The sequence below is a fragment of the Asanoa sp. NPDC049475 genome (assembly GCF_040676915.1).
Lineage (GTDB): Bacteria > Actinomycetota > Actinomycetes > Mycobacteriales > Micromonosporaceae > Asanoa.
In genome coordinates this window covers 512,762-566,315 of record NZ_JBFAPY010000005.1, presented here as the reverse complement: position 1 = coordinate 566,315, position 53,554 = coordinate 512,762, and the positions used below count along the sequence as shown (strand labels likewise).

At 71.2% G+C, this 53,554-nt stretch carries 63 protein-coding genes and 1 pseudogene (2 of these 64 cut by a window edge); 35 read left to right on the top strand and 29 right to left on the bottom strand.

Annotation, left to right across the window (positions count from 1 at the left end; translation table 11 throughout):
* Positions 1–202 carry the start of a penicillin acylase family protein gene (locus AB0J88_RS22625; RefSeq protein WP_364361816.1) on the bottom strand. 2,498 nt of this gene lie to the left of the window's left edge, so the window shows 202 of its 2,700 coding nt (coding positions 1–202); its start codon is at positions 200–202; the stop codon falls past the left edge of the window.
* A 104-nt stretch (positions 203–306) separates the two neighbouring features.
* Here AB0J88_RS22625 and AB0J88_RS22620 point away from each other — a divergent pair, with 104 nt between their 5' ends.
* Together AB0J88_RS22620 and AB0J88_RS22615 are read left to right on the top strand one after the other, a co-directional pair.
* Positions 307–1,179, top strand: a complete 873-nt coding sequence (locus AB0J88_RS22620) for an arginase family protein (protein ID WP_364361814.1) — start codon at positions 307–309, stop codon at positions 1,177–1,179.
* A 201-nt stretch (positions 1,180–1,380) separates the two neighbouring features.
* Complete coding sequence (locus AB0J88_RS22615) at positions 1,381–2,013, top strand: hypothetical protein (protein WP_364361812.1); 633 nt, start codon at positions 1,381–1,383, stop codon at positions 2,011–2,013.
* A 185-nt stretch (positions 2,014–2,198) separates the two neighbouring features.
* Here AB0J88_RS22615 and AB0J88_RS22610 read toward each other — a convergent pair whose 3' ends face one another.
* The 6 genes from AB0J88_RS22610 to AB0J88_RS22585 all read right to left on the bottom strand — a co-directional run bounded on the left by AB0J88_RS22610 (position 2,199) and on the right by AB0J88_RS22585 (position 6,501).
* Entirely contained in the window at positions 2,199–3,641 is a 1,443-nt protein-coding gene (locus tag AB0J88_RS22610) for an MFS transporter (protein ID WP_364361810.1), read from the bottom strand.
* Between the two features lie 48 nt (positions 3,642–3,689).
* A complete protein-coding gene (locus AB0J88_RS22605) occupies positions 3,690–4,601 on the bottom strand; it encodes a CDP-alcohol phosphatidyltransferase family protein (protein WP_364361808.1) in 912 nt (303 codons plus the stop codon).
* Positions 4,602–4,676: 75 nt separating this feature from the next.
* Positions 4,677–5,000 carry a hypothetical protein gene (locus AB0J88_RS22600; protein ID WP_364361806.1) on the bottom strand — a complete coding sequence of 108 codons (324 nt, stop codon included), beginning with the start codon at positions 4,998–5,000 and terminating at the stop codon, positions 4,677–4,679.
* The gene (locus AB0J88_RS22595) at positions 4,997–5,722 is read right to left on the bottom strand and encodes a hypothetical protein (protein ID WP_364361804.1); all 726 of its coding nucleotides are present in this window, start codon (positions 5,720–5,722) and stop codon (positions 4,997–4,999) included. The genes AB0J88_RS22600 and AB0J88_RS22595 overlap by 4 nt, the downstream gene beginning before the upstream one ends.
* 22 nt (positions 5,723–5,744) lie before the next feature.
* The gene (locus AB0J88_RS22590; protein WP_364361802.1) at positions 5,745–6,080 is read right to left on the bottom strand and encodes a metalloregulator ArsR/SmtB family transcription factor; all 336 of its coding nucleotides are present in this window, start codon (positions 6,078–6,080) and stop codon (positions 5,745–5,747) included.
* Positions 6,067–6,501 carry an SRPBCC domain-containing protein gene (locus AB0J88_RS22585; RefSeq protein ID WP_364361800.1) on the bottom strand — a complete coding sequence of 145 codons (435 nt, stop codon included), beginning with the start codon at positions 6,499–6,501 and terminating at the stop codon, positions 6,067–6,069. Before AB0J88_RS22585 ends, AB0J88_RS22590 begins: the two co-directional genes overlap by 14 nt.
* Before the next feature lie 85 nt (positions 6,502–6,586).
* Between AB0J88_RS22585 and AB0J88_RS22580 the strand changes: the two genes are divergently transcribed.
* Positions 6,587–7,243, top strand: a complete 657-nt coding sequence (locus tag AB0J88_RS22580) for a Type 1 glutamine amidotransferase-like domain-containing protein (RefSeq protein ID WP_364361798.1) — start codon at positions 6,587–6,589, stop codon at positions 7,241–7,243.
* Here AB0J88_RS22580 and AB0J88_RS22575 read toward each other — a convergent pair.
* Both AB0J88_RS22575 and AB0J88_RS22570 read right to left on the bottom strand, forming a co-directional pair.
* Positions 7,230–7,757 carry a GNAT family N-acetyltransferase gene (locus tag AB0J88_RS22575; protein ID WP_364361796.1) on the bottom strand — a complete coding sequence of 176 codons (528 nt, stop codon included), beginning with the start codon at positions 7,755–7,757 and terminating at the stop codon, positions 7,230–7,232. The genes AB0J88_RS22580 and AB0J88_RS22575 overlap by 14 nt on opposite strands.
* A 9-nt stretch (positions 7,758–7,766) precedes the next feature.
* Positions 7,767–8,342: a helix-turn-helix domain-containing protein gene (locus tag AB0J88_RS22570; protein WP_364361794.1), complete on the bottom strand. Its 576-nt coding sequence runs from the start codon at positions 8,340–8,342 to the stop codon at positions 7,767–7,769.
* A 71-nt stretch (positions 8,343–8,413) separates the two neighbouring features.
* On the opposite strand from AB0J88_RS22570, the gene AB0J88_RS22565 reads away from it, so the two are divergent.
* The 3 genes from AB0J88_RS22565 (at position 8,414) to AB0J88_RS22555 (ending at position 11,283) form a co-directional block, all read left to right on the top strand.
* Complete coding sequence (locus AB0J88_RS22565; RefSeq protein WP_364361792.1) at positions 8,414–9,178, top strand: SDR family oxidoreductase; 765 nt, start codon at positions 8,414–8,416, stop codon at positions 9,176–9,178.
* 72 nt (positions 9,179–9,250) lie between these two features.
* Positions 9,251–9,766, top strand: coding sequence for an NfeD family protein (locus AB0J88_RS22560; protein WP_364361790.1), 516 nt, complete (start codon positions 9,251–9,253; stop codon positions 9,764–9,766).
* A gap of 11 nt (positions 9,767–9,777) precedes the next feature.
* A complete protein-coding gene (locus AB0J88_RS22555) occupies positions 9,778–11,283 on the top strand; it encodes an SPFH domain-containing protein (RefSeq protein WP_364361788.1) in 1,506 nt (501 codons plus the stop codon).
* A 42-nt stretch (positions 11,284–11,325) separates the two neighbouring features.
* Here AB0J88_RS22555 and AB0J88_RS22550 read toward each other — a convergent pair whose 3' ends face one another.
* A complete protein-coding gene (locus tag AB0J88_RS22550) occupies positions 11,326–11,811 on the bottom strand; it encodes a carboxymuconolactone decarboxylase family protein (RefSeq protein ID WP_364360740.1) in 486 nt (161 codons plus the stop codon).
* A gap of 168 nt (positions 11,812–11,979) precedes the next feature.
* On the opposite strand from AB0J88_RS22550, the gene AB0J88_RS22545 reads away from it, so the two are divergent.
* The gene (locus AB0J88_RS22545) at positions 11,980–12,855 is read left to right on the top strand and encodes an RNA polymerase sigma-70 factor (protein ID WP_364360742.1); all 876 of its coding nucleotides are present in this window, start codon (positions 11,980–11,982) and stop codon (positions 12,853–12,855) included.
* A gap of 70 nt (positions 12,856–12,925) precedes the next feature.
* Positions 12,926–15,307, top strand: a complete 2,382-nt coding sequence (locus tag AB0J88_RS22540) for a family 20 glycosylhydrolase (RefSeq protein ID WP_364360744.1) — start codon at positions 12,926–12,928, stop codon at positions 15,305–15,307.
* Here AB0J88_RS22540 and AB0J88_RS22535 read toward each other — a convergent pair.
* Entirely contained in the window at positions 15,304–16,344 is a 1,041-nt protein-coding gene (locus AB0J88_RS22535) for an aldo/keto reductase (RefSeq protein ID WP_364360746.1), read from the bottom strand. The two genes, AB0J88_RS22540 and AB0J88_RS22535, sit on opposite strands and share 4 nt — an antisense overlap.
* Before the next feature lie 91 nt (positions 16,345–16,435).
* Between AB0J88_RS22535 and AB0J88_RS22530 the strand changes: the two genes are divergently transcribed.
* Genes AB0J88_RS22530 through AB0J88_RS22510 form a run of 5 tightly spaced genes read left to right on the top strand, consistent with a single transcriptional unit; the run spans position 16,436 to position 20,015 of the window.
* Positions 16,436–17,053: a TetR/AcrR family transcriptional regulator gene (locus tag AB0J88_RS22530; protein WP_364360748.1), complete on the top strand. Its 618-nt coding sequence runs from the start codon at positions 16,436–16,438 to the stop codon at positions 17,051–17,053.
* 11 nt (positions 17,054–17,064) lie between these two features.
* Positions 17,065–18,321, top strand: a complete 1,257-nt coding sequence (aroA, locus tag AB0J88_RS22525; protein ID WP_364360750.1) for a 3-phosphoshikimate 1-carboxyvinyltransferase — start codon at positions 17,065–17,067, stop codon at positions 18,319–18,321.
* Positions 18,322–18,330: 9 nt separating this feature from the next.
* Entirely contained in the window at positions 18,331–18,774 is a 444-nt protein-coding gene (locus AB0J88_RS22520) for a hypothetical protein (RefSeq protein ID WP_364360752.1), read from the top strand.
* 53 nt (positions 18,775–18,827) lie between these two features.
* Positions 18,828–19,721, top strand: coding sequence for a hypothetical protein (locus AB0J88_RS22515; protein ID WP_364360754.1), 894 nt, complete (start codon positions 18,828–18,830; stop codon positions 19,719–19,721).
* A gap of 9 nt (positions 19,722–19,730) precedes the next feature.
* A complete protein-coding gene (locus tag AB0J88_RS22510) occupies positions 19,731–20,015 on the top strand; it encodes a DUF427 domain-containing protein (protein ID WP_364360756.1) in 285 nt (94 codons plus the stop codon).
* Here AB0J88_RS22510 and AB0J88_RS22505 read toward each other — a convergent pair.
* From AB0J88_RS22505 to AB0J88_RS22475, 7 genes and pseudogenes are all read right to left on the bottom strand, one after another.
* Complete coding sequence (locus AB0J88_RS22505) at positions 19,999–20,979, bottom strand: amidohydrolase family protein (RefSeq protein WP_364360758.1); 981 nt, start codon at positions 20,977–20,979, stop codon at positions 19,999–20,001. The genes AB0J88_RS22510 and AB0J88_RS22505 overlap by 17 nt on opposite strands.
* Positions 20,969–21,214: a DUF1932 domain-containing protein gene (locus AB0J88_RS22500; protein ID WP_364360760.1), complete on the bottom strand. Its 246-nt coding sequence runs from the start codon at positions 21,212–21,214 to the stop codon at positions 20,969–20,971. The genes AB0J88_RS22505 and AB0J88_RS22500 overlap by 11 nt, the downstream gene beginning before the upstream one ends.
* A gap of 280 nt (positions 21,215–21,494) precedes the next feature.
* Positions 21,495–21,776 (bottom strand): annotated as a pseudogene (locus tag AB0J88_RS22495) (NAD(P)-binding domain-containing protein); the annotation flags it as partial.
* Complete coding sequence (locus tag AB0J88_RS22490; protein ID WP_364360762.1) at positions 21,769–22,740, bottom strand: VOC family protein; 972 nt, start codon at positions 22,738–22,740, stop codon at positions 21,769–21,771. The pseudogene AB0J88_RS22495 and the gene AB0J88_RS22490, both read right to left, overlap by 8 nt.
* Positions 22,737–23,756 carry a PrpF domain-containing protein gene (locus AB0J88_RS22485; protein ID WP_364360764.1) on the bottom strand — a complete coding sequence of 340 codons (1,020 nt, stop codon included), beginning with the start codon at positions 23,754–23,756 and terminating at the stop codon, positions 22,737–22,739. Before AB0J88_RS22485 ends, AB0J88_RS22490 begins: the two co-directional genes overlap by 4 nt.
* 20 nt (positions 23,757–23,776) lie before the next feature.
* Positions 23,777–24,472, bottom strand: coding sequence for a 4-carboxy-4-hydroxy-2-oxoadipate aldolase/oxaloacetate decarboxylase (locus AB0J88_RS22480; RefSeq protein WP_364360766.1), 696 nt, complete (start codon positions 24,470–24,472; stop codon positions 23,777–23,779).
* Between the two features lie 31 nt (positions 24,473–24,503).
* Positions 24,504–24,746 carry a hypothetical protein gene (locus AB0J88_RS22475; RefSeq protein ID WP_364360768.1) on the bottom strand — a complete coding sequence of 81 codons (243 nt, stop codon included), beginning with the start codon at positions 24,744–24,746 and terminating at the stop codon, positions 24,504–24,506.
* A gap of 43 nt (positions 24,747–24,789) precedes the next feature.
* Between AB0J88_RS22475 and AB0J88_RS22470 the strand changes: the two genes are divergently transcribed.
* Together AB0J88_RS22470 and AB0J88_RS22465 are read left to right on the top strand one after the other, a co-directional pair.
* Positions 24,790–25,458 carry a TetR/AcrR family transcriptional regulator C-terminal domain-containing protein gene (locus AB0J88_RS22470; RefSeq protein ID WP_364360770.1) on the top strand — a complete coding sequence of 223 codons (669 nt, stop codon included), beginning with the start codon at positions 24,790–24,792 and terminating at the stop codon, positions 25,456–25,458.
* A gap of 48 nt (positions 25,459–25,506) precedes the next feature.
* A complete protein-coding gene (locus tag AB0J88_RS22465) occupies positions 25,507–26,109 on the top strand; it encodes a hypothetical protein (protein ID WP_364360772.1) in 603 nt (200 codons plus the stop codon).
* Positions 26,110–26,253: 144 nt separating this feature from the next.
* Here the strand turns inward: AB0J88_RS22465 and AB0J88_RS22460 are convergent, their stop codons facing one another.
* The gene (locus AB0J88_RS22460; RefSeq protein ID WP_364360774.1) at positions 26,254–26,970 is read right to left on the bottom strand and encodes an MBL fold metallo-hydrolase; all 717 of its coding nucleotides are present in this window, start codon (positions 26,968–26,970) and stop codon (positions 26,254–26,256) included.
* Positions 26,971–27,072: 102 nt separating this feature from the next.
* Between AB0J88_RS22460 and AB0J88_RS22455 the strand changes: the two genes are divergently transcribed.
* Positions 27,073–27,642 (top strand): TetR/AcrR family transcriptional regulator, encoded by a 570-nt coding sequence (locus AB0J88_RS22455; RefSeq protein WP_364360776.1) that lies wholly within the window; start codon positions 27,073–27,075, stop codon positions 27,640–27,642.
* 85 nt (positions 27,643–27,727) lie between these two features.
* Here AB0J88_RS22455 and AB0J88_RS22450 read toward each other — a convergent pair whose 3' ends face one another.
* Positions 27,728–28,069 (bottom strand): cupin domain-containing protein, encoded by a 342-nt coding sequence (locus tag AB0J88_RS22450; RefSeq protein WP_364360778.1) that lies wholly within the window; start codon positions 28,067–28,069, stop codon positions 27,728–27,730.
* Positions 28,070–28,085: 16 nt separating this feature from the next.
* On the opposite strand from AB0J88_RS22450, the gene AB0J88_RS22445 reads away from it, so the two are divergent.
* The 6 genes from AB0J88_RS22445 to AB0J88_RS22420 all read left to right on the top strand — a co-directional run bounded on the left by AB0J88_RS22445 (position 28,086) and on the right by AB0J88_RS22420 (position 30,793).
* Positions 28,086–28,442, top strand: coding sequence for a hypothetical protein (locus tag AB0J88_RS22445; protein ID WP_364360780.1), 357 nt, complete (start codon positions 28,086–28,088; stop codon positions 28,440–28,442).
* A gap of 88 nt (positions 28,443–28,530) precedes the next feature.
* Positions 28,531–28,830 (top strand): hypothetical protein, encoded by a 300-nt coding sequence (locus AB0J88_RS22440; RefSeq protein WP_364360782.1) that lies wholly within the window; start codon positions 28,531–28,533, stop codon positions 28,828–28,830.
* 56 nt (positions 28,831–28,886) lie between these two features.
* On the top strand, positions 28,887–29,123 hold the full coding sequence (locus tag AB0J88_RS22435) for a hypothetical protein (RefSeq protein ID WP_364360784.1): 237 nt from the start codon (positions 28,887–28,889) through the stop codon (positions 29,121–29,123).
* A gap of 41 nt (positions 29,124–29,164) precedes the next feature.
* Complete coding sequence (locus AB0J88_RS22430) at positions 29,165–30,211, top strand: alpha/beta hydrolase-fold protein (protein WP_364360786.1); 1,047 nt, start codon at positions 29,165–29,167, stop codon at positions 30,209–30,211.
* A gap of 150 nt (positions 30,212–30,361) precedes the next feature.
* Positions 30,362–30,571: a hypothetical protein gene (locus tag AB0J88_RS22425; RefSeq protein ID WP_364360788.1), complete on the top strand. Its 210-nt coding sequence runs from the start codon at positions 30,362–30,364 to the stop codon at positions 30,569–30,571.
* A 39-nt stretch (positions 30,572–30,610) separates the two neighbouring features.
* Positions 30,611–30,793 (top strand): hypothetical protein, encoded by a 183-nt coding sequence (locus AB0J88_RS22420; protein ID WP_364360789.1) that lies wholly within the window; start codon positions 30,611–30,613, stop codon positions 30,791–30,793.
* Here AB0J88_RS22420 and AB0J88_RS22415 read toward each other — a convergent pair.
* From AB0J88_RS22415 to AB0J88_RS22400, 4 genes are read right to left on the bottom strand one after another with little or no spacing between them, the layout of a single operon-like run.
* Positions 30,780–31,880 carry a beta-eliminating lyase-related protein gene (locus AB0J88_RS22415; protein ID WP_364360791.1) on the bottom strand — a complete coding sequence of 367 codons (1,101 nt, stop codon included), beginning with the start codon at positions 31,878–31,880 and terminating at the stop codon, positions 30,780–30,782. The two genes, AB0J88_RS22420 and AB0J88_RS22415, sit on opposite strands and share 14 nt — an antisense overlap.
* Before the next feature lie 28 nt (positions 31,881–31,908).
* Entirely contained in the window at positions 31,909–32,496 is a 588-nt protein-coding gene (locus AB0J88_RS22410; RefSeq protein ID WP_364360793.1) for an FHA domain-containing protein, read from the bottom strand.
* Positions 32,493–33,962, bottom strand: coding sequence for a serine/threonine-protein kinase (locus AB0J88_RS22405; RefSeq protein WP_364360795.1), 1,470 nt, complete (start codon positions 33,960–33,962; stop codon positions 32,493–32,495). Before AB0J88_RS22405 ends, AB0J88_RS22410 begins: the two co-directional genes overlap by 4 nt.
* A 21-nt stretch (positions 33,963–33,983) precedes the next feature.
* The gene (locus tag AB0J88_RS22400) at positions 33,984–34,886 is read right to left on the bottom strand and encodes a hypothetical protein (protein ID WP_364360797.1); all 903 of its coding nucleotides are present in this window, start codon (positions 34,884–34,886) and stop codon (positions 33,984–33,986) included.
* A gap of 111 nt (positions 34,887–34,997) precedes the next feature.
* On the opposite strand from AB0J88_RS22400, the gene AB0J88_RS22395 reads away from it, so the two are divergent.
* Positions 34,998–37,562, top strand: a complete 2,565-nt coding sequence (locus AB0J88_RS22395; protein WP_364360799.1) for a DUF4062 domain-containing protein — start codon at positions 34,998–35,000, stop codon at positions 37,560–37,562.
* Here the strand turns inward: AB0J88_RS22395 and AB0J88_RS22390 are convergent.
* Positions 37,516–38,499 carry an SDR family oxidoreductase gene (locus tag AB0J88_RS22390; protein ID WP_364360801.1) on the bottom strand — a complete coding sequence of 328 codons (984 nt, stop codon included), beginning with the start codon at positions 38,497–38,499 and terminating at the stop codon, positions 37,516–37,518. The genes AB0J88_RS22395 and AB0J88_RS22390 overlap by 47 nt on opposite strands.
* A gap of 166 nt (positions 38,500–38,665) precedes the next feature.
* Here AB0J88_RS22390 and AB0J88_RS22385 point away from each other — a divergent pair, with 166 nt between their 5' ends.
* Entirely contained in the window at positions 38,666–39,508 is an 843-nt protein-coding gene (locus tag AB0J88_RS22385; RefSeq protein WP_364360803.1) for a helix-turn-helix transcriptional regulator, read from the top strand.
* Here AB0J88_RS22385 and AB0J88_RS22380 read toward each other — a convergent pair.
* Positions 39,495–40,379 (bottom strand): MerR family transcriptional regulator, encoded by an 885-nt coding sequence (locus tag AB0J88_RS22380; protein WP_364360805.1) that lies wholly within the window; start codon positions 40,377–40,379, stop codon positions 39,495–39,497. The two genes, AB0J88_RS22385 and AB0J88_RS22380, sit on opposite strands and share 14 nt — an antisense overlap.
* 81 nt (positions 40,380–40,460) lie before the next feature.
* Between AB0J88_RS22380 and AB0J88_RS22375 the strand changes: the two genes are divergently transcribed.
* A complete protein-coding gene (locus AB0J88_RS22375; RefSeq protein ID WP_364360807.1) occupies positions 40,461–41,216 on the top strand; it encodes a class I SAM-dependent methyltransferase in 756 nt (251 codons plus the stop codon).
* 13 nt (positions 41,217–41,229) lie between these two features.
* On the opposite strand, the gene AB0J88_RS22370 is transcribed toward AB0J88_RS22375, so the two are convergent.
* Positions 41,230–42,132, bottom strand: a complete 903-nt coding sequence (locus tag AB0J88_RS22370; RefSeq protein WP_364360809.1) for a M15 family metallopeptidase — start codon at positions 42,130–42,132, stop codon at positions 41,230–41,232.
* A 175-nt stretch (positions 42,133–42,307) separates the two neighbouring features.
* Here AB0J88_RS22370 and AB0J88_RS22365 point away from each other — a divergent pair, with 175 nt between their 5' ends.
* From AB0J88_RS22365 to AB0J88_RS22330, 8 genes are all read left to right on the top strand, one after another.
* Positions 42,308–43,657: an ABC transporter substrate-binding protein gene (locus tag AB0J88_RS22365; RefSeq protein ID WP_364360811.1), complete on the top strand. Its 1,350-nt coding sequence runs from the start codon at positions 42,308–42,310 to the stop codon at positions 43,655–43,657.
* 269 nt (positions 43,658–43,926) lie between these two features.
* Positions 43,927–45,573, top strand: coding sequence for an ABC transporter substrate-binding protein (locus AB0J88_RS22360; protein WP_364360813.1), 1,647 nt, complete (start codon positions 43,927–43,929; stop codon positions 45,571–45,573).
* A gap of 9 nt (positions 45,574–45,582) precedes the next feature.
* Positions 45,583–46,539 (top strand): ABC transporter permease, encoded by a 957-nt coding sequence (locus AB0J88_RS22355; protein WP_364360815.1) that lies wholly within the window; start codon positions 45,583–45,585, stop codon positions 46,537–46,539.
* The gene (locus tag AB0J88_RS22350; RefSeq protein WP_364360817.1) at positions 46,536–47,417 is read left to right on the top strand and encodes an ABC transporter permease; all 882 of its coding nucleotides are present in this window, start codon (positions 46,536–46,538) and stop codon (positions 47,415–47,417) included. Before AB0J88_RS22355 ends, AB0J88_RS22350 begins: the two co-directional genes overlap by 4 nt.
* Positions 47,414–48,391, top strand: a complete 978-nt coding sequence (locus AB0J88_RS22345; protein ID WP_364360819.1) for an ABC transporter ATP-binding protein — start codon at positions 47,414–47,416, stop codon at positions 48,389–48,391. The genes AB0J88_RS22350 and AB0J88_RS22345 overlap by 4 nt, the downstream gene beginning before the upstream one ends.
* The gene (locus AB0J88_RS22340) at positions 48,388–49,368 is read left to right on the top strand and encodes an ABC transporter ATP-binding protein (protein ID WP_364360821.1); all 981 of its coding nucleotides are present in this window, start codon (positions 48,388–48,390) and stop codon (positions 49,366–49,368) included. Before AB0J88_RS22345 ends, AB0J88_RS22340 begins: the two co-directional genes overlap by 4 nt.
* A complete protein-coding gene (locus AB0J88_RS22335) occupies positions 49,365–51,131 on the top strand; it encodes a gamma-glutamyltransferase family protein (RefSeq protein WP_364360823.1) in 1,767 nt (588 codons plus the stop codon). Before AB0J88_RS22340 ends, AB0J88_RS22335 begins: the two co-directional genes overlap by 4 nt.
* A gap of 87 nt (positions 51,132–51,218) precedes the next feature.
* Positions 51,219–51,599 carry a VOC family protein gene (locus AB0J88_RS22330; protein ID WP_364360825.1) on the top strand — a complete coding sequence of 127 codons (381 nt, stop codon included), beginning with the start codon at positions 51,219–51,221 and terminating at the stop codon, positions 51,597–51,599.
* Between the two features lie 74 nt (positions 51,600–51,673).
* On the opposite strand, the gene AB0J88_RS22325 is transcribed toward AB0J88_RS22330, so the two are convergent.
* Both AB0J88_RS22325 and AB0J88_RS22320 read right to left on the bottom strand, forming a co-directional pair.
* On the bottom strand, positions 51,674–52,348 hold the full coding sequence (locus AB0J88_RS22325; RefSeq protein ID WP_364360827.1) for a GntR family transcriptional regulator: 675 nt from the start codon (positions 52,346–52,348) through the stop codon (positions 51,674–51,676).
* A gap of 22 nt (positions 52,349–52,370) precedes the next feature.
* Positions 52,371–52,937, bottom strand: coding sequence for a hypothetical protein (locus AB0J88_RS22320; protein WP_364360829.1), 567 nt, complete (start codon positions 52,935–52,937; stop codon positions 52,371–52,373).
* A gap of 172 nt (positions 52,938–53,109) precedes the next feature.
* On the opposite strand from AB0J88_RS22320, the gene AB0J88_RS22315 reads away from it, so the two are divergent.
* Entirely contained in the window at positions 53,110–53,460 is a 351-nt protein-coding gene (locus AB0J88_RS22315) for a hypothetical protein (protein ID WP_364360831.1), read from the top strand.
* Positions 53,457–53,554, top strand: partial view of a hypothetical protein gene (locus AB0J88_RS22310; RefSeq protein WP_364360833.1) — the 5' end (the start) only. Its footprint extends 310 nt past the window's final position; only the first 98 of its 408 coding nucleotides appear in the window; it begins with the start codon at positions 53,457–53,459; its stop codon lies off the right edge, out of view. The genes AB0J88_RS22315 and AB0J88_RS22310 overlap by 4 nt, the downstream gene beginning before the upstream one ends.

Below are 53,554 nucleotides of genomic sequence, written 5' to 3'. Positions count from 1 at the left end.
GGAACAGCCGGTCCGAGGCGTGCACCCAGCCCTGGGCGAAGAGCAGGTCGCGCTCGCTGCCGGCCCGGATGTGCGCGATGCCGTTGCCGTCCCGCACCACCGAGACGCCGCGCGGGAGCCCGGACGAGTGCGCGGACGCCGGCACCGGGACGGTGAGCGGCAGGGCGGCGGCGAGGAGCACGGCGAGCAGCCGACGTCGCATGAGGGCCTCCGTCGAGGGTGGAGGGTGCGCCTGGCCTCGCACCTTAGTGACCGTTCGGTCACTGCGGCAAGAGAGCGGGCGGCGCGACCCGTACGCTCAGGTCCATGAGTGGCTGGTTTCTCCTCGGCGCGCCCTGGGACTGTTCCGGGACGGGCCGCGGAGAGGCGGCGGCGCCGGGCGCGTTGCGGGCCGCGGGCCTGGCCGACCGCGTCGAGGTCGACCTGGGCGACGCCGCGACCCACATCTCGCCCCAAGGCCGGGATCCGGACACCTGGGTACGCGCGCTGTCGGATACCGTCGCGGCCGCGCGCGCCCTGGCGTCCTCGTTGGCGGCCGGCATGCGCGACCATCCGGGGTTGCGCCCGCTCGTGGTCGGCGGCGACTGCAGCCTCCTGCTGGGGGTGTTCGCGTGCCTGCGCGACGTCGGGCTCTGGTTCGTCGACGGGCACCCCGACTTCTATGACGCGCGCAGCTCCGAGACCGGTGAGACCGCCGACCTCGAGCTGGCCGTGCTGACCGGGGACGGTCCCCCGGCTCTGGTCGGCCTGGGCGAGACGGTGCCGATGGTGTCTGCGCGGCACGTCGCCCTGATCGGGCACCGGACTGTCGGCCTCGATCCGGAGTCGGCGGCGGAGGTTATGCGGTTGCCAGCGGAGCTGTTCACCGTCGACGCGCCGGCCGTGCTGCGTGACCCGGCCGGTGCGGGGCGGGCGGCGGGCGCCTGGGGTGAGCGGCTCGGGTTGCCGATGTGGCTGCATATCGACGTGGACGTGCTCGACGGGGAGGTTCTGCCCGCGGTGACCTATCCGCAGGACGGCGGGCCGGACCTCGACCAGCTCGCCGCCGTCCTGGCCCCACTCGCCGTGTCGGATCGGTTGCTCGGAGTAAGTGTCGCGGATTTCCGCCCGGACCTCGATCGTGACGGTCGACACGCGGGCAGGCTCGTCAACCTTCTCGATCGGGTACTCGAGGGCTGATCGGCCCCACCAGCTTTGCCCGGATATATCGAGATAAGCGCCGGATGCGAGGGCTCCGCGTCTTTCCTGCGAGTCCGTACACAGGTAAGCCCGCTACGGTCTGTAACTCGGCACGCTGAAGCGAATCCCCTCGGGAGTCACACCATCAGCATCGACGCAGGTCCCCACGTCATCGAACTCGGCGCGATCAAGCCAGCCCTGGTGCGCGCCGTCCGGCTCTTCGCGGAGACGGTGCTCGTACCGACCGGCCTCCTGTACATCCTGCTGCACACCGCGGGCCTGCTGCCCGCACTCCTGGCGGTGATCGGGTGGTCCGTGATCACGGTGACCATCCGCTGGTTCTCCGGCCGGCACCTGCCGGGCACCCTGCTGGTCTGCACAGGCGCCATGATCGCCCGAGCCAGCGTCGCACTGGCGCTGTCGAGCGCTCTGGTCTACTTCGTGCAGCCGGTGATCGCGTCGGTGTTCATGGCCGCTCTCTTCCTCGGCAGCGCGCTGCTCGGCAGACCGATCACCAAGCGCCTGGCCCGCGACTTCGTCGCCCTGCCGGCCCACCTGCGCCACCACCCAGGCCTGCACAAGGTCTTCGTGCAGACCGCTGCCCTGTGGGGCATCGGCCGTCTGGTCGACGCGGGCATGAGCATGGGCTTCCTCCACCTCGGCCTCGACGCGGCCGTCCTCTCCCGAGGCGTCTTCAGCGGCATCCTCACCGCGGTGATGGTCGCGGTCTGCGCGGGCTGGGGCATCCGCGCCCTGCGCCGCATGCCCGACGTGTCGTTCCGGATCGGCCTCCCCCGCCCCGCCGCTCCCGCCGCGGCGGTCGCCGCCGCCTAGGCCGAGCGGCCCGCGGTTCCCAGGATCGCGTGGACGAGGGCCGCGGTTGCGGGGAACTGTCGTGGTCCGCCGGCGTGGCGAGGGCGATCGACGGATCCAGGTCCACGTCGATGACGGCAATGCCCTGCGCTCGCTTCCCACGACGGACAGGCGTATCGGCTCGCGTTGATCGGCAGGACCGTCGCTTAGTCCGCTCTGACGGCGACGCCGCGAGGGCACGGTGCCTCCGTCCGTGTGCGGGGACCGGGACGCAGGTTCAGCGCGAGCAGCGCCGTGGCCCCGATCCCCACCGCGATCACGAACACCGCCGTGCGCAGGCCGGCGGCGGTCTCCACGCGCAGCGACTCCCCCGCCAGCCCCTCGGTGCCGGCGGCGGCGACCAGCACCAGCAGCGCGAGACCGACCGCCGCGCCGATCGACGTGCTCGTCGAGGCGATGCCGGACGCGACGCCCTGTTCGCGGTCGGCGACGCCGGTGCCAGCCGCGATGAAGATCATCGTGAAGGCGATGCCGTCGCCGACGCTGGTCAGCACCAGACCCGGGATCAGGCCGGCGTACGCGGCGTCGGGGGACATGGCCAGGCCGAGTGCGACCGCTCCGACCGCGCCGATCGCCAGCGCCACGACCAGGGTGGGCCGCAGCCCCCATCGGGTCGCCACCCGTCCGGCGAAGGTCGAGCCGGCGACCACCACGGCGGTCGGGATCAGGAAGGCCACGCCGGTGCCGAGCGCGTCGTACCCCCGGACGTCCTGGAAGTAGAGGGTGAGGAAGTAGAGCACCGAGCCGAACGTGGCCCAGAACATGAAGGCCATCGCCACCGCCGTGACGAGGTTGCGGTTGGCCAGCAGGCGCGGCGGCACCAGCGGGTCGTCGCCGCGCCGCTCGACCAGCACGAAGCCGGTCAGCGCCACCACGGCACCGGCCACGCTCACGATGACGCCGGGCGACGCCCAACCCAGGTTCGGCCCCTGCACGAAGGCGAACACGAGCAGCGTGATGCCGAGGGCGGCGGTCAGCGCACCCGGCAGGTCGAACCTGCGGCCCCGCTCGCGCGCGCGGTCGGCGGGGACGAGCACGAACGCCAGCGCCAGAGCGAGCACCGCGAGCGGGACGTTGACGAAGAAGACCGCCTCCCACCCGAACGCCTGGGTGAGCACGCCGCCCAGCAGCACGCCGACGACCAGACCCGCGGCGCCGGTGCCGCCCCAGACGGCGACCGCGCGGTTGCGGGCGGGGCCTTCGGGGAAGGTCGTGTTGATCAGGGCGAGGGTCGCGGGAAAGACCAGCGCTCCCCCGAGCCCCTGGACCGCGCGACCGACCAGCAAGATGGCCGGACCCGTCGCCAGCCCGCCGACCAACGAGCCGGCGCCGTAGAGCGCCAGTCCCGTCACCAGTACCCGCCGTCGGCCGAGGAGATCGGAGGCCCGGCCCCCGAGCAGCAGGAAGCCGGCCGACGCCACCGCGTACGCGCTGATCACCGCCTGCAGGGTCTGCGCCGAGTAGCCGAGAGCGCGGCCGATCTCGGGCAACGCCACGACCACGATGTACTGGTCCAGCGAGACGATCAGCATCGCGAACGCCAGCAACGCCAGGATCGCGCGGTTCGCAGCGGGATAGGTCGTCGGCATCAGGCGGCTCCTCGTGGTCTCGGCGCGTCACCGGACCAACGACCGTCCTCAGGTTCGCGCTGCGACCGGTTCCGGCTCGGCGACGGGCATGCGCTGGGCCGGGATCGCGGCGCCGGACAGCTGCCGCGACACCGCGACCGTGCCCTGCCAGAGCATGTAGATCACGGCCAGTTCGAAGACCACCATCAGCGCGGCGGCGGCCAGGGTGACCGGGACGATAGCGCCGGCCAGGGGCGCGATGATGAAGACGGCCATCTGGAACTCGATGCCCCCGACCAGGTGCGGTCGGATGCGGCTGCGGCGCAGGGCCGCGCGCATCCGGTGGAACACGCCGAGCCCGACGGTCTTGCTGTCGACCATGGCGAGCATCGACAGCCGCTCGGGGTCGTGTTCGTCCACATTGGCGAGCGCGGCCTTCGGCAACGGCTTCGGCGCGAGGCCGGCCTCCTCGAGCTGGGTCTTCAGCTCCCGGTTGACCTTCGCGTTCTCCAGCGCGTTGAGATAGCGGAACATGTCGAGGAAGATCACGAGCCCGCCGAGTACGAGGTAGACGATGCTCTTCGTGGCCACGTACTGCCCTCCCATCAGGGCGATGGTGCACGCCACGATCCGCAGGCGGTCGAAGACGTAGTCCAGCCACGCGCCGAACACCGAGCCGGTGCCGTTGAGCCGCGCGATCTTTCCGTCGATGCAGTCGAGGACGAAGCTCAGGTGGTATGCCAGCGCACCGGCGACGAGCCACCAGTTGTTCTCCCGGACGCCACCCAACGCGAAGAACGCGGCGGCGGTCAACCCGGTCAGGAAACCCAGCATCGTGATCCGGTTGGGCGTGAACCAGCGGTAGGGAGCGACCAGGCGGGTCAGCCGGCTGGCGACCGGATCGACGAGCAACACCGTCCACCAGGAGTCCCGCGTCTTGTACGTGCGATCCCGCACCTCGTCGAGCGGAATGCGTTCCACGGCTCACTCCCCTGTAATGCGGCCACCAAGGCGAGAGACCTTACCGTGAACGGAAGGTGAAATTGAAGTGTCTCGTCAGCCAATCTCGAGCCGGGCCACCAGTCCGTCGCGCACCGTAAGCGCCAGGTCGCCGGTGCCGTTGAAGCGCCTGCTGGTCGCGCGGATCGTGAGCACATAGGTGTCGACGCCGGTGGCTTCCCAGCCGAGCAGGTCGAAGTGCATCCCGACGCCGATGTTGTCGGTGCGGTCCCAGCTCGCCACACCGTCGTGCCCGGTGAACTCCCGGCTGCCGTCGCGGACGTAGGCGTCGTCGGTGAACGCGGCGACGAAGGCCGCACTGTCAGCGGCGTTCGTCGAGTCGATGAACGCGCTGATCGCGGCCGGCGGCTGCTCGGTCATGGCTCCACCTTGTCATGCTCCACCGTCGTACGCGGGTGAACGGAAGCTGAAGCCAGCGGTGCGTACCACTGGGCGCCGGTGACCAGGATTCGCGTCGACTGTTTGCGGTTCCACTCGACCTTCATGCCGTGCTTGCGGAGCACCGGGAACGCGACCTCGTCGAGTAGGCGCTCGAGGTCCGCCTGGTAGCCCGCCCGTTGCTCGTCCTCGGACAGCGCCTCGTAGGCGGCCTCGTCGAAGTCCTCCGGCGGGTAGACGCCGTAGCCGAGGTAGACCGCGCCGCTCTCGCTCGCCAGCAACGACTCGGTGTCCTGCTGGTGGTACCAGAGATAGCCCTGCCAGTGGCGGGAGTCGTCGCGTTCGTCGTGGATCTCCGAGGACGCGCAGCGCCCGCAGCAGCTGAAGTTCTCGCGCGCCAGGATGCCGAGCTCGTTCAGCTCGTGGAACGCGCGGCTCAGGTTTCCGCGCACCTCGCCCCAGCCGCGCTGCTGCTCGCGCCGGGCCGCCACGGCCTGCTCGTACGCCTGGAAAAGCTCGTCGTCGGTGGCACCGTGCCGCTCCTCGTCCTCCTCGAGAAAGAGGACGAACTCGGCGGCGTCGTCCTCGCCTCGTACGACCCAGTCCCAGATCTGGTCTTCGATCTCGGTTCGGCCCGGCTCGGTGATCCGGTCGGTCAGGAACCTGACGTCCGTCGGACGGTCGTTGTAGACCCATGCGCTCACGGAGGAATCCTCACATGAGCGCTCAGGCTTCGTTCATGCGCTCCCGCAGTGCGGCGAGGGGGCCGTCCCAGTCTCGGGCCAGGGCAGCCAGGAACTGTTGCGCCACCTTCATCGGCGCGGAGTCGAGCCGGTAGCGGACCCGGCGGCCCTCCCCCGGCTCGGCGATCACGAGCCCCGCGTCGGCCAGCAGGGCGAGGTGCTTGGCGATGGCCTGCCGCGTGATGGGCAGCTGGGCGGCCAGGTCCGTCGCGGTGGCCGGGCCGCCGGCCGCGAGCGCGGCGAGGATGCCCCGCCGGCTCGGGTCGGCCAGCGCCGCGAAGACCTCCTGCGCCACCGCTTCCAGGTCAGGCTTGGCCATCGAGGTATTCAACCAGCTCGTCCAGCTCGCTGGTCCAACCCCGGTCGTTGCCGGGGAAAGCCGCCTTGTGCTCGGTGTCGGGAAGCTGCGCGAACCCGCTCTCGACCATCGTCAACGTGGTGCCGGCGCCGTTGGGTGCGAGGGTGAACTCCACATAGGTGCGTCGCGGGTCCTCTGCCGGAAGGCCGTGGACCGGCCAGGTGTAGCCGAAGACCCGCGGCGGCTCCAGGCGCTCGATGGTGAGGGTGGCGGTGTCGCCGCTGTCCCACGTGAGCCTGGCCTCGCCGCCGACCCGCAGGTCGACCTCGGCCCGGTTGCCGAACCACGTGCCCAGCCCTTCGGCGGTCGTCAGCGCCGCCCACACCCGCTCCGGGGACTGGGTCAGCTCGACCGTGCGCTCGATCCGATCGGGGAATGCCATCTCGACCTCCTTGTAGCAACCACTCGGTTGCTACCTAACCTAGTAGCAACCAGATGGTTGCGTCAACCCGGTGCTACGTTGCCGTATGCGGCTTCTTCTCTGCTCCGGCGGCGTCGACAACCCGACCGTCGAACGGGCACTGGTCGACCTGTTGGGCAAACCGATCGCCGAGTGCGACGCCCTCTGCGTCCCCACCGCGGGCTACTTCTACGACCCGACCGGGCCGTGGAACTTCATCAGCGGACGGTCGGACGCGCGCCTGGTCGACCTCGGATGGAAGTCGGTCGGGGTGCTGGAGCTCTCCGCGCTGCCCAGCATCGACCGGGACCGGTGGGTGCGGTGGGTGCGCGAGGCCGACGTCCTGTTGGTCAACGGCGGCGATTCCCTGTTCCTGCGTCGATGGATGCGGGAGTCCGGGCTGGCCGACCTGCTGCCGACCCTGCCCGACCTGGTGTACGTGGGTTCCAGCGCCGGGAGCCTGGTGTTGACCCCACGCGTCGGCCGCCACTTCGTCGACGCGCCCGAGGACGACGACCGGATGCTCGGGATGGTCGACTTCTCGATCTTCCCGCACCTGGATCGCCCGGACACCCCGTGGTTGAGCACGGCCGCCGCCGAGCGATGGGCGACCGAGATCGGGCTCCCCGCGTACGCGATCGACGACAACACGGCCATCAAGGTGTCCGACGGCGCCGTGGAGGTCGTCTCGGAAGGCACCTGGAAGCTGTTCAACCGCGGGTGAGGTCGAGCTCGTAGACCCGCACCGCACGCCCGTTGGTGGGCTCCACCGTCTCGCGCTCGAGGTGCATGCCGAGCTTGACCATCACGCGGGCGGAGGCGTCGTTGCCGACCTGGTGGATGCTGACCAGGCGATCGAGACCCAGGTCGGCGCGGGCGTGCTCGACCACGGCGCGAGCCGCCTCGGTGGCCAGGCCCTGTCCCCAGTGCTCCCGCCCCAGCCGCCACCCGATCTCGACGGCCGGCATGACCTCGGGCAGAAAGGTGGGCACCGCGAGGCCGGTGAACCCGGCCAACGCACCGGTCCGCCGCACAACGAGGGCGAAGAGCCCGAAGCCGTGTGCCTCCCAGTGCGCCTGGAAGGCCCGCAGACGCTCGGCGGTGTCCTCCCTGTCGAGCACCCGGCCGTCGCGGATCCACCGCATCACCTCGGGTTGGGAGCAGACGGCGGCGAAGGCGTCCAGATCGTCGTCCTGCCATTGGCGCAGCAGGATTCTGGGAGTGACCAGGCTTTGCACGACGACAGCCTAGCCAGAGGTCTCGCCCACGGCGGCGGCGAGCGCCTTCGCGACCAGGCCGGCCAGGTCCGTCCGGCCGTCGTCCTGTGCCCAGCGCACGAGCGCGGTGTGCAGGGCCGCGAGACACGCACTGGCCGCCGCCTCGGCTTCGAAGGGGTCGCCCGCCTCGGTGCCGAGAGCGTCCACAATGGCCCGTTGCAGGACGTAGTGGTTGTCGAGATGCCGCGCCCGCAGCGCGGGAGTCGAGATCATGAGCTGGAGCCTGGCCAGCAGGAAGCCGCCGTCGTCGGTCACGGCCGCGGCCGACTCGACGAGCGCCTGTGCGATCCGGCGGACCGGCGGCCGCACGCCGGCGGTCGCGGCGACCCGGGCCGCGACGAGCGGACCGATCTCGTCGACCAGGACCAGGTCTTCCTTGGTCGGGAAGTGCCGGTAGACGGTCATCGGCGAGACGCCCGCGGCCTCCGCGACGTCGGTCACGGTCGTGGCGTCGTAGCCGCGCTCGGCGAACAGCCGCACCGCGTGCGTCTGGATCGCGCGCTGCGTGTCGGCTCGGCGCTGCGCGCGCAGTGAGGACTCGGGCACGCGTTAGAGACTACCAGTGTGTTAGCGTCTACCAGGTTGGTAGTCACTAACATCTCGAACAGGCGGAGACCATGACTGATCTGACCGGCAGGACCGCGCTGGTGACCGGGGCGTCGCGGGGCATCGGGCGGGCGATCGCGACCCGGCTGGCGGCGCGGGGCGCGACGGTCGCCGTCCACTTCGGCACCGACGAGGACGGCGCGGCGGCGACGGTCGACGGGATCGTGCGCGCCGGCGGCACCGCGTTCGCGGTCGGTGCGGTGCTCGGAGTCGAGGGGGACGTCGAGACGCTCGTCGCGGGCGTCGAGGCCGGCCTGGCGGGGCGGCCGCTCGACATCCTCGTCAACAACGCGGCGGCCGCGCCCGCCGGCCCGATCGGCACCACGACGCGCACGCAGTTCGACCACCTCTTCGCCGTCAACGTCCGCGCGCCCTACTTTCTCGTCGAGCGCGCACTGCCGTTGTTCCGCGACGGTGGCCGCATCATCACCATCTCGTCGGTGGCGACCCGGATGGCCAACCCCGCGCAGACGTCCTTCGCCATGACCAAGGGTGCGATCGAGACGATGACCCGGACCCTGGCCAACGAGCTCGGGGTCCGCGGCATCACCGTCAACGCGGTCGCTCCCGGCGCGACCCGGACGGCGTCGAACGCCGCCGTGTTCGAGGCGCCCGGCCTGGCCGGCCTCATCACCGGCAGCACCGCCCTCGACCGGCTCGGCGGGCCGGACGACGTGGCCGAGGTCGTGGCCTTCCTCGCCTCCGACGCGGGCCGCTGGGTCACCGGCCAGGTGGTCGACGCGAGCGGCGGCCTGTTCCTCGGGCCACGCGTCTGACCCGTTGCGCGGATCCCCGCGGTGGCAGGTGGTCGCTACCCTGCACACAGGACGCGGGGAGGGCGGTGTCAAGTGGACGAGGCCACCGTTGTCTTCCTGGTCATCGGCGGTGCGGGTGCGGCGGTGCTGGCCTTCTCGCTGCTCGGCGCCGAGCTGCTCCACTTCGGACACGTCGATCTCCCCGACTTCTTCTCCATCGAGGCGATCGCGGGCTTCCTCGGTGCCTTCGGGTTCGCCGGTGCGATCACCAACGAGCTGGTCGGCGGGCGCACGGTCGCGGCGGCCGCCGCCGTGGGCCTGCTGGCCGCGCTGCCCACCGCGTTCCTCGCCGTGCGGCTGTCGCGCGCCGCCCGCGACATGCACACCGACGCCACACCCACCCGGGCCGACCTCGTCGGCACCACCGGCGTCGTCGTCACGCCGATCACCGCGACCGGATACGGCGAAGTGCGGGTCCGCCTCGGCGGGCAACCGATCAAGCTGTACGCCAAGGCCGACCGGCCCCTCCCCGCCGGTGCCGAGATCTTCGTCATCGAGGCCGCCAGCGAGACGAGCGTCGTCGTCGAGCCGGTGCACCCCCTCACCTGAAGGGCGATCTGATGCCACTCCTCATCGGGCTAGGCGGCGCCGTGCTGCTGGTCCTGCTCCTGGTCATGTTCGTGCTCTCGCGCATCAAGGTGGCCGGCCCCAACGAAGCGTTCATCGTCACCGGCCGCAAGGGACGCGCGACCGTGGGGTCCGACGGCATCCGGCAGACCGACCTGTCCGGCCAGAAGGTCGTGATGGGCGCGTCGGTCTTCGTCGTGCCCGTCGTGCAGAAGCTCCAGTCGCTGGACCTGTCGAGCCGGCGCATCCACGTCGAGATCACCGGTGCCGTCACCAAGCAGGGCATCCGGGCCGCCCTGCACGGCGTCGCGATCGTCAAGGTCGGCGGCACCGAGGACGCGATCCGCGCGGCCGGGCAGCGGTTCCTGCGCCAGCAGGCCGAGATCGACGAGTTCACCCGCGAGGTGCTGGCCGGCTCGCTGCGGTCGATCGTCGGCCGGCTGACCATCGAGGAGATCATCCGTGACCGGGCCGCGTTCGCGTCCGCGGTCGCCGAGGAGGCCGAGCACTCGATGACCAACCAGGGTCTGGTGCTCGACACGTTCCAGTTGCAGGACATCGTGGCCGAGGGTTCCTATCTCCAGGACCTCGGTCGACCCGAGGCGGCGCGGGTGCTCAAGGAGGCGTCCATAGCGGAGGCCCGCGCGCGGCAGGCCGCGGAGCAGGAGCGGCTGCTGGCCGAGGAGGCGATCGCCGAGGCCGAACGCAACCTCGCGCTGAAGAAGGCGGGCATCCAGGCGGAGATCGACGCGGCCAAGGCCCGGTCGGCGGCGGCCGGCCCGCTCGCACAGGCCGAGCGCGACCAGGCGATCCTGGCCGAGCAGCAGAAGGTAGCCGAGCGCAACGCCGAGCTCAAGCAGCGTCAGCTCGACACCGAGGTGCGCAAGCCGGCCGACGCGGCCCGCTACAAGGTCGAGCAGGAGGCCGAGGCGTCCCGCAACGCCGCGGTCCTGCGGGCCGACGCCGAGCGCCAGGCGACCATCGCGGCCGCACAGGCGCAGGCGGAGCAGGCGCGGCTGACCGGTGAGGGCGAGCGGGCGCGGCGGGCCGCGCTGGCGGAGGCGAACGCGATCGAGGGCGCCAAGGAGGGCGAGGCCGAGCAGCGCCGGCGCACCGCGATCGCGGACGCCGTCGAGCGCGAGGGTTCCGCCGAGGCGGCGGCGATCCTGGCCAGGGGCAACGCCGAGGCGGAGGCGATGGCCCGCAAGGCCGACGCGTTCGCCACGTACGGCGAGGCCGCCGTCCTCGACCTGCTCGTGCGCGTGCTGCCCGAGGTGGTCGAGGCGGCCAGCCGCCCGATGAGCGCGATCGACAAGATGACCGTCATCTCCACCGACGGCGCGTCGTCGCTGGCCAAGTCCGTGGCCGGCAACGTCGCGCAGGGGCTGCAACTCGGCTCGGACCTCACCGGCGTCGACCTGCCAGGGCTGCTCGCCCGGCTCGGCGAGCGGGCCAACGGCGACGAGACGAAGGCCGTGGAGGGCAAGCCGAAGAAGTGAGGGCGTCGGCCCGGCCCCTCGCAGGGGCCGGGCCGACCCCGTTCAGTTGAACATCTTGGCGGCCATGCCGGCCTCGTACGAGCCCGCCGGGGTCCGCACGATGACGTTGAGCCGGTTGGCCATGTTGATCATCCCGACGAGGCAGACGAGGGCACCGACCTGGTCGTCGTCGTAGTGCTTGCGCACCTGTGCCCAGGTCTCGTCGGAGACGCCCTGGTGCGCGTCGGCGAGCCGGGCGCCCTCCTCGGCCAGTGCCAGCGCGGCCCGCTCCGCGTCGGTGAAGACGGTCGCCTCGCGCCACACGGCGACCAGGTTGAGCCGCACCGTGGTCTCCCCCGCCGCGGTGGCCTCCTTGGTGTGCATGTCGACGCACATGGCGCAGCCGTTGATCTGGCTGACCCGCAGCTGCACCAGCTCGGTGGTGGTCGGCGGGAGCGTCGACTGGTGGAGCACCGAAGCGGCGTTGAAGACGCGCTTGGCGAACTTGGCGGCGGTCGGGCTGTCGAACAGGTTGAAACGGGCGTCCATGACGTGCTCCTCGCTCGTGGTCTGGCGGTACCGGACGCCCATGAGATGCCGGCGGGTCGTGGTCTGTGACAGCGTGTGGGACGTGAGCCAGGCCATAGCGGCTCGCTGTCACGCGCGGGCCGCGGCCGGTGTCCCGTGGGTGTGAGAGTCGAAGGCGAGGAGCAACCCATGGCCGCCACCGAGACGTTCGTCGCCCACCGCAACCTGCTGTTCACGGTCGCCTACGAGATGCTGGGGTCGGCCGCCGACGCGGAGGACGTGCTGCAGGAGACCTGGCTGAAGTGGGTCGACGTGGATCCGGAGACGGTGCGCGACGAGCGGGCGTACCTGGTCCAGATCACCACCCGCCAGGCGCTCAACCGGCTGCGCACCCTGAGCCGTCGCAAGGAGACGTACGTCGGCCAGTGGTTGCCCGAGCCGTTGCTGACCGCGCCCGACGTGGCCGACGACGTGGAGCTCGCCGAGAGCGTCTCGATCGCGATGCTGCTGGTGCTGGAGACGCTCACGCCGACCGAGCGGGCGGTCTTCGTGCTGCGCGAGGTCTTCGACATCGGGTACGACGAGATCGCGGAGGCCGTCGACAAGGAGCCGGGGACCGTGCGCCAGATCGCCCACCGGGCGCGGGCGCATGTCGCCGCCCGGCGCCCGCGCGGTGATGTCTCCCCCGACCAGGCCCGCGATGCCGTAGCGGCCTTCCGCCGGGCCATCGAGACCGGCGACCTGCAGAACCTGGTCGACGTGCTCGCGCCGGACGTCGTGCTGCTGGGCGACGGCGGCGGGCTCCGCCAGGCGGCGCCGCGGCCCATCGTCGGCGCCGACCGGGTCTCCCGGGCGCTGGCCGGCGGCCTGCCGCGGGTCGAGGGCGAGGTGACGGCCGAACCGGTCCAGATCAACGGCTCGCCCGCGCTCATCATCCGGATAGACGGGGAGGTCGACAACGTCGTCGCGGTGCGGATCGACGACGGCCTGGTCACCGGGCTCTACATCGTCCGCAACCCCGACAAGCTCTCGCGCGTCGAGCGGGAGACGGCCGTGAGCCGTTGACTCCACCGCCGGGAAGACATAGCCTGCCGTCGAACTCGCAGGAAACTTTACCGTTTCGCTGGAGGACGTCGTGCCCCGTCGCGCCCTGGCTCTCGCCGCCTTCATCATCTTCGCCGCCGCCGGGCTCGTCGCCGGCGCCACCCCGGCCGCGGCAGCCGTCGTGAGCCTGCAGAGCGTCGTGCCGGTGCCGGCGAGCGTGCAGGCGGCGGCCGGTGTCACCTACACGTTGCCGGCCGGCGCGGCGATCCAGACCGACGTGGGCGGCGCGGCCGTCGGCACCTACCTCGCCGGGATCCTGCGGCCCTCCACCGGCTACGCACTGCCCGTCACGACCGTGAGCGGCACACCCTCCAGCGGCATCGCGCTGCTGCTCTCGGGAGCCGACGCGAGTGTGGGCGCCGAGGGCTACCAGCTCGACGTGACCGCGAACGCGGTCACCGTCCGCGCGCAGACCGCGGCCGGGCTCTTCTACGGCGTCCAGACCCTGCGGCAGCTCTTCCCGCCCGCCGTCGAGGCGCGGACCGTCCAACCCGGACCGTGGGAGCTCGCCGGCGGTCGGATCATCGACCGGCCGCGGTACGCGTACCGGGGAGCGATGCTCGATGTGTCCCGGCACTTCTTCGGTGTCGACGTGGTGAAGCGCTACATCGACGACATCAGCCAGTACAAGCTGAACACCCTGCACCTGCACCTGTCCGACGACCAGGGCTGGCGGATCGTGGTGGACGCCTGGCCGCGGCTGACGTCGGTGGGCGGCAGCACTCAGGTCGGCGGCGGCCCCGGCGGCTTCTACACGAAGGCGCAGTACAGCGAGCTGGTCGCGTACGCGGCGGCGCGGCACATCACGGTCGTGCCGGAGATCGACATGCCGGGGCACACCAACGCGGCCCTCGCCTCGTACGCCGAGCTCAACTGCGACAACGTCGCCCCGCCGCTCTACACCGGCACCGCCGTCGGCTTCAGCTCGCTGTGCGTCGGCAAGGAGGTGACCTACACGTTCGTGCGGCAGGTGCTCACCGAGCTCGCCGCGCTCACCCCCGGGCCGTACCTGCACGTCGGCGGCGACGAGGCGCACAGCACCTCCGACGCCGACTACCGCACGTTCATGAACCGGATCCAGCCGTTCGCCACCGCGCTCGGCAAGACCGTCATGGGCTGGCACCAGATCGGGCAGGCCGACCACACCCCTGGCCGGATCGCGCAGTTCTGGGGCACGACGACCTCGGACCCCGACCTGAGTGCGGCGGTGGCCAAGGGTGACAAGGTCGTGATGTCGCCGGCGAACAAGGCCTACCTGGACATGAAGTACACCAACGAGACGCCGCTCGGGCTCAGCTGGGCCGGGCTGATCGAGGTGCAGACGGCGTACAACTGGGATCCGGCGACCCTGCTGCCCGGCGTGCCGGCCAGCGCCGTCCTCGGCGTCGAGGCTCCGATGTGGAGCGAGACGCTGACCCGCATCGCCGACATCGAGTTCATGGCCTTCCCGCGCATGCCCGCCATCGCGGAGCTCGCGTGGTCGCCGCAGTCGGCACGGAACTGGGACACCTTCAAGGTGCGCCTCGGCGCGCAGGGACCGCGGTGGACGACGCAGGGCATCCCGTTCTACCGCTCTCCGCAGGTGCCGTGGGCGACCACGCCACCGGCCGGCGGGCGGGTCGAGGCGGAGTCGTACACCTCGCAGTCGGGTGTGCAGGTCGTCGCCGACGCGGCGGCGCACGGCGGCAGCCGGGTCGGCTACATCGACGCCGGCGACTGGATCGGCTTCTCGGGCGTCTCCGTCGCGGGCCGCACCGGCTTCACCGCCCGGATCGCGTCGGGTGGCACGGGCGGGACGATCCAGGTGCGCTCCGGCTCGCCCAGCGGCCCGCTGTTGGGTTCGGTCGCGGTGCCCAACACGGGCGGCTACGGCACCTACGCCGAGGTCAGCACGAGCCTGTCCGCCGGGTCGGGTGCGTTGTTCCTGGTCTTCACCGGCAGCGGTGGCGGGCTTTTCGACATCGACGACTTCGCGCTCACGGGTGCCACGACGAACCTCGCCCTCGACAAGCCCGCCACCGCCGACAGCGTCTGCGTCGCCTCCGAAGGGCCGGAGAAGGCCGTCAACGGCACGACCACCGGTGGCAACGCCGACAAGTGGTGCTCCGTCGGCGCCGCCAAGTGGTTGCGGGTCGACCTTTCGGCCAGCACCACCGTCGGCCGTGTCGTCGTCCGCCATGCCGGCGCCGGCGGCGAGAGCGCCGCGTTCAACACCCGGGACTTCGACATCCAGACGAGCGCCGACGGCACCGCCTGGACCACGGTCGCGCAGGTCCGCGGCAACACGGCCAACGTCACGACGAGCACGTTCGGCCCGGTCGCGGCGCGCTATCTGCGGCTCAACGTGATCACGCCGACCAGCACGTCGGACCGGGCCGCCCGCATCTACGAGCTCGAGGCGTACGCCGGCTAGGCCACGTTCGCCGCCGGGATCCGCACCGGGGCGAAGGCGGTCTGGATCCAGTTCGGGTACGCGACCGGCGGACGGCTGACCTCGTCGAGCTCGGCGAGGTCCTGCTCGGTCAGGGTCAGGTCGGCGGCGGCCAGGTTGTCGGCGAGCTGCTCGGGCTTGCGGGCACCGACGACGACGCTGGTGATCGCCCGCTGCGCCAGCACCCAGGCGAGCGCGACCTGGGCCGGGCTGACGTCGTGGCGCGCCGCGACCGCCCGTACGACGTCAAGGATCTTGAACCCGGTCTCCTCGTCGAACGGCACGAAGTCGCCCCCGGACCGGACCCGGCGGGAGTCCTGCTCGGTGCTCGCGCCGCCGCGGTCGTGCTTGCCGGTGAGGAACCCGCCGGCGAGCGGCGCCCAGACCGTCAGGCTCACGCCCTCGTCCTCGGCCATCGGCACCATGTCCCGCTCGGCGTCCCGGGCGACCAGCGAGTAGTGCGTCTGGTTGGAGACGAACCGCGCCTGGTCGTGCAGCGCGGAGATGCCCAGCGCCTTGCTGATCTGCCAGGCGAAGAAGTTCGAACAACCGATATAGCGGATCTTGCCCTGGCGTACGGCGTCGTCGAGCGCGCCCAGCGTCTCCTCGATCGGCGTCACGTGGTCGTGGTTGTGGAGCTGGTAGAGGTCGATGTAGTCGGTGTCCAGCCGGCGCAGGCTGTCCTCCAGGGACCGCATGATGTGCAACCGGGTGAGCCCCTGGTCGTTCGGCCCCGGCCCGACGGGGGCGAGCAGCTTGGTGCCGATCAGCACGTCCCGCCTGCGCCCCTTGATCGCCTGACCGAGCAGCTGCTCGCTCTCGCCGTCGGCGTACACGTCGGCGGTATCGAAGAAGTTGACGCCGGCGTCGAGGGCCATGCCGACGAGGCGGTCGGCGCCGTCCTGCCCCAGTGCGCCCAGGTTCCTGTACACCGGGTGGTCCGCGCCACCGAAGGTCATCGCCCCGAGGGAGATCTCGGAAACCCATACCCCCGTGCGGCCCAACAGACGATATTTCACCGTTTGCCCCTTTTACGCGGTCAGCTCGTCCGGACACTATGTCCGGCGCAACGCTACACGGCGTCCGGACAGGGTGTAGTAGATTCCGACCATGGCCTCGATCACCCGGCGACGCGCACCGAAGGTCTCGCGGCCCGCCTCGGCCGAGGCGGAGATCCTGGCCGCGACGCGGCGGATCCTGACCGGTGGCGCGAGCTTCACCGATCTCGGCGTGCGGCAGATCTCCACCGAGGCCGGCGTGGCCCGCTCGACCTTCTACGCGCACTTCCGCGACAAGACCGACCTGCTGTTGCGGCTGGCCTCCGACATGCTCGCCACGTCGTTCGACGTCGCGTCGGCCTGGGAGCCGACCGACGGCGTCGACAAGCTCGCGGAGGACTTCCTGCGGATCCTGGGGATCTACCGGGAACACGCCGCGGTCCTGCGGGCGGTCGGCGAGGTCACCACCTACGACCAGACGGTGCGCGACTTCTGGAGCCAGGGCCTCACCCGGTTCACCGACCGGACGGTCGCGGCCCTGCGCGCCGAGCAGGTCGCGGGTCGCACCCCCGCCGACGTCGACCTGGTCAGCGCTGCGCGGGTGATCGTCGTCGGCGGCGAACGGGCCATCTTCGACCACATCACCAGCGCACCGGCCGGCGAGGACGCCGCCTTCGCCCGCGAGCTCGCCCGGACCTGGTGGTACGGGGTCTACCGGCGGCCCGCCTAGAATCGGTGGTCGTGCCTGACTTTCCGGACGTCCTGACCGTCTCGCCGTCGCAGGGGCCGCTGAACGCGGTCGTGCGCCCGCCGGGGTCCAAGAGCATCACCAACCGGGCGCTACTCTGCGCGGCGCTCGCGCCGGGCACCTCGACGCTGACCGGCGTGCTGTTCGCCGACGACACGCGGGCGATGCTGGGCGCGGTCAGCGCGCTGGGCGCCACAGTGGACGCTGACCCGGCCGCGGGTCGGGTCGCCGTGACCGGGGTCGACCTGCGCGCGGGCACGGCTTCCGCCGTCGTCGACGCGCGCCAGTCCGGCACGACGGCCCGGTTCGTGCTGCCGGTGGCGGCGACGCGGCCCGGCAGCACCGTGGTCGACGGCGCCCCGCAGTTGCGCGCGCGGCCGTTCAGGCCGGTGCTGGAGGCGTTGCGCGACCTCGGCGCGTCGGTCTCCGACGGCGAGTTCCTGCCCGCGACCGTACGCGGCCCGCTGCGCGGTGGTCCCGTCCAGGTCAGTGGGCACGTCTCCAGTCAGTTCCTCTCCGGGCTGCTGCTCGCCGGCCCGCTGATGGCCGACGGTCTGGCCGTCGAGGTCACCTCTCCCCTGGTGTCCGTGCCGTACGTCGAGATGACGAAGGCCGTGATGGCGGCGTTCGGCGTCACCGTCGACGGGCTGCGGGTGGGGGCCGGCGCGTACCGCGCGACCGACTACGCCGTGGAGCCGGACGCGAGCGCGGCCTCGTACCTGCTGGCCGCCGCCGCGGTGGCCGGTGGCACCGTCACCGTCGAAGGACTCGGCTCGGGGAGCCTGCAGGGTGACGTCCGGTTCGCGGATGTCCTCGCCTCGATGGGCGCCCGGGTGTCACGCACCGCCGACTCGCTGACGGTCAAGGTCGACGGTCCGCTGACCGGCGTCGACGTCGACATGGCCGACATCTCCGACACCGCGCAGACGCTGGCCGCCGTCGCGGTCTTCGCCGAGTCGGAGACCCGGGTGCGGGGCATCGGCTTCATCCGGCGCAAGGAGACGGATCGGCTCGCGGCGATCGTCACCGAGCTGCGCCGGGCGGGCATCGACGCCACCGAGGACGAGGACGGGTTCACGATCCGCCCCGGCCGCCCCCGGCCGACCCGGTTCGCGACGTACGACGACCACCGCATGGCGATGAGCCTGTCGCTGCTGGGCCTGCGTACGCCTGGCATCGAGATCGCCGGCCCGGGCTGCGTCACGAAGACCTATCCGGAGTTCTTCACGGACCTGGCGGGTCTTCTCTAGGCTTGTTTGATGGCCACGATTCGCGTTCACCAGACCACCACCGCGACGCCGGAGCAGTTCGTCGCCGGGCTCACCGACTTCGGCCCGGGGCGTTCGGAGCTGTTCGGCCGCAGTGACGAGGGATATCTCAAGGTGCACGAGCGCGGCACTGATCACGCTGATGTCACCGAGGGCTCCGGTGGCATCTGGGAACGCCTGAACTACGACTGGTCCGACATCAACCACGTGGTCCTCACGACGACGGACTCCAACACGTGGGGCGGCCGGTCGGGCCACACCTACAACCTGACGCCGCGGCCCGACGGCACGACCGATGTGGACGTCGTCGTGGTGCGGGAGGGCAAGAACCTCAAGGGCAAGGCCATCGGGGCTCTGCTCGGGGTCGTCGGCACCGGGATGTTCGCCAAAGGGCTCGCGAGCACCATCAAGGCCATCGAGGCCCGCCACGCCTGAGTCGGTCCGATTCGTTCAAGCCACGCGCGGCGCCGGCGCGTACGGTCTCCCGCATGGACAAGCGATTCGCCGACGGGCGCGACTTCATCCGGCGTGAGGGCAGGCTCCTGGAGCGGAGGCTCTTCGCCACGTGCTTCGAGGGTGCGCCGGGCACAGGGGTGCTCGACGTCCTGCGCGGCTACCGCAACGACGACGGCGGGTTCGGCCACGGGCTCGAGCCCGACAAGCGCTGCCCGGCCAGCCTGCCGATCGACGTCGAGTGCGCGCTCGCGGCCATGGCCACGGCGCGCACGGTCGACGCGGACCTGGTGCGCGACGCGTGCGACTACCTGGCGAAGGTGGCGGCCTCCGACGGCGCGGTGCCGCTGGCCTTTCCGGTGATCGAGGACTATCCGCGGGCGTCGCATTGGTCCGACTGGACCTACGAGCCCGGCCTGAACCCCACCGCGGGCCTCGTCGGTCTGCTGCACGAGCTCGGCATCGACCATCCGTGGATCCCGGCGGCGTCGGCCTACGTGTGGACCGCACTGGACACTGTGGACCTTCCGACGGACGCGCACGCGCTCAGCGAGGTGCTGGGCTTTCTGCGGCACGCTCCGGAGCGGGACCGGGCCACCGCGGCGGCGGCCCGCGTGCGCGAGGCGCTGACCTCGGCCTCGTGGTTCCGTCTCGACCCGGACGACAGCGGATACGGGCTCTCGCCCCTGAGCGTCGCGCCGTCGGCGGACAGCCCCTGGCGCGGCCTGTTCGACGAGGACGTCATCCAGGCGCACCTCGACCGCCTCGAACGCGACCAGCAGGACGACGGCGGCTGGCCGGTCACCTGGGAGCCTCCCGGCCAGGCGGCGCTCGCCGAATGGCGCGGCGTCGTCACCCTGGGCAGCCTGCGCACCCTGGTCTCCTACGGGCGCTTGCGCGCGGTGGCAGCCCCATCCGGCCCGGCATAGGTTGGGTCCATGCCGAAAGCGATCTGGAACGACCTGGTCATAGCCGAGTCCGACGACACTGTCGTGGTCGAAGGCAACCACTACTTCCCCCGCGCGGCGCTGCGGGACGACCTGATCAAAGAGTCCGGCACGCACACCGTGTGCCCGTGGAAGGGCACCGCCTCCTACTACAGCCTTCAGAGCGACGGCCGGACCAGCGCCGATGCCGTCTGGTACTACCCCGATCCCAAGCCCGACGCCGAGATGGTCCGCGACCGGGTGGCGTTCTGGAAGGACGTCAAGGTCGTCGACTGAGCCGCGGGTAGACCCGCCGCGCGTTGCGTTCGTACACCTTTGACCGCTCGTCGGCGTCGAGGTCCAGGGCGTCGACGTAGCGGCGGGTGTCGTCGAAGTGGTGCCCGGTGCGCGGGTCGAGGCCGCGCACGGCGCCGAGCACCTCCGACCCGAACAGGATGTTGTCGGCCGGGACCACCTCGAAGAGCAGGTCGATCCCAGGCTGGTGGTAGACGCACGTGTCGAAGAACACGTTGCCCAGCAGCGCCTCCTCGATCGGCGGTCGGCCCAGCATCTCGGCCAGGCCACGGAACCGGCCCCAGTGGTACGGAACGGCTCCCCCGCCGTGCGGGATCACCAGCCGCAAATTCGGGAAGTCGATGAACAGATCGGCCTGGAGCAGCTGCATGAACGCGGTCGTGTCGGCGTTGAGGTAGTGCGACCCGGTGGCGTGGAAGCTCGGGTTGGTGACGGCCGAGACATGCACCATGGCCGGCACGTCCAGCTCGACCATGGCCTCGTAGAACGGGTACCAGCTCCGGTCCGTGAGCGGCGGCGCGGTCCAGTGGCCGCCGCTGGGGTCGGGGTTGAGGTTGCAGCCCACGAAGCCGAGCTCGTCGACGCAGCGCCGGAGTTCGCCGACCGAGTTGGCGATGGGCACCCCGGGTGACTGCGGGAGCTGGCAGACCCCGGCGAAGTGGTCGGGGAAGAGCTGGACCACGCGGGCGATCAGGTTGTTGCACGCCCCCGCCCAGGCGGCGCTGACGGCCTCGTCGCCGACGTGGTGACCCATGGCCGACGCGCGCGGGGAGAACAGGGTGCGGTCGACGCCGCGTTGTCTCATCACCTCGAGCTGGTTGCGCTCGATGGACTCGCGGATCTCGTCGTCGGAGATCTCCGGGTACGGCCCGGCCTGCCCGGCGGCCCGCCACCGCGTGTGGGCCGGGGGTGCGGTCGTGTAGTGACCGTGACAGTCAATGATCATTTTTGCTCCGGAGCAGGTCGCGGGCCGCGGTGGTGATCCGCGGTTCGACTCCGAGCGCTTCCAGCTGCTCGGCCGCGGCGCTCATCTCGTCGGCGCGGCGGCGGGCGTGCCGGTGGGTGCCGTCGACCAGGCGGTCGATCGTTCGCGCGTCGAAGCCGGCGAGCTCCTCGCTGATGTTGTCGCGCAGCCAGTCGGCGCAGCCAGCCGCTTCGGCGGCGGCGAGCGCCTCGACCACGGCGGCGGCCAGCCCTTTGTAGAAGACGCTGCGCAGCAGCTTGCGGGCGATCGTGCCGACCGTGGTCGAGGTCTGAGCGGTCCGTGCACGCGGCGCCGGGCGGGCCGGGTTGGACGGTGATGTCGGCGCCGAGTGGGGTGAGGAGGTCGGCGTAGCGGGTGGCTTCGGGACCGGAGACGAGCATCGGGGTGCGTATGCCCTTGCCAGGGACCGGGGCCATCAGTGCGACGTCGACGACCTCGACGCCCGTGGTCGCGCGTTCGGCCAGTGTGGCCTTCACGGCCGGTGCGGCGGTGTTGAGGTCGGCCCAGATGGTGCCGGCCTTCAGTGCGGGCAGCGAGGCTTCCAGGGCCGCGATGGCGTCGTGCGCGCTGTTGACGCTGAGCACCAGACTGGCGTCTTGGACGGCGTCGGCGTCGCTTCGTCGTTCCTCCACACCGGACGGTGGCGCCGCGACGGGGTCGTAGCCGCGCACGTCGACGCCCTGGGCGGCCAGGTCGCGGGCGAGCTCACCACCGGCCTCACCGAGCCCGAGCACCGCGATCCTGAGGTCGCTATCCATCCTGGAGGTGCACGACGGGGGTGCCGTGGGTGTGGAAGGTCTCGATGGTCTTGAGGCCCCAGGCCTGGCCCTTGGCGCGCTCCTCCCGGGTCCAGCTGATCGTCTTCCAGTCGGGGGCGAGGATCAGCCGGGCGCCGGCATTGCAGAGCTCGATGCGATTGCCGCCGGGCTCCCAGACGTACAGGAAGAAGGTCTGCTGAATGGCGTGCTTGTGCGGCCCGGTCTCGATGTGCACGCCGGCGTCGAGACAGACGTCGGCGGCCCGCAGGATCTCCTCGCGGGTGTCGGTCGCGAACGCGAGATGGTGCAGGCGGCCGCGGGTGCCGGTCCAGTCCTCGGTGTAGACGAGGTCGTAGCTCTTGTCGCCGAGCGAGAACCAGACGGCCTGCGGGCTGCCGTCGTCCTTGACGATCTGCTCGGTGCAACGGGCGCCGAGGGTGTCGCTCAGGAAGGCGGCGGTCTGCGGCACGTCGGCGGTGAGGTAGTTGACGTGGTCGAGGCGACGCAGGTTCGCTCCCCGTCCCGGATATCTGGCGGCCTGGTTCTTGAGGGCGGGGCGGTCGGTGTCGTCGGCGGTGTACCACTGGACCTCCCAGTAGAGGCCGAGCTCGTGCCCGTCAGGGTCCGCGACGAGCTGCACCTCGCCGAGGTGGTGGGCGTCGGTGACGACGCCGCGATGCAGGCCGGCGGTCTTCGCCGCGTCTGCCAATCTCTCGAGCGCTTGAGGGCTGGCGGCTCGCAGGTAGGTGCGTCCTACGCCGGCGGCGTCCCGCTGGATCAGCCTCACCGTCCAGGACTGGTAGTCGTCCCAGGTGTGCAGGTAGACCGAGGTGGCGTCGCGGTGCACTTCGCGCAGGCCCATCTGGTCGACGAAGAAGTCGCGAGACTTGTCGAGAACCGGCGTGTAGAGCTCGACCGGCCCGACGTGGGCGAGGTCGCGGCGCCGGTCCGGGTCGTCCGTCATGTGCTTGCCTCTCGGTCGCGGGGCCAGACCAGGCCGTCGGACAGCTTGCGGGCGGTGCGGACGACCGTGCTGGAGCGCAGGCGGGTCCGTGGTCCTTCGCCGTCGAGGTGGACGGTCACGTCGAAGGTGCCGGTGGGATGCTCGATCCTGACCAGGGCGTCCTGTCCCGGCGTGCGCACTCCCACGGCCACCGAGACCGCGCCCAGGACTCCGATCGCCGCATGGACCCGGTGCGGGATGAAGGTTCTTGTGGTGACGGTGCCTCCGTGCCGCGGGGGCGAGACGATCGTGATCTTCGGGACCGTGCTGTCGGCGACGTCGCCGAGGCCCATCGCGGGGCCGGCTTCGCGGCGGACGGCCTCCACCATGGAGCGCACGGCCGCGTCGGCCTCCAGCGTGGCCGGCTGCTCGGTGCCGTCGAGGCCGAGGTCTGCGGCGCAAACCAGGACGACCGGCATGCCGGCGTCGACGCAGGTCACCTCGAGGCCGGCGAGCTGGTCGACGACGCGGCCCGTCGGGTAGACCGGGCGGTCGCTGCCCGGGAACTCGAGCTCGATCGGCGCGGCCGGGAACGGGGTGCCGGCCATCGTGGTGTCGCCGGCATAGGTCACCCGGCCGTTCGGGGTGTGGACGCGGGCTCGGGCGTACGACACGGTGGGGTTGCGGATCCGGATGCGCACGTCGGTCGTCTCCCCCGCCGCCGGGACGAGGCCGCGCTCGATGGCGAAGGGTCCGACGCCCGCGAGCAGGTTGCCGCAGGTCTGCGCGTCGGTGACGACCGCCCGGTCGGGCACCACCTGGAGGAAGAGGTAGTCGACGTCGGCCGCGTCGTCGTCCGACGGTGCCACCACGGCGACCTTGCTGGTCAGCGGGTGTCCGCCGCCGATGCCGTCGATCTGGCGCTCGTCGGGCGAACCCATGATCCGCAGGAGCAGGTCCGCGCGGTCCGCCGGGTCGGTGGGGAGGTCGGCGGCGAGGAAGTACGCGCCCTTGGAGCTCCCGCCCCGAAGCTGCATGCAGCGGACCCCGTCGGGAGTCATCGGCCCGGCAGCCGGTCGACGTATTCGACGCCGAGGTCGTGCAGCAGCGGGCGCAGGCCGTAGAGGTCGACCCCGAGGGTGCCGGAGGCGAGCGTGGCGCGTTTGGCCTCCTCGTTGGCGATCCGCTTGGCGGCGGCTTCGGCCACGGCCGCGCCCGCCGGTGCGGCCAGGGTGACGACACCGTCGTCGTCGGCGACCACGATGTCGCCGGGCCGGACGAGCTGACCGGCGGCCACGACAGGCACGTTGACCGAGCCGGGGCTGGCCTTCACCGTGCCCTGGGCGTGGACGGCGGCCGACCAGACCGGGAAGCCCATGGCGCGCAGGGTCGCGAGATCGCGTACGCCCGCGTCGATCACGAGGCCGACCACTCCGCGGGCCGTCAGCGAGGTGGCCAGCAGGTCGCCGACCATGCCGTCCGTGGACGGCGAGGTCGTCGTGACGACCAGGACGTCGCCGGGCTCGCAGACCTCGACCGCAGCGTGGATCATCAGGTTGTCGCCGGGGTGGCAGGACACCGTGATCGCCGAGCCGGAGATCGTGACGCCGGCCTGGCGGGCCTGGATCGCGGGACCGAGCAGCCCGACCCGCCCGGCCGCCTCGTGGACGGTGGCGACGCCGGCCTCGCCCAGCGCGGCGATGACGGCCGGATCGGCGCGGTCGACGCGGCGCACGACGAAGTAGCCAGCCACGGATCGACGGTAGCCATCACCAAGATCGCAGTCAATGCGTCGTGCCGGAGTGGACGAGCACGTCGTACACGAGGTGGACGGGGTCGCCGTTGGTGAGACCGACGAACACCGGCTCGCCCGCGGGCGTGTGGCCGCGCCGCCAGATCTCGTCGAGGGCCGCGTCGCGCGACTCGCGGTGCACGCCGCCGGCCCGGTGGAGATCGAGCACACGGCGGGCGGTGGCGCGGTCCGTGTCGAGCTGGACACGCATCAGCGGCACGGTCACCAACTCCATCGTGAACAGTGTCCATTGAACTTAACAGCGTTAGAGTCCTATCGTGACACGAACCGATTCGGTGTGGCTGCGCTCGGACCCGTCGCCTCGCACCCGCCCGGCACTGAGCCGGCAACGCATCGTCGAAGCCGCGGTGCACCTGCTCGACCGCGACGGCATCGAGAGGTTGACGATGCGCAGCCTCGCCGGACACCTCTCGGTCACGCCGACGGCGCTCTACTGGCACGTGAAGACCAAGGAGGACGTCCTCGACCTGGCGTTCGACCACGTCTTCGCCGACGTTCCAGTGCCGCCGTCGACCGGCGACTGGCGCGCCGACGTCCGCGCCCTGGTCCGTTCGTGGCGGGCGGCCATGCTCCGCCATCCGTGGGCGCCGAGCCTGGTGGGCCGCCCTGCGCTCGGGCCGAACGTGCTCGCCCGCACCGAGTTCCTCCAGGCCGCCTTCGTACGCGGTGGCGTCGCCGGATTGGACCTGACCGTGAAGACGAGGCTGCTGGCCAACTTCGTGATCGGCTCGGCCGTGACCGAGGCCATCTGGCGCCGGGCCGACCCGTCGGCGGCGCGCGGGCGCATCACGGCGGATCCGGCCAGCTATCCGACCTTGACCGCCTCGGGCCACCTCGACGCCGGTCGGTGGAGCGACGACGAGCTGTTCGAGCGGGCGCTCGACGCCATCCTGACGTCGTCCGATCAGTCCAAAGAGGTCCGTTGATTAACGGGTTTGTCGGACAATGTCTGTGTGTCCCTCTTTCCTGCCTCGATGTTCGCACCTGTGGTGCTCGGGTTCTTCGGGCTCGGCACCGGCTACCTGATCTGGGGTCCGCAGGAGCTGTTCCGCTATCCGCGGCGCAGCCCGCAGGACGACCGGGCCACCGGGGTGTGGGGCATCCTGATGCCCGGGTTCTGCCAGTTCCTGGTCGGGATCCTGCTGTTCGTCGGACTGACCTGGTTCCCGGTCTTCACGACGAACCCGGGGCAGTACATGGCGGCGCTGGCGTTCAGCGCGTACGGCATCCACTGGTTCGCCCTGGGTTGGAACCGCGCGCGGGGCAACGACCCGCGACCCAACGGCTACATGGCGATCCCGTTCATCATCGTCTCGGTGCTGGGCGTCGTGGTCTTCTTCGACGCGGGCGCGTGGCCGCTCGGGGTGCTGTTCGGCGGGCTGACCGCGGTCTACATCTGCGAGTTCTTCGCGAGCTTCAAGATCGGCGTGCGGGTCGACGCGGACGGGCGCGAGTCGTCGAACCTCGGCGAGCGGGCACTGGGGGCCACCCACATCCTGGTCGGGCTGTGGCTCATGTACCTGACGTTCGCGACCACGCTCAACGTCGCGTCGGGCTTCGACCTCCCGGCCGCTTGACCAGGTCCGGATTGCCGGCCACGCGGGCCGGATCGCTCGGCCACGCGGGCCGGATCGCTCGGCCACCCGGGCCCCGGATCGCTCAGCCGCGAGGGCCGGATCGCTCAGCCGCGAGGGCCGGATCGCTCGGCCGCGCGGGCCGAGCTATCGGCTCGCGGCGGCCTTGACCTGGCGCATCGCTTCCTTGACGCCGCCGTTCCAGGGCGTGCCGTGGCCCGGGAGCACCCAGGTCGCGTCGAGACCCTCCAGGCGACTCAGTGAGGCGGCGGCCTCCTGCGGGTCGTCGGTGAACGGGGCCGGCTGCGGGCCGTTCTGGCCCGTGAGCACGTGCCGGGTGGTGAGACCGTCACCCACGAAGACCGCGTCGGCGACCGGCGAGTAGACGGCGATGCTGCCCGGCGAGTGCCCCGGCAGCCCGATGATCCGCGGCGCGCCGGGCAGGTCGAGCACCTGGCCGTCCTGGATCTCGACGACCTCGGTCAGGTAGGTGGTGCGCAGGCCGCCGTGGGTGCTCGCGTACCAGAGGAACTTCGACAACGCTCCGACCTTGAAGCTGCCCCAGCTCGCCTTGGACCTGACCTCGCCGCGCGCGCGGGCGGCGTCGGCGGCGTGCACGTAGATCGGGACGCCGCGCTCGCGCCGGAGGCGCTCGGCGAAGCCGATGTGGTCCGTGTCGCCGTGGGTCAGGATGACGCCGCGGATGTCGTCGAGCGACCGGCCCATGCTCGAGAGCTCGGCGGTCAGCTCGTTCCACTGCCCGGCCAGGCCAGCGTCGATCACCGTCACGCCCTCGTCGGTGTCGATCAGGTAGACCGCCACGATGTCGTTGCCGATGCGGTGCAGGTGGGAACCGAGCTTCATGGTCCACCCCTTCCAGATGTCGGGTACGTCGTTTACGATAGCTACGATACATAGCCATCATGGCTATGGGCAATAGCTATCGAGAAAATCCTGGAGCTCGCGATGCCGACGCCGGAGCGGACGTCCCTTGATCAGATCGTGGCGGCGGCCCGCGGGATCCTGGAGTCGGAGGGGCTGGCCCGCCTGACGATGCAGGCGGTGGCCGACCGGGTCGGGGTCCGCGCGCCTTCGCTCTACAAGCGGGTACGCAGCCGTGACGACCTGATCGGCCTGGTCACCGAGGCAACGATCCTCGACCTCGGCGAGCGGATCCGGGCCTTGGACGGCAGCACCGATGCCCGCGCCGACCTGGCCACGCTGGCCCGCGTGTTCCGGGCGTTCGCGCACGAGCACCCGGCCGGCTACCGGTTGATCTTCGGCTGGGGACCGGATGCGGGCCAACCACGCCAGGACGCGTTCGCCAGCGCCAGCGCTCCCCTGCTCAGGATCGCCGAGAGACTGGCCGGGCCGGAGCACGCCCTGTCGGCCGCGCGCACGATCACCGCCTGGGCGACCGGCTTCGTCAGCATGGAGCTGGCCGGCGCCTTCCGGCTCGGTGGCTCGGTCGACGACGCCTTCGACTACGGCATCGCCCACCTGGCCGCCGCCTTCGACCGAGCCGAGGTCGCCTGACCCCTGCCCCCAGCGCTCGCGCCGTTGGACGAAGCTGGCCCATCGCCGGGCCGCGGCACAAGCCGCCCCCGACCGGAGAGGCGCTCTAGCCGTCGACCCACTCAGTGGTCATGGCGTCGCTCGTGTGGATGCAGGTCATGCGCAGCGGGCCGGTGGACGATGCCTTGAAGCCGTGGACCTCGCCCGCCGGCACGACCACGACCGAGCCCGCCTCGGCCTCGATCGTCTCCTTGCCCGCCAGGAACGTTCCCGAGCCCTCGTGGAGGACGAACACCTCCGCGTACGGGTGGGTGTGCGGCTCCGGGCCGTGGCCGGTCGGGCTCGCCTGGATGAAGAACGAGACCGGGACTCCGCCGTGGTCGCGACCGAGGAACGTCCGCGAGGTCGCGTTGCCCGGCAGGTCGTCGTTCTGGATGTGGGTGGCCATTGACGCACGTTAACCCATGACGCGGCTATGTACCTCAGTACACATACCGCAGAACGCGCACGGGCTGCGGGTGCAGCGGCGGTACGGGCGGTCCATTGTGAACTCGCTGCACGGCCTCTGGAGCATCGGCGCGGTGCTCGGCGGCCTGATGGGCGCGGCGGCGGCCGGGTTGCGCCTGCCGCTGGGCCTGCATCTGAGCATCTCGGCGGTGTTGTTCAGCGCGGTCGCTCTGGTCGCCTACCGGTTCCTGCTGCCCGGCCCCGACGAGCACCGCGACGATCCCAGCCCGGTCCACCGTGGACGCTCCTTCGCGACCTGCACACCAGCGCCGCCACCGCCGGTCTGGCCGTGGTCTCGCTCCAGGTGGCCATGACGGTCGGCCGCCTGACCGGTGACCGCATCGTGGACCGCTTCGGCAACGCACCGTCGTCCGCGCCGGCGGGGCGCTGGCCGCGCTCGGCATGGGCGGCGCGATCGCGATGCCGAGCGTCGCCACCACGCTGGTCGGCTTCGCGCTCGCCGGCCTCGGCGTCGCGACCCTGATCCCGGCCGCCATGCACACGGCCGACGAGCTTCCAGGACTCCCACCGGGTACGGGCCTGACCATCGTGAGCTGGCTCCTGCGCGGCGGCTCGCTGCTCTCCCCACTGCTGGTCGGCCTGGTCGCCGACCTGGCCAGCCTGCGCGTCGGCCTACTCACGGTGGTCGTCGCGGGCCTGGTCACCTTCGTCCTGGCCCGCGTGCTCGTGAACAGAGCCTGACGCACGACGAGGACCGCAACGGCCTGGGCTCGCTCATCGTAACTACGCTAGCCGTCATGGCTCTTGCCGATGATCTCCGCGGGTGGAACGACTGGGACGGCGCCGCCTTCAAGCTCGGCAGGACGCTCGGGCTGTTCCAGGGCAACACGTTTCCCGACGTCAAGGGCGTCTTCTGGACCGACAACCCGCTGGGAAACGGACTCCACGACGCCTTGCTGGCGCTCGTCGAGGCCGGGGTGCTCGAGCGACGCGACACGCCGGACGAGCAGTTTCGGTGGCACGAGGGCACATAGCCCTCCTGCGGCCTGGCCGGCGTCCTGCTACTAGTAGAGCTATGAGCCAGCCCAGTTCGTCTGTCACGTTCAGTGAGCTTGCCGGGACTCTCCATCAGGAGGCGTTCGAGTCGGAGTTGTTGCGGGGTAATCCCCTCGGTGACCCGCATGTTCGGCCGCTGTGGGTTTACACGCCTCCCGGGTACGAGGAGTCCACGCAGCGGTATCCCAGCATCTACGTGATCCAGGGCTACACCGGCCAGGTGGCCATGTGGGGCAACCGCCAGCCGTTTCGGCAGCCGTTTGTCGAGACCGCGGACCAGGTGTTCGCAAGCGGGCAGGCGCCTGGGTGCATCCTGGTCTACGTCGACGCCTGGACCGCGTACGGCGGCTCGCAGTTCGTCGACTCCGTCGGCACCGGCAACTACCACTCGTACCTCTGTGACGAGATCGTGCCCTGGGTCGATGCCAACTTCCGCACCATCGCGGACCGGGAGTCGCGGGCCATCAGTGGCAAGTCGTCCGGCGGCTTCGGGGCGATGATCACGCCGATGCTGCGCCCGGACCTGTTCGGGGCGCTGGCCACGCACGCCGGCGACGCGCTCTACGAGTACTGCTACCTCAACGAGTTCGCCAAGGCCGTGCGGTCGCTGCGGGCCTACGACCACGACATCCTCAACTGGTGGAAGGACTTCCAGGGTCGCGTCTCCTTCACCAAGGAGGAGGACATGGTGCTGATCCTGACCCTGGGCTGCTCGGCGGCGTTCTCGCCCGACCTGGACGGCACACCGCGGCTGCCGGTCGACCCGCGCTCCGGCCAGATCATCCCGGAGGTCTGGCAGCGCTGGCTGGACTGGGACCCGGTGCGCATGGTCGACAGGTACGCCGACGAGCTTCGCTCCCTGCGCGCCGTCTGGATCGACGCCGGCACGCGCGACGAGTGGTTCCTCGACCTCGGCGCCGAGGCGTTCAAGGACGGACTCGAGCGGGTCGGACTTCCGGCCGAGCGCATCAACTTCGAGCTGTTCCCCGCGGCGCACGGCGGCATCGACTACCGCTATCCGCTGGCGGTGGCCTGGCTCGCCGACCGCCTGCGCCGCGAGGGCTGACGGACAACGACCCCGGCCGGCACCCGCGTCGCGCTGGCCGGGGTCATCCGGCGCCGCACAGGCGTACGATGAGAGCAACTCGTGCTTTCACCGTGACTCCGCGCTCCCGGGGCCGCAGCGTCTGCCCACTCCGGCCAAGGAGTTCTTCACGTGGCGTACCTCAGCGATACCAACCTGCGAGCCGTTCTGATCGTTCTCCTGGGTCGCATCGGCGGCACCGTCGAGGTGACCAACGGTGAGCTCTACGACGCGATGCTGCCGGACACGGGCGGCGGCGAACGTTTCACCGTCACGGAGATCCACGGTGGGGTCCGCATCTCCATCGCGCCCTCGCGACAGGAACAGTCCGGGTCCAACTGACTCAGGATCCGCGCACGACCTCGCACCGAGGAGCCGATCATGCATATCCGCAGAGGCGACATCGCCAACGCGCTGCGAGCTCGCGGCCAGGACGACCGGGCTGACTGGGTTGACCGCACGCTGCCGGAGCTCGTCGACTCGCGCCGCAACGGTGGCCTGCTGCAACTGCTGAACCTCGACGTGAGCACGCTGCCCGCGGTCGAGGAGCCTACGAAGGGTTGACCCGGGCGAGGAAGCGGCCACCGACCTCGGTGACGTCCTCGGCGGTCCAGTCCAGCGCCGGCGCGGCGACCGTGATCTCGGTCATCGCCAGCCCCGGCACCTCGGTGTCCTGCCAGCGGGCGGCGAACCACACCTTCTCGTCCTCGGCGAGCGCCAGCGCCGCGTCGTTGAGTGCCTCGGCCGTGCCGGGCAGCCAGAGGCGGAAGCGCTGGGTGTGCGGCGGCTCCGGATAGACGCGCGCGCCAGGCAGCGTGGCCAGGGCGGCGGCGACCGTCCGCGCGTGCTCGACGTAGGCGGGGATCAGCGGCAGCTCGCGCCGCAGGCCGACGAGGGCCGTCAGCGCGGCCGGCCACTGCTGAAAGGCCATGCCCCCATAGCGATGACGCCAGACACGGGCGTACGCGGCGAGGTCTTCGCTGCCCGCCAGCGCCGCGCCGCTGATGGCGCCGATCGTCTTGTAGAAGGAGACGTACGTGCTGTCGGCCAGGCCGGCGATCTCGTGCAGTGGGTGACCCAGGTGAACGGTCGACTCCCAGAGGCGGGCGCCGTCGAGGTGCAGTCGCGCACCGGCGGCCCCGGTCGCGGCGGCCACGGCGACGAGCTCGTCCCACGTCGGCAGCACGAACCCGGCGTCGCGCATCGGCAGCTCGACCAGGACGGTCCCCACGGGCTCGGCGAGCGCGGCGATCTCCTCGGCGGTGGGGTTGCGCGGCTCGGTCGTCGGCCAGACGGCCCGCAGGCCGGTGAGGTGGGCATACGCGTGCCGCTCGTGCTTCTCCAGGTGCCCGAGCGGGTGCAGCGCGACCGCATCGCGCCCGCTGTGGTCGGCGCCGTAGCGCAACGCGACCTGCTGGGCCATCGTGCCGGTCGGGAAGAACACGGCGGCCTCGGTGCCGAGCAGCTCGGCCACCCGTTCCTCGAGCGCGGTCAACGGCCCGTCGCCGTAGAAGTCGGGCTGGTCGTCGAGCAGGCCGGACTCCTCCAGCACCGCCACGTGTTCCCGCATCGTCGGAGCGCTGGTGCCGGAAAGGATGCGGTCACAGCCGCGCAGCGCCGCCGCCGTCCGCCGCCGTTTGTTGTCCTCCACGAGCTTGATCGTCGCAGAACCCGACCGGTCAACCGAGGTCGGCCCGGGTGATGGCGCCGCGGGCCATGGCCTCGTTCGCCAGGCGTACGCGTCGCTTCTCCCCCTCGCCGGTTATGCCGAACTTGTCGTAGAGGCGCAGCAGGTGCTGTTTGACCGCCGCCTCGGTGACGACCAGCGCGGCGGCGATCTCCCGGCTGGAGGCCGGCTCGGTGAACATCGCGCCGGCCAGCAGCGGGCGGCACAGGTGCACGAGGACGTCCCGTTCGCGGTTGGTCAGCTCCGGCGCCGGTGCACCCGCCTCGGTGACCTGCCCGAGCGGGACGCGGCCCGAGCGCAGGACAAAACGGGAAGCGCCGGCACGGATCTCGTCGCCGTCGGTGAGCACGCGTTCGTGCCACACGCGCTGGCCGTTGACGAAGGTGCCGTTGCGGGAGCCGAGGTCGCGCACCGACCAGCCGGCCGCGTAGCGCTCGAACACCGCGTGCAGCCGCGACAGGCGGCGGTCGGTGGGCACGGACAGGTCGTTCGACTCGGCGCTGCCGAGGGTGATCCGATCGCCGGCGAGTGGGATCATCGAGGCGCCGCCGGCCGTCCAGACCTCCAGGTAGGCGGTCATCGCCCGGTCAGCTTCACCGCGAACTCGCCTCCGACGCGAGGGCTTCCGACACGGAGCTCGTAGTCGCCCGCCGTCAGGGTGAACGGGCCGGACTGCTGGCACAGGACGCCGGAGGCGACACTGCCCCGCGCGGAGTGGAACAGCTGCCACCTGACGGGGCTGGCGCAGCCCTCGCCGGTCACGTACACGTCGGTGTCGGTGTCGAGATGCAGGCGGTAGGGGCGCACCTCGCCTATCCCGAGCTCGATCAGGCCTTGCTCGGGGAGGCGCACGCCCATCGCGATGACGGTCGCACCGGAGCCGGCGGGCGACGACGCGACCCCAGACCCAGACCCGGACCGGGACCCGGACCGGGACCCGGACCCAGGAACGCCGCTGGACGTCGACGGCTCAGGGCTCTTCTCGTCACCGCCCCACTGCTGGATCAGCGGCGCCGAGGCGATCGCGGCGACCAGCGCCACGGCGGCGACCACCGACAGCACCACCCGCCGGCGGCGCGATCCCACCTCGACCAACGGCCGCTGCAACAACGGCCCGGCCACACCACTGTCGTCGACGCGGGTCGGCGGCGGAGTCCACTGTGTAGACAGGATCCGCGAGCTGGCGTCGATCGGGTCAGCGCCCTCCCCCACGAGGGCGAGCAGCACCTCCCGCGCGCTCGGTCGCCGCCCGGCATCCTTGTCCAACGCCCGCTCGACCAGGTCGCGCAACGGCCGCTCCAGGACGCCGAGCGAAGGCGGATCCGACACGACCCGATGCATCAGCTCCAACGGCGTGCCGGAACCGAACGGCGGCCGACCGTTGGCGGCGAAGGCGACGACCGCCCCCCAGCTGAACACGTCGCTGGCCGGGGTGACCACGCCGCGGAACTGCTCGGGCGCCATGTAGGCCGGCGTGCCGACGACATGCCCCGACTCGGTGAGGCTTTCCTCCACGTCCGGCGCACGCGCGATGCCGAAGTCGATGACCTTGGGACCGACCCGCGACAGCAACACGTTGCTGGGCTTGAGATCGCGGTGCACGACCCCCGCGCCGTGGATCCCGTTGAGCGCGGCCGCGATTCCGATGGCCAGACTGTCCAGCGTGGACCCGCGCATCGGGCCGTCCTGCTTCGCCGCCGCCGTCAGCGTCGGCCCCTCGATGTACTCGGTGACCAGGTAGGCGACGTCGTCGGACACGCCGGCGTCGAGAACCGGGGCGGTGCAGAAGCGGGCGACGCGGCGGGCGGCGGCGGCCTCGGCGGCGAAGCGAGCCCGGAATCGCGCGTCCCGCGCGTACTCCGCCCTGATCAGCTTGACGCACACCAGCCGGCCGTCGCCGTCCTGACCGAGGAACACGACGCCCATGCCGCCCTCGCCGAGCCGGCCCAGCAGCCGCACGCCGCCCACCCGGCGCGGGTCGCCAGGCTGCAGGACCGGCGACGGCGCGCCGGTCCGCTGCGTCGTGCCACCGGCGTCCAGCGTCATCGACCGGCATTCTAACGACCGTCAATCCACGGGTACGCGCAGCGCGCCCTTCTCGTACCGATCCCAGCTGAGCAGGTACGTGCCGTTCGCCGGGGCAGGGACCAGGAAGCAGGCGAGCCCACCGTCGGCCGTCGCGTGCGGCGGCGGATAGATCTGCGCCCGGCTGCAGTTGTCGTCGGTGCCGACCGAGGTGCCGTCGGGCAGCTTGAGCTGCAGGTCACGGTCGAACACCCAGGCGAAGCCGGCGGCGGAGTTGTTGGTGGCCGAGAAGGCGAGCCGCAGGAACTCCTGGCCGGTCGGCGCCTGGCCGTGCAGCCGCGGCTCGTCCGACCGCACCTCCACCGCGGACACGCTCATGAACACGCTGCCGGCCGAGGTGCGTCGGACCTTCCCCTTGACCGGCACCGGCACCGGTTCGAGAGCGACCAGCCCGTCGGGGCCGCTGAACGGCACCGTCGCCTGCCGGTTCGTCGGCTTGCCGGCGATGAGCACCGCCTCGGGGAGGACGAAATGCTCGTCGACCGCGAAGGCGTACGTGCCGGGTTGGCTGCGTTGGGCCGGGACCTCGGGCAGGTCAGACAGCGAGTTGTCGAGCTCAGCGTAGGTGCGGTCGCCGACCGTCAGCAGCACGTCCTCGGTCGGCGTGCCCTCGTGCTCCGGGCTGAGGTTCTGGAAGACACCCTCGACCGTCACGGACTTGCCCGCCCCGGAGGACGACGCGACCACCCGCGCGGTGTTCAACGTGACCTTGAACCCCGCGTACCAGTAGGACTTGTTGATCTCGATCTCGGTGACGGCGGCCGGAGCGGCCGCCGACGGCTCGGCCCCAGATCCGGATCCCGACGCGCCCGGGGACCGCGGCACACAGCCGGTCAAGGTCAACGCGACCGCCAAGGCGGCGATCGGTACTCGCGAACTCCTCATGTGCTCAATATGGCGTCCGGTCGATGTCCGAAGACATGCTCGCGTGGTGACGGTTACCGGACTGTACGGAAAGGCCGCTCTTACCTTCCGGTAAGGCACGAGACTGGGGCCGTGGCGCCATCCGACTCCGTGATCCGCACCCCGGATCAGCGTGTACGGGTCTTCGTCAGCTCGACGCTGAGGGAAATGGCCGAGGAGCGCGCGGTCGTGTCCCAGGCGATCGAGGCGCTGCGGCTCACGCCGGTCATGTTCGAACAGGGCGCGCGCCCACATCCGCCCAGAGCGGTCTACCAGGCCTATCTGGCGCAGAGTGACATCTTCGTCGGGCTTTACTGGGAGCAGTACGGCTGGATCGGGCCGGAGATGGACATCTCGGGCCTCGAGGACGAGTTCGAGCTCGCGAGCGACAAGCCCCGGCTGATCTACGTCAAGGTCCCGGCGCCCGACCGCGACCCACGGCTCGCCGAGCTGATCGCCCGCATCGGCGACGAGGCGCTGGTCACCTTCCGCCAGTTCCGCACCTCCTCCGAGCTGAACCGGCTGGTCAGCCACGACCTGGCGGTCCTGCTCAGTGAGCGGTTCGCCGCCGTGCGCACCTCGACCGGCCGCCGCAGCGGCACCCAGCCGTTGCCGGTGGGGCGCACGTCACTGGTGGGGCGGAGCCAGGCCATCGACGAGGTGGCCGGCCTGCTCGAACGGCCGGACGTGCGGCTGCTGACGATGACCGGCCCGGGCGGGGTCGGCAAGACGCGGCTGGCCGTGGCGGCCGCCGAGCGCGCCCGCGGCCGCTTCAGCGCCGGCGTCGTGTTCGTGCCGCTGGCCGACGTGACCGAGCCCGACCAGGTCGTGGCGGCCATCGCGCGGCAGGTGGGCGCGGACGTCGCCGGCGCGGCCACGCCGACGACCGCCTTGGCGGGCCAGCTCGGCGACGAGAGCTGGCTGCTGGTCCTGGACAACCTGGAACAGGTGGTCGGGGCGGCCGGCGACCTGGGCGAGCTGCTCACGCGCTGTCCCGGGCTGACGATCGTGGCGACCAGCCGCACGGTGCTGGAGCTGCGGGCCGAGCGGGAGTACCCGGTGCCGCCGCTGGAGCTGCCCGCCGACCCCGCCGCCATGCCGATCGAGGAGCTGGTCGAGTCACCGGCCGTGCGGCTGTTCGTCGACCGGGCCAGGGCGGTGCGCTACGACTTCGCCCTCACCCCGCTGAACGCGGTGGCGGTGGCCGAGATCTGCCGGCGGCTGGAGGGTCTGCCGCTGGCGATCGAGCTCGCCGCCGCGCGTACGCGGCTGCTCAGTCCCGCGGCTCTGCTGGAACGCCTGGAGACCTCGCTGGACGCGCTCGGAACGGGTGCGCTGGACCTGCCCGAGCGGCAGCGCACCCTGCGCGCCGCGGTCGAATGGAGTGTGGACCTGCTCGACGCGGCCGAGCGGTCCCTGCTGGAGACCACGGCCGTCTTCGTGGACGGCTGGACGATCGAAGCAGCGGCCGAGGTGGCCGGCATCAGCGAGGACGAGGCGCTCGACCTGACGGACGCGCTGGTCCGGCACAGCCTCGTGCAGCTCGACCACGCCGACGTCGGCACGCGCTGCCGGATGCTCCAGACCGTGCGGATGTTCGTCGCCGAGCGGCTGATGGCCCGCCCCGACGCCGCCGACATCCAGCGCCGACACGCGCAGACCTACAAAGCGCTGGCCATCAGCGCCGACCGTCCGCTGCGCGGCGTCGGGCAGCGGGACTGGGTCGAGCGGTTGCAGACCGAGGCGGGCAACCTGGCCGCCTCGGTGCGCTGGCACCTGGCCCACGACCAAGGCCCGCTCCCCCACCTCTACCGCGTGCTGTGGCCGTTCTGGTCGCAGCGCGACCATCTGGCCGACGCCCGCGCCTGGGTCGACCAGCTGCTGCCGACGGCGGACTCGCTGGACCCGCAGGCCCGCGCGGAGCTGCTGTGGACCGCCACGGTGACCGCGCGGGAGATCGGCGACGACCAGGCGGCCCTGGCCCACCGCGCCCGGCTCGTGCCGCTGCTGCCGCAGATCGAGGACCCGTACCTGCACGCCGCGACCCTGCTGTCGATGGCCTGGACCTCGACGATGATGGGCGACATCGAGGGCGCGCTGCGGGAGGCGCTGGCCGCGCTGGAGGAGTTCCAACCCCAGGACGAGCCGTTGGGTACGGCGTCGTCGGCGCTCACCGCGGGCTCGCTGGAGACCAGCACCGGCCGCCAGGAGGAGGCGCTGAGCCACCTGCGCGACGCGTACGACTGGGCGATGCGGCTCGACAACGCCTGGCTGGCCGCGACCGCGCAGGTGCTGCTGGCCGGCCTCGCCCTGGTGCGGGGCGAGAAGCTGAACGCGCGCATGCTCCTCGACGACGGGTTGGAGCTGAGCCTCGCCGCCTACAGCACGCAACTCGTGACGCTGTGCCTGGCGACGTTCGCGCAGCTGGTGTTCGCGGAGGGCAACCCGGAACGCGCGGCCCTGCTGTCGGGCGCGGCCGACGGGCTGCGGCGGCGGGCCGGGTTGCGGGTGTATCCGTCGCTGCGCCAGCGCGAGGCCGTCCTCACTGGACGGTTGCGCGAGGTGCTGGGCGACGTCGTGTTCGACGCGGCGTTCGCGAAGGGCGGCCGGCTCACGCGCCCGGATGCGGTCGCCGTCGCGCACGAGCCGCCGGGCTGACGGCCGGGAAGGAGCGGCCGGTCAGCTGCTCGGAGACCCGCCACACGCGGTCGGCCTCGTCGGTGCTGCGCAATCGGGAGAACAGGGCCAGTTCGGTGGGCGCGCCGGACACGTTGCCGAGGCCGCCCGGCGCGAAGAGGCGTTCGCCGAGCGCGGCGGGCGACGTGGCGGCGTACAGGGCCGGCAGGGCCGCCGTCTCGGGCGTGCCGAGGATCCCGGCGCGGGAGAGGACGCGGATGGCCCGTACCCCCGCGGTGTCCCTGGGTCGGCCCAGCTCCGGGCGGGCCGCCAGCAGGCTCGTGGGCGCCACGCCCGGATGCGACAGGTTGCTGGTGATGCCCCAGCCGGCCGCCTGGCTGCGCCGGTCCAGCTCCAGGCCGAACAGGCCGAACGCGATCTTCGATTGGCTGTACGCGCGGCCCGCGTGATACGACCGCTCCCAGTTGAGGTCGTCCCAGTTGATGGCGCCCTGGTTGGCCGCGATGCTGATCTGCGACGTCACCCGGGCCTGGCCCGCGCGCAGCAACGGCAACAGGTGGGCCACGAGCGCGAAGTGGCCCAGGTGGTTGCTGCCGAACTGGAGCTCGAACCCGTCCGCGGTAGCCTGCCGGCTGGGTGGGGTCATCACGCCGGCGTTGTTGACGAGGAGGTGGATCGGACGATCCTCGGCAACCAGGGAGGCACCCAGCGCCGCGACCGAGTCCAACGACGACAGATCGAGGTCGCGCAGGGAGACGGTGGCGTCCGGACACCGCTGCTTGACGATCGCGATCGCCGCCGTTCCCTTCGCCCGGTTGCGGACCGGCATGACGACCTCGGCCCCCGCGGCGGCGAGGCGGGTCGCCAGTCGCAGTCCGACGCCGTCGCTGGCACCGGTGACGACGGCCAGTTTCCCGGACAGGTCAGGAACCGTCAGGTCGGATCGATTGCGTGTCATCGTGCTGCTCTCCTTGTTCGCTCGGTCTCGACTCAGGCTGCACGGGATTCGCGGCCGTAACCACGGCCTGACGATCAGCGGCTCCGCGGTCCGTGAAGGGGGGATCGCCAGGCCCAGGCTGCGGCCGGCAACCGGTGATAGAAACGAGAGCGAGGGGGAAACCGCCGTGATCGACCGAGTTGGGCTCGCCGAGTTCCTGCGTCGCCGTCGTGAGTCGCTCCAGCCGGAGGACGTCGGTCTGCCGCGCGGGCAGCGGCGCCGGACGACCGGGCTGCGCCGCGAGGAGGTGGCCACGCTCTGCCACATCTCGACCGACTACTACAGCCGCCTGGAGCGGGAGCGCGGGCCGCACCCGTCACCGCAGATGATCGCCTCGATCGCCCAGGGGCTGCACCTGTCCCTCGACGAGCGCGACCACCTGTTCCGTCTCGCGGGCCACAACCCACCCACGCGGGGCGCGATCAGCGAGCACATCAGCCCCGGGGTGCTGCGCATCCTCGACCGGCTCTCCGACACCCCGGCGGAGGTCGTCACGGAGCTCGGTGAGACGCTGCGGCAGACGCCGCTGGCGGTCGCGCTGACCGGCGACCTGACCCGCTACACCGGGCCGGAGCGGAGCATCGGCTACCGGTGGTTCACCGACCCGGAGACCCGCGCCCTGTACCACCCCGACGACCACGCCCTGCACTCCCGCGTGTTCGCCTCCGGGCTCCGCAAGCTGGTCACGCTGCGCGGGCCGGACTCCTGGGCCGCGCACCTGCAACGCCTGCTGTTCGAGCGCAGCGAGGAGTTCCGCACGGTGTGGGACGAGCACGAGGTCGGCATCGGCTACAACGACGTCAAGCGTCTGCTGCACCCCGAGGTCGGCCTGCTCGAGCTCAGGTGCCAGTCGCTGCTGGACCCCGAGCAGTCGCACATCCTGCTCGTCTACACGGCCGTGCCGGGCACCGAGAGCTACGAGCGACTGCAGCTGCTCTCGGTCATCGGCAGTCGATTCAGCGTTGCTTAGTCAGCAGGCGCATGACGTCGAGCGCGTGTGAGGCCGGGAAGCGGATCGGGTGGAAGACGTGCTCGATCACGTCGTCGGCGACGATCAGGGTCAACCGCTTGTAGAGCGTCATCTCGTCCGCGGTGAACGTGGGCAGTCCCAGCGCGGTCGCCAGGGTCAGGCGCGGGTCCGGGATCAGCGGGTACGGCAGCCGCAGGCGATGCACGAGCTCGCGCTGGTAGCCGGTGGACTGTGCGGACAAGCCGTAGACGCGCCGCGCGCCGGCTGTCAGGAGCTCCGCGTGGTGGTCACGGAACCAGGCCGGCTGCTCCCCCTGCGCCCCGTGCACCTCGAGCATGCTGTTGGGCAGATCGACGCCCGGACGACCGGTCAACGGATAGACGAAGATGACGCTGCGCCCTGGCCCGAGCGCGTGCAGGTCGACCGGCCGCCCGTCCGTGGCGTAGAAGGTCAGCGCCGGCAGGGTGCGGCCGACCAGGTCGTGCGGGTCGGCGGCCGCGATCGGCTCACCGGGGACGACGCGGCCGGCCGCCGCGTCGAGACGGGCGTTGAGGGCGTCGCGTTGGGCGGTGAGCTTGCCGATGCGCTCCTGGATGGCGGTGATCGTGCCGCGATAGGTGGCCAGGGCGGCCGCGCAGACGTCGGCGTCGTCCGACCCGGCGGCGATGGACTCGACGAACGGGCGGGTCTCCTCGACGCTGAGCCCGAGCGTCGTCAGCTCGCGGATCTGGGCGACCATGCGGACCGCGATCGGGTCGTACTCGCGGTAGCCGTTGCCGAGGCGGCGCGGCACGACGAGCCCGACAGACTCGTAGTAGCGCAGCGCCCGGATGGTCGTGCCGGTCCTGCGCGCCAGCTCTCCCACCCGCACGGGCCGATGCTAAACCCGGACCCCGGGGTACGGGTCAAGCGGCTTGACCCGCACCCTGAGGTGCGGGTTTAGCGTCGCCGCATGATCAAGGGCGACTTCGACTACGAGACCAACGGCCACGGCTACGCGCGGCGGCGCCGACCCGACCCCCGCATCGCGGCGATGATCCATTCTGCGCTGGGCAACGCCCGGACCGTCCTGAACGTCGGCGCGGGTGCGGGCTCCTACGAACCCGACGACCGCTACGTCGTCGCGGTGGAGCCCTCGGCCCGCATGCGCGCCCAGCGGCCGGCGACCGCCGTGCCCGCGCTGGACGCCGCCGCCGAGCACCTGCCGTTCGACGACGACGCCTTCGACGCGGTGATGGCCACGGTCACCGTGCACCAGTGGGCCGACACGGCCCGCGGGCTGGCCGAGCTGCGCCGGGTCGCCCGCGGCCCGGTGGTCGTTCTCACCTTCGACGGCGACCTCCTCGACCGCTTCTGGCTCGCCGGGTACGTCCCGGAGCTGGTGACCGTGGAACGCCGCCGCTACCCCCCGATCTCCGCGATCGCGCGGGCGATCGGCTCGGAGACCACGGTGCTCGACGTGCCGATTCCCATCGACTGCGTGGACGGGTTCACGGAGGCCTACTACGCCCGGCCGGAGCGGTTCCTCGACCCGGACGTCCGGGCCGCCCAGTCCGCGTGGGGCTTCGTCGACTCGCTCGCGACGGCCCGCGCCGTCGACCGGCTGAGCGGCGACCTGGCGTCCGGAGCCTGGGACGCGCGCCACGGACACCTGCGCGGCCAGCCGACCTTCAGCGGCTCCTTGCGCCTGGTGGTCGGCCGGCCATGACCGGCACCGGGCATCAGCCGCCGTTGGCGGAGAAGTGCATGTAGTCCTTGAGCGTGCGGTAGTCGCCGCCCCACTGCCAGCCGACCGAGGCGAAGGCCCGCGCCGCCGCGTTGCCGCGCTCCGCCATCCCCGGCAGCACCCTGGTGCGGTCCAGGTAGGAGGTGGCGAGCTCCGGCAGCACGACCTTGGCCTTCCGGTACGGGTTCTGGAACGGGTTGAGGTCCACGGCGAGTCCGTACGAGTGTTGCGACCAGGCCTGCTGGCCCCGCACCGGTCGGCAGGCGAACGCCTCGGTGGTGTTGCCGTCCCCCGTCGACGGCGCGTTCATCTCGGCGGTGCTGGAGATGTGCATGCGTTCGATCGGGAAGTCGGCCGCGAAGAGCTGTCGGAAGACCTTGATCAGGTCCGTGGCCGCCTTGGCGTTGACCAGCAGCTCGCCCGTGTGGGCGCGGCCGTCGAAACCCCGGAAGCTGACCGTGAGGTAGCGCAGGTCCGTCGCCTTCACCGGGCAGGCGCTGGTCCAGCTCGACCGGGCCAGCACGTCGGCCGGCACGGCGCGGTTCGTGGCGTGGAATCGGCCGTCGGGCGGCGGCGGCAGGTCGTCGACGGTGATGATCGAGCGGTTGCGCAGCTCGGGCGGTGTGGGCTGCGCCACGCCCGCCTTCAGGACCCGCGTGCCCAGCCAGCCTGGTGCGGGAGTGGCGTTCCCCACCCGCGTGATCGTGGGGCTCGGCGACGGTGACGCGGCCGGCGAGGGCGACGACGGGGACGGCGTCGGCGGCGCGGCCGGCGTGGTGGTGGTGACCGCCCGGTCGGCCGTCGGCGCGGCCTTGACGCCCGAACACGCGCCCAGGGCAAGGCTGACGCAGCCGATCAGGAACAGCAGGAGTGCCGCCCGCACGCCAGTTTTCGGCATCTCCGTCCGTCTCCGTCCTGATCACTCACCGCGCTGCCTCGAACCGCGGGCAAGCGTACGCGGTCTGACCTGCGGATCCGGGTTACGCGGCAGTACCTCCGCGCACGGCATGCAACATATTGAATGTGGCAGGCTTTCGGGGTTCTGACCTGGGGGAGGAAGGACGCACAACCCCATGCACGTCTCCACCGGAGCGCGCCACGTGGCCACCGCCATGTCCGCCGCGCTGCTGCTGACCGTCGCCGCCTGCCAACAGGGCACGCCGCCGCAGGACACCGACACCGGCACCGCCACGGGCGTTACCCGTCTGTACGGCACCGATGGCAACATGATCAACACTTTCGGTGACGAGTTCCCGAACCAGGCCGGCCTGCTCGCCGGGATGAAGGGCACCACTCCGCTCACCCCGCTCACGGACGACTTCAAGTCGCGGCTGAACGCCGTGCACCCCGACCTGACCGACTACCTGTTCGCGGGCGAGACCTACGACGCCGTCGTGATCAGCGCGCTCGCCGCCGAGCAGGCTGGCAGCAACGAGCCGCGCGCGATCGCCCGCCAGATCAACTCGATCACCACCGGCGGCACCGAGTGCACGGCTGTGGCCGACTGCCTCGCGCTCGCCCGCGCGGGCACCGATCTCAACTACCGGGGCATCTCGCTGACCCGCGGCGGGTTCACCGACGCCGGCGAGCCGTCCACCGCCAGCTACGCAACGCTCCACTTCGGACCCGAGGACAAGCTCGACGACAGCAAGACGGAGTACGTCGGCGCGGGCGACGAGTCGGCCACCACGACGAAGAAGCCGCCGCGGGCCGAGTCGGACCGCAGCGCCGAGGCGCTGAAGATCGGCGGTCTGCTGCCGGAGACCGGCGACCTGGCACTCGCCAACCCGCCCATGGAGGCCGGCGCCGCGCTCGCGATCCACGAGCTGAACGAGGCCGGCGGCGTCTTCGACAAGGACGTGGAGTGGGTGCCCGGCGACGACGGCACCAACTCGGACGTCGCGAAGCGGACCGTGGCCGCGCACGTCGCCGCCAAGGTCAGCGTGATCATCGGGGCCGGCGCGTCGAGCATCTCCCGCGACGTGCTGCCCGACGTCGTCAAGGCCGGGCTGATCCTGTTCTCGCCCTGCAACACCGACGCCGGCCTCACCACCGTCGACGACAAGGGCCTGTTCTTCCGCACCTCGCCGTCCGACATCCTCCAGGGCCGTGCGCTGGCGGACGTCATTCTGCGCGACGGCCCGCACAAGATCGCGATTGTGGCCCGTGCCGACTCGTACGGGTCCGGCTTGCGGGACAACGTCATTTCCGAGTTGACGAAGGCCGGCTTCCCGGCCGGCAACGTCGAGACGCTCGACTACGAGCCGCCGACTCCCGGTGCTCCGGACATCGACTTCGCCGCCGGCGCCGGTCAGATCAAGTCCACCAGCCCGGACGGCGTGCTCCTCATCGGGTTCGGCGAGTCCGCACAGATCATCAAGGCGCTGGCGAAGGCCGGCGTACAGATCTATCACGGAAACTGACCAAACGTGTGGCGTATGGGCGGCATCGCGGAATCGCGATGCCGCCCTTACGCTTTTCCAAAGCGTTTAGCGCCCGTCGCGACGGCAACGGTGACCGCCAATACGGCATTCGTCGCGGCCGAGAACGGCACCCGATCCGTGCCCCCGCACCACCGCCGGAGGTGGTGAGCAGGGCCCGGTCACACCCCTCGATCCACGGCCTGAGCCGTGCCTTGCGCGATCTTCGTATACAACATACGCTCCGACAATCGTCGATATAGGAGCCCGTCATGACGAACTTTTCGCGTGCGATCGGTCGGGCCGCCGTCGGTGCGGTTGCGGTCGTCTGCACGCTCACGGCCTGCTCACCCGTGTCTGAAAACGGCGGATCGGACGAGCAGAAGCCTTCGCGGACCCAGGATTCCTTCGGATCGCCGGCCAACCCGGACGAAGTCAAGCAGGGCGGCAAGCTGACCGTCGCGCTGTCGGCCGAGCCTGACCGCCTCGACCCGTCCCTGTCCCGGAGCCTCTACTCGCGCTACGTCTTCCAGGCCATGTGCGAGAAGCTGTACGACGTCAACGAGAAGGCGCAGGTCGTGCCGCAGTTGGCCACCGACCTGCCGACCGTCAGCCCCGACGGCAAGACCGTCACCATCAAGGTGCGGCAGGGCGTGAAGTTCGCCGACGGCACCGAGTTCAACGCGGCGGCCGTGAAAACCACGCTCGAACGGCACCTGACCCTGCCGGAGTCGGCGCGCAAGAGCGAGCTCGGGCCGATCGACAAGGTCGACGCTCCCGACGCGCAGACCGTCGTCATCAACCTCAAGACCCCGTTCGCACCGCTGCTGGGCGCGCTGGCCGACCGCGCCGGCATGATCATGAGTCCGGCCGCGCTCCAGAGCCTGGGCGCCAACTTCGCCTCCGCCCCGGTCTGCGTGGGTCCGTTCAAGTTCGAGAAGCGGGTGCCGCAGAGCTCGATCGACGTCGTACGCGACTCGAACTACTACGCCGCCGACAAGGTGCACCTCGACGGCATCTCGTGGCGCATCCTGACCGACGCCAGCATCCGTGCCGCGAACCTGCGGGCCGGCGACGCCGAGATCGCCGACAGCGTCTCCACCCAGGACGTCGACGCCCTGCGCAAGGAGTCCGCGCTGACGGTGCTCCAGTCGCCGTCGCTGGGCTACCAGGGCATCACCATCAACGTCGGCAACGTCGACGGCGTCGGCACCCCGCCGAAGCCCATCGACCGCCCGATCGCCAAGGACGCGAAGGTGCGGCAGGCGTTCGAATACGCGATCGACCGCAAGGCCCTCGTCGACGCGGTCTTCAACGGGATCCCGACGCCGGCGTGCGGCCCGATCTCACCGGCGAGCGTGTTCTCGTCGGACGAGGCGCAGAAGTGCCGTGAGCACGACCCCGCGAAGGCCAAGCAACTCCTTCAGGAAGCCGGCGTGCAGGCTCCGTACACCATCAAGATGTTGGTCTCGAACAGCCCCGACACGCTGCGCCTCGCGCAGGCGCTGCAGTCGATGGTCAAGGACGGTGGCTTCACCATCGAGATCAGCCCGGTCGAGTACTCCTCGCTGCTCGACGAGCAGGACCGCGGCAACTTCGAGATCCTCCAGCTCGGTTGGAGCGGCCGCATCGACCCCGACGCCAACATGGTGAACTTCGTGGGCACCGGCGGCAGCCAGAACGTCGGCGGCAGCAGCAACCCCGCGCTCGACGCGGTCCTCGACCAGGCCCGGCAGTCGACCGACATCGACGAGCGCAAGAAGCTGTACGGGCAGGCGGTGACCCTGTTGCAGCAGGACAACCCGCTGATCTACCTCTACCGGCAGGCCAACCTGACGGCGTTCTCCGACAAGGTGAAGGGCGTGCAGGTCTATCCCGACGGCGTCATCCGGGCGGCCTTCGCCGGCTTCGCCAAGTAGGTTCCCGCAATGGCCAGGTACCTGCTGACCCGTGCGTGGCACTCCGCGCTGACCCTGGTATTGGCGTCGGTGGTGGTGTTCCTCGGCATCCGTGCGCTGCCGGGCGACCCCGCGCTCGCGCTGGCCGGTGAGGACCGCTCGCCGGAGGCACTGGCGGCCATCCGCGCGGAGTACGGGCTGGACCGGCCGGTGCTGGTCCAGTTCGGACACTACGTGGAGCGGATGGTCCAGGGCGACTTCGGCACCTCGATCCGCACGGGCATCCCGGTGTCGGACATGCTCCGCACCGCGCTGCCGGTCACGATCGAGCTGTCGGTGCTGGCCATTGTGATCGCGGCCGCGCTGGGCGTCGGCGCGGGGGTGGTCGCGGCCGTGCGCCGCGGCCGCCCGGCCGAGTGGGCGGCCAACTTCCTGGCCCTCGTCGGCCTGTCCGTGCCGCACTTCTGGCTCGGCCTGCTCGCGATCCTCTACCTGTCGGTGGCGACCGGGCTGTTCCCGGCCTCCGGCTTCGTGCCGTTCTTCGAGGACCCGGTGGGCAACCTGCACCACATCATCCTGCCGGCGCTGATCCTCGGCACCGGCCTGGCCGCGATCATCATGCGGCAGACCCGGTCGGCGATGCTCGACTCGCTCTCGGCCGACTACGTGCGCACCGCCAAGGCAAAAGGACTCTCACCCCGGGCCGTGATCGGCCGGCACGCCCTGCGCAACAGTCTCATCGTGGTCGTCACGATCGTCGGCCTCCAGCTCGGCGGCCTCATCTCAGGGGCGGTCGTGACCGAGCAGATCTTCGGGCTGCCGGGCTTCGGCAAGATGACGATCGACGCGGTGTTCCAACGGGACTACCCGGTGATCCAGGCGGTCGTGCTGTTGACCGCGACGGCGTACATTGTGATCAACTTCCTGGTCGACCTGGTGTACTCGCTCATCGACCCACGCATCCGAGTGGCGGGTGACGCGGCATGACTGTACTTACCGTGCCCGAGGCCGAGACGAATCCGAGCCTGACCCGGCGTACGCGGGTGTTCCGGCGCCTGCGGCGCAACCCGCTGGCCGTCATCAGCTTCGTGGTCCTCGCGATCGCGGTGGCGGTCGCCCTGCTGGCACCGTGGATCGCGCCGCACGCGGTCGAGGACACCGACTTCGGCAGTATCTTCTCGCCGCCGGGCACACCGGGGCACCTGCTCGGCACCGACGACCTGGGCCGCGACGTGTTGTCCCGCATCATGTACGGCGCCCGGGCGTCGCTGGAGGTGGGGCTGCTCGCGGTCCTCACGGCCCTCGTCATCGGCGTGCCGCTCGGCCTGGCCGCCGGCTACTTCCGCACCCTGGACGCCATCATCGGCCGGTTCACCGACCTGCTGCTGGCATTCCCGTTCCTCATCCTCGCGGTGGGGTTGGCGGCGATCCGGGGAGCCAGCCTCGGCAACGCGGCAGTGGCGATCGGCATCGCCCAGATTCCCGGCGTCATCCGCGTCATCCGCTCCGACACCCTGCGGCTCAAGTCGTTGGACTTCGTGGCCGCGGCGGTGGTCGACGGCGCCAGCGACCTGTGGGTGCTGTCGCGACACATCCTGCCCAACGCCACCTCGGTCATCCTGGTGCAGGCCACGGTGGCGCTGCCGGCGGCGATCCTCGGCGAGGCGGTGCTGTCGTTCCTGGGCCTCGGCATCCAGCCACCCGATCCCAGCCTGGGCACGATGCTGGCGACGGCACAGCAGTTCGCGGCCCGCGCCCCGTGGGCGGCGACCCTGCCAGGCCTGGTCATCATGATCCTCGCGTTGACGTTCAACGTGTTCGGCGACGCCCTGCGCGACGCGCTCGACCCGAAGGGCGACCGATGACAGCGATCCTGGAGGTCGCTGACCTGACCGTGTCGTTCGAAACCGAGAGCGGCACCGTCTCCGCGGTCGACCACGTGAGCCTGGACCTGGCACCCGGCGAGATCGTCGGCGTCGTGGGTGAGTCGGGCTGCGGGAAGAGCGTGACGGCGATGAGCCTTGCCGGTCTGCTGCCGCACAGCGCCCGCGTCACCGGCTCGGTCCGCCTCCGGGGGACCGAGCTCATCGGAGCCCCCGAAGCTTCCCTTCGGCGCGTACGCGGCAAAGAGCTCGCCTATGTCTTCCAAGAGCCGATGACCTCGCTGAACCCGGTGCTCACGGTCGGGCGGCAGATCGGCGAGGTGCTCCAGGTGCACGAGCGGCTCTCCCGCAGGCAGGCCAGGGCGCGGGCGGTCGAGCTCCTGTCGCTGGTCGGCATCCCGTCGGCGGCGCGCCGCGTCGACAACTACCCACACCAGCTTTCCGGCGGCATGCGTCAGCGCGTGATGATCGCGATGGCGGTGGCCTGCGACCCGACGGTGCTGGTGGCCGACGAGCCGACGACCGCGCTCGACGTCACCGTGCAGGCGGGGATCCTCGAGGTGCTGCGGGACCTGCGCGACCGGCTCGGCACGAGCATCCTCGTCATCACCCACGACCTGGGTGTGATCGCCGACATCGCGGACCGGGTCGTCGTCATGTACGCCGGGCGGGTCGTCGAGCGCGCACCGGTGACGTCGTTGTTCGCGCGACCGCGGCACCAGTACACGCACGGGCTGTTGAACGCCTCCCCCGTACCAGGGCGGCACGCCGGCACCGAACGGCTGCAGGAGATCCCCGGGTTGGTGCCCGTGCTGACCACTCAGCCGGACGCGTGCACGTTCGCCGAACGTTGCCCCGCCGCCGACGAGACGTGCCGCGGGTCGGCCCCGCCGCTGGCCCCCATCGGCGAGCCGGACCACCTGGTGGCGTGCTGGCATCCTGTGGAGGTTCCGTGACGAACGCGCTCGAGATCTCAGACCTCGTCATGCATTTCGGGCCGGTGCGGGCGGTCGACGGCGTGTCGCTGACGATCCCGCGCGGCGGTGTGACCGCTCTGGTCGGCGAGAGCGGCTCCGGGAAGTCGACGGTCGGCCGTTGCGTGGTGCGCCTGCTGAAGCCGACCAGCGGCACCGTGCGGATCGGCGGGGTCGACGTGACGGGGTTGAACCGGCGCCAACTGCGGCCGCATCGCAGCGCGGTGTCGATCGTCTTCCAGGACCCGGCGGGATCGCTGGACCCGCGGATGCTCGTCGGCGACGTGGTGGCCGAGCCGTTGCGGCTGTCGGCGTCGCGGGTGTCCCGGGTCGGGCGGGAGCGGCGGGTGGCCGAGTCGCTCGGCCAGGTGGGGCTGCGCGCGGAGGTCGCCCGCCGCTATCCGCACGAGCTCTCCGGCGGTCAGCGGCAGCGGGTGAGCATCGCCCGGGCGCTGATCTCCAGGCCGTCCCTGCTGATCGCCGACGAGCCGACGAGCGCGCTGGACGTGTCCGTGCAGGCGTCGGTGCTCAACCTGCTCGCCGACCTCCAGCGGGACATCGGATTCGCCTGCCTGTTCATCACGCACAACCTCTCCGCGGTGGAATACCTGGCGGACGAGATCGCCGTCATGTACCTCGGCCAGCTCATGGAGAAGGGTCCTCGTTCGCAGATCTTCTCGGAGCCGGCGCACCCGTACACGCAGGCTCTGCTCGCCGCCGCACCGGTCGCGGACCCGGTGCGGCAACGGGCCCGCACGCCGGTGCTGCTCGGCGACGACCTGCCCTCCGCGCTCGACCCGCCGTCCGGCTGCCGGTTCCGGACGCGGTGTCCCCTCGCCTTCGACACGTGCGCGACCGAGGTGCCGCCGCACGTGAAGATCGGTAATGGAGAGGCGGCGTGTCACCTCGTGCAGGCGGACGGGACACGCCCTGATGTGCGCACGGGAGCTCAGGAATGACGTTCACGACCAGGCCCACCTTGCAGGGTACGTTCGGAATGGTGTCGTCGACCCACTGGCTGGCCAGCCAGTCGGCGATGCGCATGCTCGAACTCGGCGGCAACGCGTTCGACGCCGCGGTGACCGCCGGCTTCGTGCTGCACGTGGTCGAGCCGCACCTGAACGGCCCTGGTGGCGAGGTGCCGGCGATCGTGGCGACGGCGGCCGACCCGCGTCCACGCGTCCTGTGTGGACAGGGCGTGGCGCCGGCCGGGGCCACCATCGGGCATTTCCGTTCGCTCGGGTTGGACCTGGTTCCCGGGTCGGGGCCGCTCGCCGCCACGGTGCCGGGCGCCGTCGACGCGTGGCTGTTGCTGCTGCGCGACCACGGCACGTTGTCGTTGCGGGAGGTGCTGACACCGGCGATCGAGTACGCGACCGCCGGGCATCCGCTGGTCCCCCGCGTCGCCGACACCGTGGCGGCGGTGCGCTCGCTGTTCGAGGAGCACTGGCCGACGTCGGCGGAGCTGTGGTTGCGGCCGTTGGGCGGTCTGTTCACCAACCCGGCGTACGGGGGGACGCTGGCCCGGCTGGTGCGGTCCGCCGAGGTGGCCTCCGGTGACCGGCAGGCGCAGATCGAAGCGGCCCGCCACACGTGGCGCGAAGGCTTCGTGGCGGAGGCGATCGACCGGTTCGCCCGCCTGCCGCATCGGGACTCGAGCGGGCGTCCACACGCCGGTGTGCTGACGGGGGCCGACCTGGCCGGCTGGTCCGCGTCCTGGGAAGAGCCGGTCACGCTGGACTGGCACGGGCACACGGTGGCGAAGACCGGGCCGTGGGGCCAGGGACCGGTGCTGCTGCAGACACTGTCCATCCTGGACGCCGCCGGCGAGGTCTACGACCCTTCGACCGCGCATGGCATCCACACGCAGGCCGAGGCGCTCAAGCTGGCATTCGCGGACCGTGAGGCCTGGTACGGCGACACCGGCGACGTGCCGCTCAAGCTCCTGCTGTCGCGCGACTACGCGGTGGAGCGGGCGGCGCTGATCGGCGACCGGGCCGCGCTGGACCTGCGCCCCGGCTCACCGGGCAGCGCGGCTCCTCATCTGCCCGGCTACGTCTCGCGGGGTTCCGGCGGAGTTGCCGCACCGGACCCGACCACTGGCGAACCGACGGTGGGCTCCAACGGGGTGACCCGAGGCGACACCTGCCACGTCGACGTGGTGGACCGCTGGGGCAACATGATCTCGGCTACTCCCAGTGGAGGGTGGCTGCAGAGCTCGCCGACGGTTCCGGAGCTTGGATTCCCGCTGGGGAGCCGACTGCAGATGTTCTGGCTGGAGGAGGGTCTGCCGTCGTCGCTGGCACCCGGGCGCCGACCGCGGACGACCCTGAGCCCGACGATGGTCTATCGGGACGAGGAGCCGGTGCTGGCGTGCGGTACGCCGGGCGGGGACCAGCAGGACCAGTGGCAGCTGCTGTTCCTGCTCCGCCACCTGGCCGGCGACCAGACGTTGCAGGAGGCGATCGACGCGCCGATGTGGCACACGACCAGCTTCCCGTCGTCGTTCCACCCACGCGAGACGGAGCCGGGCGTGCTGGTGGTCGAGGACCGCGTGCCGCCGTCGGTCCGCGAGGAGCTCGGCGCCCTCGGCCACGACGTGCGGGTGTCGGACCCGTGGAGCCTGGGGCGGATGTGCGCGGTCACCAGGGATCCGGCCACCGGCGTGCTCGCCGCGGGCGCGAACCCGCGGGGCATGCAGGGGTATGCGGTCGGCCGCTAGACGGCGGCCAGGCTGAAATCGCTTCGCCCGCGCTTACCTCGTCCGATACGTTCAGGTCATCGGTTTCAGGTGAGGAAAGGTGCCGTCATGGCTTGCCGGGTCAGTGAGCTCGTGCTCGATTGCCGCGAGCCCGAGGCGTTGGCGCGGTTCTGGTGCGAGGTCCTGGACTTTGTCGTGCTCGGTCGCGAGCCCGACGGCTCGGTCGAGATCGGGCCACGTGGAGGGTTCGGCGGTGGTCAGCCGACGATCGTCCTCAGCCGCAGCGACGCACCGGAGACCGGGAAATCTCGGCTGCACATCGACGTCAACGCCACCGACCGCGACCAGGACGCCGAACTCGAACGCTTGTTGGGACTCGGTGCACGTCCGGCCGATGTGGGCCAGACCGGTCAGGAGCCATGGCACGTCCTGTCCGATCCCGAGGGCAACGTGTTCTGCCTGCTCAAGGCCCGCATCGACCCGCTCTGAGCCGGCGCGGGCGCGCCGTGCGGCCGGGCGGCGCCTGGGTCCGTCGCAGCCCGGCCACAGCTACGAGACCGTGCCTAGGCACGGCCTTCTGTCGTGGTTTCGCGGGCCGCGGCTGAGGCCGCTCCCACGTGGGCCAGGGCTACGGACTCGGCTACGTCTCCGTTGCCCGACTCGATCGCGTCCACCAGTTTGATGTGCTCGTCCCACGAGTGCGGCGCGCGTACCTCGGCGGTCAGTTGGAAGACCCACTGCACGTGCAGGTAGAGGGCCTTCGCGATCGAGGCCAGCCACGGGTTTCCGCTGATCTCCAGGATCTGCAGGTGCAGGGCGCTGTTGAGCTCGGCCACCCGGCGCAGGTTCTGGGCTTCCGTCGCCTCGCGGGCCTGTTCCAGGACCGCTCTCAGACTCGTCACGTCCGTTGGGGTCGCCCGCTCCGCCGCCAGCCGCGCGGCCAGCGGCTCCAGGCGCTCGCGTACCGCGAAGATGTCGTGGATCGTCGCACTGCTCGGGGAGGCGACCACCGCTCCCCTGCGCGGGAGGATGACCACGAAGCCTTCCGCCTCGGCCACGCGCAGGGCCTCGCGGACCGGGTTGCGGGAGACGCCGAAGTCCTCCGCCAAGCGGTCCTCGGTCAGCCGCTCGCCGGGGGGATAGTCGCCGCTGATGATTCCCTTGCGAAGAGCAGCGAGCACCTGGTCGCGCAACGGCAGGTGCTGAGCGCCGATCTTGGCCGGTAGGTCCGTGTCCACCCGACCGCCTTTCACAATGACGTCAAGCGGTAATTGTATACGAAGAACAATCAATGAACCGGAGCGCCGCTCCCCCGCCGCCCGGGTCGTACGCCAGGCCGTCCGTGTCCGTGAACTCGCCCAGCCGAGCCAGCGCGCGGTCCGGAGCGGTCGCGTCGTGGAGCGAGACCAGGAAGCCGGTGAACGTGAGCCACGCCTCGGCGCGGACCGGATCGACGCCGAGTCGGTCGAGGTCGCCGGAGACCTCGGCGACGACCCGCAGCGAACGACCGCGTTGCTCGACCAGGTCCAGCGCGACCGCGTCGAAGCGGTGGTGCACGTAGTGGTAGACGCTCGACTCCGCCGGGTCCGCGAAGCTCGCGCTCGTCACCCGCTGTCCGGCGACCTGGCGCCAGCTCTTCGCCGGCACAGGAAGCCACTCGACCGTGAGGCTGAGCGGGTCGTCCTCGACGTCCGCGAAAGCGAAGTCGAAGCACCACGTCAGGCGCGGCGGCAGGCCGACGGACGGGTTGTCGAACAGCAGCCCGTGCCACTCGCCGCCTTCGGCGGGCAGGAAGTCCTCGATCCGAAGGCTCTCGTCTGGCTCCACATCAGCGAGTGTGCATGGAGCCGCGTGGCCGGCGGCTTCCGGTGGTCGGGTGGGCGATCTCGCCGAACGGGCTGTCGGGATGGCCGCCAAGATGTCCGAAGGTCATCCTTTCTGCCGCGTCTGAGTACGCGCACGGATGTGGCCGGCCGCAGCTCCTGGCAGGTTCGAGCGCATGGCTGGGCAGGGTGGGTCGCGGTGGACGCCGTTCGGGTTGGGTGTCGCCGTCGCGCTCGGGTGGTACGTGACGGTCGTCGCGGCGGTGTTCGTCGGTAGCTCCGGGATTCCGGCCGCACCCGACCGCGACTGCAACGTGATCTTCAGCTGCATGGCGCCGCACGAAGAGCTCATCCTGATTCTGATCGTCGGCGCGCCCGTCCTGGCCGGGCTGCTGGTCTGCACGCTGGTCGTCGCCGGCCTGCTGGCCCGCGTCTCCCGCTCGTCGATCCTCATCGGCACGCTGTCGGCGCTCGGCAGCCTGGCCGTCGTCGGCATGGTCGCCCTCGTCTGGCAGGGGGCGCGATGAGGCGCGCCGGGCTCGGGGCGCTGCTGCTCACCTGGCTCTACGGGGTGCCGTTCCTGCTGGTCGTGGGGTTCGTCCGGCGCACCTCGAAGCCCTA

Excerpts from the sequence above, each read along its gene's own strand:
- AB0J88_RS22620 (WP_364361814.1), top strand. The coding sequence starts at position 307 with ATGAGTGGCTGGTTTCTCCTCGGCGCGCCCTGGGACTGTTCCGGGACG.
- AB0J88_RS22610 (WP_364361810.1), bottom strand. The coding sequence starts at position 3,641 with ATGCCGACGACCTATCCCGCTGCGAACCGCGCGATCCTGGCGTTGCTG.
- AB0J88_RS22600 (WP_364361806.1), bottom strand. The coding sequence starts at position 5,000 with ATGACCGAGCAGCCGCCGGCCGCGATCAGCGCGTTCATCGACTCGACG.
- AB0J88_RS22590 (WP_364361802.1), bottom strand. The coding sequence starts at position 6,080 with ATGGCCAAGCCTGACCTGGAAGCGGTGGCGCAGGAGGTCTTCGCGGCG.
- AB0J88_RS22585 (WP_364361800.1), bottom strand. The coding sequence starts at position 6,501 with ATGGCATTCCCCGATCGGATCGAGCGCACGGTCGAGCTGACCCAGTCC.
- AB0J88_RS22580 (WP_364361798.1), top strand. The coding sequence starts at position 6,587 with ATGCGGCTTCTTCTCTGCTCCGGCGGCGTCGACAACCCGACCGTCGAA.
- AB0J88_RS22565 (WP_364361792.1), top strand. The coding sequence starts at position 8,414 with ATGACTGATCTGACCGGCAGGACCGCGCTGGTGACCGGGGCGTCGCGG.
- AB0J88_RS22555 (WP_364361788.1), top strand. The coding sequence starts at position 9,778 with ATGCCACTCCTCATCGGGCTAGGCGGCGCCGTGCTGCTGGTCCTGCTC.
- AB0J88_RS22550 (WP_364360740.1), bottom strand. The coding sequence starts at position 11,811 with ATGGACGCCCGTTTCAACCTGTTCGACAGCCCGACCGCCGCCAAGTTC.
- AB0J88_RS22545 (WP_364360742.1), top strand. The coding sequence starts at position 11,980 with ATGGCCGCCACCGAGACGTTCGTCGCCCACCGCAACCTGCTGTTCACG.
- AB0J88_RS22530 (WP_364360748.1), top strand. The coding sequence starts at position 16,436 with ATGGCCTCGATCACCCGGCGACGCGCACCGAAGGTCTCGCGGCCCGCC.
- AB0J88_RS22520 (WP_364360752.1), top strand. The coding sequence starts at position 18,331 with ATGGCCACGATTCGCGTTCACCAGACCACCACCGCGACGCCGGAGCAG.
- AB0J88_RS22515 (WP_364360754.1), top strand. The coding sequence starts at position 18,828 with ATGGACAAGCGATTCGCCGACGGGCGCGACTTCATCCGGCGTGAGGGC.
- AB0J88_RS22510 (WP_364360756.1), top strand. The coding sequence starts at position 19,731 with ATGCCGAAAGCGATCTGGAACGACCTGGTCATAGCCGAGTCCGACGAC.
- AB0J88_RS22505 (WP_364360758.1), bottom strand. The coding sequence starts at position 20,979 with ATGATCATTGACTGTCACGGTCACTACACGACCGCACCCCCGGCCCAC.
- AB0J88_RS22490 (WP_364360762.1), bottom strand. The coding sequence starts at position 22,740 with ATGACGGACGACCCGGACCGGCGCCGCGACCTCGCCCACGTCGGGCCG.
- AB0J88_RS22485 (WP_364360764.1), bottom strand. The coding sequence starts at position 23,756 with ATGCAGCTTCGGGGCGGGAGCTCCAAGGGCGCGTACTTCCTCGCCGCC.
- AB0J88_RS22475 (WP_364360768.1), bottom strand. The coding sequence starts at position 24,746 with ATGGAGTTGGTGACCGTGCCGCTGATGCGTGTCCAGCTCGACACGGAC.
- AB0J88_RS22465 (WP_364360772.1), top strand. The coding sequence starts at position 25,507 with ATGTTCGCACCTGTGGTGCTCGGGTTCTTCGGGCTCGGCACCGGCTAC.
- AB0J88_RS22460 (WP_364360774.1), bottom strand. The coding sequence starts at position 26,970 with ATGAAGCTCGGTTCCCACCTGCACCGCATCGGCAACGACATCGTGGCG.
- AB0J88_RS22455 (WP_364360776.1), top strand. The coding sequence starts at position 27,073 with ATGCCGACGCCGGAGCGGACGTCCCTTGATCAGATCGTGGCGGCGGCC.
- AB0J88_RS22450 (WP_364360778.1), bottom strand. The coding sequence starts at position 28,069 with ATGGCCACCCACATCCAGAACGACGACCTGCCGGGCAACGCGACCTCG.
- AB0J88_RS22445 (WP_364360780.1), top strand. The coding sequence starts at position 28,086 with ATGACGCGGCTATGTACCTCAGTACACATACCGCAGAACGCGCACGGG.
- AB0J88_RS22440 (WP_364360782.1), top strand. The coding sequence starts at position 28,531 with ATGGGCGGCGCGATCGCGATGCCGAGCGTCGCCACCACGCTGGTCGGC.
- AB0J88_RS22435 (WP_364360784.1), top strand. The coding sequence starts at position 28,887 with ATGGCTCTTGCCGATGATCTCCGCGGGTGGAACGACTGGGACGGCGCC.
- AB0J88_RS22430 (WP_364360786.1), top strand. The coding sequence starts at position 29,165 with ATGAGCCAGCCCAGTTCGTCTGTCACGTTCAGTGAGCTTGCCGGGACT.
- AB0J88_RS22420 (WP_364360789.1), top strand. The coding sequence starts at position 30,611 with ATGCATATCCGCAGAGGCGACATCGCCAACGCGCTGCGAGCTCGCGGC.
- AB0J88_RS22410 (WP_364360793.1), bottom strand. The coding sequence starts at position 32,496 with ATGACCGCCTACCTGGAGGTCTGGACGGCCGGCGGCGCCTCGATGATC.
- AB0J88_RS22405 (WP_364360795.1), bottom strand. The coding sequence starts at position 33,962 with ATGACGCTGGACGCCGGTGGCACGACGCAGCGGACCGGCGCGCCGTCG.
- AB0J88_RS22400 (WP_364360797.1), bottom strand. The coding sequence starts at position 34,886 with ATGAGGAGTTCGCGAGTACCGATCGCCGCCTTGGCGGTCGCGTTGACC.
- AB0J88_RS22390 (WP_364360801.1), bottom strand. The coding sequence starts at position 38,499 with ATGACACGCAATCGATCCGACCTGACGGTTCCTGACCTGTCCGGGAAA.
- AB0J88_RS22375 (WP_364360807.1), top strand. The coding sequence starts at position 40,461 with ATGATCAAGGGCGACTTCGACTACGAGACCAACGGCCACGGCTACGCG.
- AB0J88_RS22370 (WP_364360809.1), bottom strand. The coding sequence starts at position 42,132 with ATGCCGAAAACTGGCGTGCGGGCGGCACTCCTGCTGTTCCTGATCGGC.
- AB0J88_RS22365 (WP_364360811.1), top strand. The coding sequence starts at position 42,308 with ATGCACGTCTCCACCGGAGCGCGCCACGTGGCCACCGCCATGTCCGCC.
- AB0J88_RS22360 (WP_364360813.1), top strand. The coding sequence starts at position 43,927 with ATGACGAACTTTTCGCGTGCGATCGGTCGGGCCGCCGTCGGTGCGGTT.
- AB0J88_RS22355 (WP_364360815.1), top strand. The coding sequence starts at position 45,583 with ATGGCCAGGTACCTGCTGACCCGTGCGTGGCACTCCGCGCTGACCCTG.
- AB0J88_RS22350 (WP_364360817.1), top strand. The coding sequence starts at position 46,536 with ATGACTGTACTTACCGTGCCCGAGGCCGAGACGAATCCGAGCCTGACC.
- AB0J88_RS22345 (WP_364360819.1), top strand. The coding sequence starts at position 47,414 with ATGACAGCGATCCTGGAGGTCGCTGACCTGACCGTGTCGTTCGAAACC.
- AB0J88_RS22335 (WP_364360823.1), top strand. The coding sequence starts at position 49,365 with ATGACGTTCACGACCAGGCCCACCTTGCAGGGTACGTTCGGAATGGTG.
- AB0J88_RS22330 (WP_364360825.1), top strand. The coding sequence starts at position 51,219 with ATGGCTTGCCGGGTCAGTGAGCTCGTGCTCGATTGCCGCGAGCCCGAG.
- AB0J88_RS22315 (WP_364360831.1), top strand. The coding sequence starts at position 53,110 with ATGGCTGGGCAGGGTGGGTCGCGGTGGACGCCGTTCGGGTTGGGTGTC.